Origin of the sequence: Bacillus pinisoli, assembly GCF_023036475.1 — a bacterium.
In the GTDB taxonomy this organism is placed as follows: domain Bacteria; phylum Bacillota; class Bacilli; order Bacillales; family SA4; genus Bacillus_BS; species Bacillus_BS pinisoli.
On record NZ_JAJQKI010000004.1, the window covers coordinates 173,015 to 230,685 of the forward strand.

The following is a 57,671-nucleotide window of genomic DNA, read 5'->3' on the forward strand; positions in this document are numbered from 1 at the left end:
GATACTCCTGCTCAATGGACTTAATTGACCAATAAACATTGTTTAATTCATCTTCTGGTAATTTGTCTAGAATTTGATTAATTTTATCTCTAATCATTTTGAGCTCCTTCATTGAACTTATTAAAAACATCCATTATCATTCTCTTCTTCTCAAAGAAGGTATTACTCTCTTTTACAATCGCACTCGTTACTTTAAGTATATTATTCACAAACACTTACCATTGAATTTGATTTTTTTCAGCAAAAGAGAAAAACAAGATGCATATTAACGGGTTTACTGTCGGAATGGTATCATTCCGCCCCCCCTTATCTGAGAGCTTTTACATTTTATTAATTAAGTTCATCAATCGTCTTGAATATTCTTGAATAAACTTCTTTTATGTGTTCATCTGTTTTTTTATCATTATACAAACCGTATTTCCAGCTTTTTAACGACTCATCTTCTTTTAAGTTAAGTACCCCAACAGCATAGCTTTGACCAGCAGTCCAATTCCAAGACTCATTATATGCTGTTTGTTTTACGGTAAAAGGGATATGATTATTTGCTGATATAAAAAAGAATGGAATTGATGAATTTAGGTAAACGTCTGCAAATTGGCTTTCAGCAGCCTCTAAAAGATTATTTTCCCTTATAAATACTGCGTCATAAGACTTCAGTTCTTCACTTTCTATTTCATCAAATGAGGTCTCTGTAAATATCACATGTTCCTCATTTATTTCTGGTGGTTCTCCAACCACTGCAATTTTTAGAGGGTGTCCTTCATACAACTCAAAATCAGAAATTTGAGTGCAAGCTGTTAGTGCGAATAATAGTATTATCAATATAAAAGATAAATAGATTTTTCCTTTTCTTATATACATATTCAAACCCCCATATTTCTTATTGAAGTATTCCGATAGTTTAAAAGCACTAGTGCATCTGATTATACCAATTATGTAAAATAAATTAATAAGCTATCGAAAGAATTGATCTAGGCATATGGTTTTATTTCAGTATCATTTTGGTTGTACCAAATACCCTTCATATTTGCATTTGGGCAGCCAGCAATATTTTTTTGAATGTCGTCCCCAACAAATAATACAGTTTCCGGATGGTACGTTAAGCTTAGTTATTGCCAATTCAAATATGCGTTTGTCGGGTTACTAAACCCCACTTCTTCAGAAATAAATATTAAATCAAAACAAGTATCTAAATTAGTATTAAATATTTTAGCTTTTTGTCTCTGAGTTAAGCCGTTTGTTATAATCGCAATTCTTACATCTATAAGCGGTCTAATCACTCTTCGTTAGAGAAAAAGGTGACAAAGAAAGAGAGGATTATTTTAACATTCGCTGCTATTGTTGCTCACAACACTCTCGCACCCGTTTGTGAAACTAAACATTATGGTGATAATTTAAGAAAGTAATCTCTTATTTCTTTTGGTACTCTTCAACTGCAAGAACTTTTACCTTTTGAGTGCCTTCTTTACCTGGTGAAGTCATTATCAGATAAGATTTTTCATCGTATTCAAACAAGGTAAATTGGCTTATACTGTTTGCTTGTTTATCCGTTCCATTGATAAATTCAAAATCTGTTTCCTTAAAATTAGCCTCGTATCCTTTCAACATTATACTTTGTGCCTCTTCAAAATCATCCGCATAAGAAATAGATTGATACAGGTCCAATGAATTTTTAGGTTTGATAAAATGGAAATAATAATTAACCACAATTAGAATAACAAAAACCATAATGCCAATTATTAACTCATTTTTAAATGACATTTTACTCAACCTCTCGATTGTTCCACCTCACTTTTCAAATGGATTTATCATAAATAAAAAATGAACTGCTCTTTCACTAAACTTTCCCGTTTATATAATAATAAAGATATTAATATAATCTCTTAGGAGCATGACACTTGCAGTGTTGGCAACTTATTTAAAAAGCTATTATTAATATAAGACCTGCAATACCCCCAATAATGAGTATTGCCGATACTAGGTCATTTACAGTTGGTTTATCTAATAAACCATTCCGATTTAATTTCGAAATAATAATATAAATTACAATAATACTGACAATTGGTTCAACAGTTTCTCTAAGGAAATATTCGTGACCTATAAATAAGTAGTTAATTCGTATGAAAGTCCCAAGCAAAATCATTACAAGAAAAAATTTGAGTGGGAAATTCTTTTTGTAACTACCTATTGTCACCCCTTTCTTGTTAAGAAATGATACAACTAAGATTATGATTGCTATAGCAAAGAACATTTCTAAATAATGTATTAGGTAACTCATATTAATCACCTTATTTATTAGTCGTTTTAAGGATAGTCAAGGTTTTTCCTACTTAGCTGTTGGGACCATAAAAAGGCTCGCTAATAAGCAATCCACGTTCTTTCGTTCATGCACCTCATTAGTCTACACCAATCCAAACAAAAGCAAGAATAGATCTTTATCATGATTACTGTTATTGTCAGTTGTTATTTTTTCTTAAAAAGTTGATATACAACGTATCCAATAAGTAAGATTATCAGCAAAACAACGGTAATAGGTAAGAAAGCAGTTATAAACGAAAAATATGAAGTAGACTCCTCTACGTGCATTTTTAATCTCCTTTATTAATTTAGTGGGTTAATATTATCTCTACAAAACATTCTCTAATCATTCTTGTACAATCTTACTGATCTCTTGGCACAAGGAGCGACTACTTCTCAACAGTCGCACCTCTAACTTTTTAGTCAGATCAACCTCTTTACCGTTATCCCATACATATATGAGAAGTTCTAATTCAGCACCTAACATTTTAATCATCCCTGAACGAAGGAATAATTTTGCACCGTAATACTCATAGAAGAAACGAGTATTGTTACATTCTAATACTTCAACAAAAACTTTATTGAACTCCTACTCTCGAAATTGGTGAAATAGCTGCTTCATTGGCTCTTTCCCAATCACTTTTCCTTGAAATTCTTCCAATAGATAAATAGATGGTAAGTCACCAGAGTTGTCAAAGTTGATTTCAACTCACCGTTAATGCAGTAAGAAATGTGATTTTAATAGGGGATAATTCTTAGAAAGAATCAATAAATTTTGCGGTAACATAACCCATATAGATAATTAAATAGGTTATTGAGACTATAAAAGAATATTTCAGAAAATGTTTAAGAAAACGATTCCCATTTATAAAGTCTTTTACATTACTATCAAAAAAATATGTTAATAGTAAACTAGAACAAATAATAAAATAAAAAAATACAAACAATCGTAACACCTCCAAATAAAGTTAGTACCCTGTAGTTGAAGAAGGTAAAAATACCCTAGCTGAGTTATCTTTAAATAAATCTACAAGACATATGTTGTACACCTATGCTTCTGACATTTTTATCTTCTTCCATTGTGAATTCATTTCAAAAAATGAAACCAAAAAGACTATCTATAGAAAACCATTATTAAAGGATATGCCAGAAGATGATTGCCCTCCTAGAATTGTGAATAGCCCCATTAAAAATAAAATATAGATGGTTGAGAAAACTTGCCATTTAAATATATCTTCATTGTTTCTTTCTCTGTACTTCTTGTACAACAGACTAAATAGGAATAGTCCAAATATAAATGTGATCAGTAAACCTTCTGGCAAAATGCCCGCAAGTGGAATATTAGGGAAATAGTCATAAACAAATAAAATTGTAATAGCCAAAACAATGATAAATTCAATTGGTTTTAAAAGTTTCATAGAATAACCCCTTAGGTGAGCTTATCGAATAGATTGCTTGTTCAGCTCCAAATCTCATAATGTTACTTTCAAATTGCATACCTACTCTTTCTAAGAGTCTACAAGATTTTGTATTTGCTGTTTGAGTTTCTGCTACTAATCTTGATAGATTCAAATCATACAAAGCGTGTTGTATGATCGATTTAACTACTTCTGTTGCATAACCTTTTCCCCACCATATTGGTAATAGTTGATATGATAGTTCGAGATAAGTACCATCATGATGAGGGTCAAGAGAAACCAAACCAATAAAATTATCAGTTTGTTTTTCTCGGACAACCCAATAAAAGGAAGAGTTTTCCGTCGGATCAAGCATATCGTCTAATACTTGTTGAATTGACTCTTCATCCCGTATTCCACCAAGGAATCTTCTTACTTCTTGATATGTAAATAGTTTTTTCACATCAGAATAATCTTTTTCTTCAAAAGGATTTATGAAACATCTATATGTTTCTAACAAATACATTCATCCCCTTCATACATATTTACTATTTACATCATTACTCATAATCAAAAGCTTCGTTTATTAAACGGTCATACCTCTATAACTGAAAAAGCGTTAATCAACTTTAAGATTAACGCATCACCTTACCTTGCTATTACCTATCCACACAAACTTCTCAGTGGTACCATTCCAAGAAATAGTTGTTTCTTTTTTCTCTTCTTTACTTGTTAGAGCAAATCCAGTACATGAATGACCACCAATTTCCACAGATCCATTACTGTTTAATGAAGTGTTTCCATTCATGCCTCCGACGTTAGTTTTTATTGAATACTCAATATCCTTTGGTTTGGGACCTGTACTAATATACTCTATTCTCGTACTGTTTTTTTTCATATCATCCCCCAGAATTTCTACCCTATATATCACTTTCCAGTTTTCACTTTGTCCTTTAAAATGAAATTGTTCACTGCCTGAACAAGCAGTTGAAAATAGAGCAATAAACAGGTATAGGGGGAAATACTTTAACATAAAATCACCCTTTCACCCACGGAGGAACTCTCTACACTCCTTGGATTAATCTAACTCAATAGTTAAATTTTAACATTTATTAGTTAGAAGTGATACTAGTGTCATCAATTACTTTAAAGTACACATATTCATGTTCTAAATTATACCTCCACTATTCTAAACCGCTATTAACCTCTTACTGCTAGCACCAAATGAGCTATATCCAATAACCAGCAAATACAATTAGAACGTCTCATCCAATTTCTGAATCTTTGAATGAGAGATTAAAAAAACATTGCCAATAATGTCGATTTTGTCTCCCTTTACGCGTACAGCACAATCTTTGTTCGACGCATATATATTCATTTCTTTTGATAGGAGAGAAAGTTCGTTCTGAATCCATGCAATATTATTTTCAAGATCAAAGTGAGACAGGACCGAAAAATTGTCAAGACCGATTCCATCATAAACAGAGCTCATTTCAACTTTGTACCCAAGGTTTCTCGAGCATAACCATTTAGCGGACATGTTGATTGCACCAGCGCTTGCTCCCATTACTACGGCGTTACTTTTTTTAATCAAATCCGATAATTCATAATCCTTCAAAAAACTATTTTGTTTAAGAGTATCTCCACCCAACAAGAAGATGACTGAAGCATTCCGAATTTTCGTTTGTGCATCTTCCTTCTGAACACGATCATTTATTAAATGATATTCATCAAACATAATACCAGCCTGTTCGAGCCACGAACGTTCAGAAGCACCAATTTCATCATAAATAGATGGATTCGAGCTTATCAAAACCAGCGACTTTCTATCACTTATATCCTCCTGTAACAGCCTGCCCAGATTCTCTGGAAAGAAATGATTAAACCAACCTAAATAATAGTGAGTTTTCATAAGTACCCCTTAGCCAATAAAAAAGTATTTCTTTGCGTCAATCATTCTGTTATCATGTCACTAACAAAATACTCTATATAAGTCCCGATAGTTGAACAAGAATTATAAAAATAAAACCATTAGTTCATCGTCGAAGTATGTATCTTTAATTTTTAATCCGTTTCTATTAACCCCATACGTTTTAAAACCTAAAGAATTGTATAAATTTTTTGCAGGTTCATTACCTGAGGTTACTGTTAAGTAGATTTGTTCAACGACTTTTATTTCTTTAGCTTTTAATATAGCCTCAGTCATTAACTTTCTTCCAATTCCTGATTTGCGATTCTCTGGATAAACATACATAGCAACAATGTTTGCTCTATGTTTCGTTTTGGTTTTTGTTTCTACTATTAAAGTTACAACCCCTACAAGATTGTTTTCAACAAAAGCCCCAAATGTAAAGAAATGACCAAACTTTAATCGGTTTTCAAAACTTTCAAGAGTAGATTCCTTTTCTTCTTCATAACTGGAACTAAATGCTTCAGGGTTTGCCTTTAATGCCTCTAATCTAATTTCTCTATAAATTACTGCATCTGTTGGTTCAAGTATTTTAATTTCCATCATTAACCCTCCTGCTCTAGTTAATCTAACCTAATCAATTCTCTTAAATTTACTGTCTAGTTCCACAATGTGGACAGGATATAAAAGATGTACCATTAACTACTTTATTAATTTGTGTATATGTTTTACCACAAAATTCGCATATTATTGGTCTACTATCGTATATCTGGTCCACTACCTTTCTTCCAAAATACAAGAATAGAATCATAGGTATTAAACAAATCAACAAAACTCCCCACATAGGCATATATGATAGCCCTCCCTTAATTAAAAACTAGATATCGTAATAGTATTACTTACGTTTCAACCATTTAAAAGTTACAAAAATTAGAACGCTGATTTACTAAAGGGCTTTCGTTCCCGCTGCATTTGCAATATCACTTTTGTTTGAATTATGATTTCACTTTGAAATATATAATTTCAGGATCTCCTTCATCTAAGTTTTCAACTATTCCACTTTCAATAAAACCATTAAAATCGAATATTTTCTGCATATCAAGCTCCCCTTTTCTGTCTTAATAAATCTAATTTATATTAGAGACCATTAGCTACTGGTTTTTTCCCCTAAAAAACCTAAGCTGCAATAGTTGTTCAATACTTTATGAATCCCATCTTCATTTATATTTGTCGCATAAATAGTGAATAATATATATAACAAGAATTAAAGGAGTGACGACGATTAATCTTATAAAAACATTTTTAATTACAGCTATAATTTCACTTTCATGGCCGTACGTTTCGAACGCAGACTACACTAGTGAAGAATTCCAAAGGTCTTATTTTGACATTGGCTATAAAGAGGTTAATGCTGCTTTGCAAGAAAGTAGAGACCACTTTAAAAAGGATATTGCATTGCCAGTACAAATACCTTCTATAGAATTCACACACAGTTTTGGAAGATTTAATAATCTGGATGGAGACATGAACGATGGATTTGAAATTGAATACCTACATATAAATAAACCAAGAAATCACTATATGATAAGGGTCAAGCCCGTTAAATATGGATTACCGATTATGCAGGAGCATATTGACCAAACCTTTAAACTTAAAGATGGAAGCAAAGCGTTCTATAGCACAAAGATCGCGAGAGGATTTAATTTATTAGTATTCCAAAAGAACGGATGGCAGTATGTTCTTAACATCGATAAAGGTGTTTCAGACCTTGTAACTACAGACAATTTAGTAGAGATAGCAGACTCCATCAGGTAATATTCAGTAAAAGAGGGGTAAGTAATATAACCAGCCCAGTTATTATAGTGAGATATGATTTCATCATAGGCAACACCTCATTTTAGTGTTTCTTAAAATGTACATTCCACTAAAAAGACCCAATAGTACGAAAAAGGCGAGTGCCGCTCAGCACTCGCCCGTATGTAAAAACTTTAATTACTGACTATTAACCTCAACCGGTAATTTAATAAAGAAAAGGCCACCATGCTTATTCTGAACCAAAAGAAGAAGTGACTGCAATACTCCATACAATTAGTAAAAACGATATGGTTAGCCAAAATGTATTTTTATCAGTAGGTTGTTCATTCTTTACGTTTTTTAATATTGCTACTAGATTAAGACAAAAGTTAATACTTAAAATTGGTGTTATGTAAAGACTAATAAACCAGAATACAACCATTGGTAAACTACCCCTCTATAAATATATCATTATTCCAAACATTATACGGTGGTCAATAGACACTCCCAAAAACGAATTAAATCCTACTAGTTTCAAAACGCTTCAATTTTATGAACAAATCCTTTAAACTTCAGTAATTATATAGCTACTTCCATCTAGATGTGAATGAATGGGTAATTCTTTTTCCATATACTGTATTTAAAAAGGCAGGGGTTTTCCAGTAATAGTTACTGTTTTGAGTCTTTATTACAAAATAATCTCTTAATATATTAGGATTAAAACTACCATTATTATTAAATACTGATCTAAGTCTGTAACTTTTATTGAAAGGCTACCCTCTTGGTCGCTACCGGTAGTCTCATAAGAACGCCCTTTCTGATTACATGTACTGTTTCACTATGGGGGGAGCCGACTATAATTTGAATTCCACAGAAGAAGTATTTAACTATTCATTACTCCATACGGTACTTATTGAACTAAGCGTCCTTATTCCATTTGGGATAAATCGGACCTCAATTGTATGTTCACCTATTAGATGATTTCCAGTTTCTATTTCAATCTTGTATTCCCATGTTTCATTAGGACTAAAAATATTATCGGAATGTGTTGGGAACACAGTTACGTTTTTCACAGGAACTTCACTCTCAATATTAATATCTATATGACGGTCATAATCAGTAAACCTGAGTTGTAATTCTTCTTCAATTATATTTGTTACTCGATATGTCAAGAAAAGTTTACCATTTTCATTTTTAATGTCGCTAAACTCCTGAGAAACTTCAATATGTTTAAAGTTATTCTCAATTTCCGTTTGGTAGTGAAAAAAACTATACATAGCAAAGATCATTATTATGGATACAACAATAGCCAATAAAATAATAAATATTCTTTTCAATCTGTTCACACCAACTTTTCAGTTTCATATCTAGTTAACATTCCTCTTTCAATAAAGTTTGTTAAATAAGGAGTTATAGTTATTGTGTAATCTGTTCTATTATTTTTCCGTCTGATGAAAAACCAGTAATAGTAGAGCCTAACAGGTCTGTACCATTTGCAACTAAAAACCAAAATTTTTCATCATTGTTATATTCTACTATTCTGGCTTTTAATTCGGTTCCTACTTTAGTCTTAACATTCACTTCTTCTATTCGAGAGTCAAGTATCTTCCCTCTGATTAAACCGGTATAAGCGGTAAAGTGAAATTCTAAGTTTGAAAAACCCCAATCTAGTTTATATTCATGCGCAAGCCCTCCCTGACTGCTACTAACGAGAGTCCATCCAAATAGTCTTTTCTTAAATAGAGCACTTCCAAAATACAAGTTTTCTTGATGACCCCATTCATAAAAAACGATTGCCTGATTCTTATTCAAAAATTCTATATGAGCAATGTTCCTCATCGGTTGATTTGACGAGTACATAGCATCTTTTATTCCTTGAACATCATCTTTAATTACTAAGTTGATAGAACAGATCCCTAATAAAATCAAAGTTATAGATAAGCCAAATATTAATTTCTTAGTCATAGTAACAATCCTCCACAATAACCTATTGTTCACTTGTATACTGAAACACCTACTTCAACCTTTTATTTGTGAAGGTTCCAAAGAGCTGCTAGAAATGCCTATCTATGACTACTTGTGCACAATAATTCTAGCCACCGTAAATAGCTTTCCATCTATTTCAACAACAACGGGTGCTAATCCAACCTTGAATAGCACCCGTTGAAAAAGAAGGTTCAATCTTAAATAGACCCGTTTAAAGTTGGTTATGATGGTGCGAATAGCCCAATTGTCAGAAAACTCCCTTTACCCTTAATCCTTTTCTAGTTCAGTTTGATATCTCATTGGAAACCATCGTTACCTATTAAGGAGATATCGGGTTTGAATTGCTCTCATATTTTTAAAATTTCACTTTCCAACATACCCACTATAGGCTATTTCCCAAAGTTGATCTTTACCCTTGTGTTGAGCATCTTCTTGTAAGCTTATAACCTTCCATTTTCCATCCACCTGATTAAAAGCAATGTAAACATTGTCATAAATTACTTCTTTTCCATTTTCAACAACGGTTAATTTGACGTAACCATTTTGCCAACCATCATCAGGTCGCATCACTAATTTTTCAAAGGATTTAATATAAGTTCCTTCTTCCTTTAACTGCTTTACTCGGTTCACCCAAATTTCTTTTGCAGCTTTATAAGAAATAGTAACTTCTTCATCTGAGGCATGATTGTGATAATAAAGGTAATCAAATGCCTTTTCAAAATTCTCCTTTGTAACATGAGTTAGAAAATTGTTCGTGTTACTTCTTGCACTGCCAGAATCCATATCTATAAAAAGGAAACCTAATATCGCGATAATACCTATTACTAATGCCCATTTTGAATTTTTCATAACGAATGCTCCATTCTTACAGGTCTTTTTTACTATTTTGATCTCTAGACAAGAGTAATGACAAAGTATAAAAAACCATTCATAAAATTATAAGACTATTAGTTTATTATCATCTTCTATCGGTAAACAGTAGGAGTAACCTTCTTAATGAATAATAATCCATCATACTGTTCACTCGGATTGAATTTATATTCAAAGAAACCTTCCTCATACGTGCTTAATGTCTGATTTAACCATTCAGGTCGAGTACTCTCATTACTAATATCTAGCCAGTATGCACTTGCATCACTTTGCTTCATAATCCACTCCAAATCCGTTTCTTTCTCCTTTGGTGGAATACTGTAATTTTGACCATCCGAAACAATTGAACCTGTATCCATGAATAAACCTAATACGTAACTTTGTTTTTTAATCGTTTCAGGAAGGATGGTTCCTAAATAGTCTGGCATTGGCTCGTACATTGTTTTAAGATCTGAATCTACCATCATCATCTTATTTGCATCTTTCATAATATGGTAGTTGTGATACCAAAATAATATCTTCTTATCTGGATACTTCTCTTCAATAAGTCGAATTAATTGTTCTGATGCTGCACGGTCTCGTAAAGTTATGTTTTTTTGGTAATCATTTTTGTATACCGTTAAATCTGTATATCCCTTATCGAAAACTTCTTGTAAGACCCAAATTCTATGCTCAATAGACTCTATTAATGTTGGAATCAAATTCTCACTGTTAGGGTAAGTCTCTTGTAAATTCTTTTTTTGCTCTTCAACAAATTGAAGAACCTGTTGATACCTTTTAATTAGCTCTACTCTTTCTTTCTTACTTGTAAGATGAGAAACTTGTGCATATTTTCCCTCTATATCCTTAACTAAAGCTGCCATATCCGAGTTGAGTGGGAGTAACCATCTGTTCAGGAAAGAGCCTAGCTCGTATTCTGTTAAACTTGTTCCATCATATTCTGACGTAAAACTAGTAATATCTAAGCCAGTCAATATTAATGGATCATCAGTTTTTGACTGATCACTTATGTATTTAAACAGTTGAAGTGTGTCATCGCTATGCCATGTTGCCCAGATTGAATACTTCATTAAATCATAATGAGAGAGATCTTTCGCTGCCGAATATGTGATGTTTGCTTCGGGGAACCCTGTTTCGAATACCAATACATCAAAATCAAGTTCCTCGTGCAGATATGGAATTAATCCAGATTTGACTTGATTAAATTCTGCAATACTATGACCATTTTCACCAAGGAAGAGATATTTTTTATGTTTAAGTATATCCTTTAAGAAATCAAATTTTTCTTTTTCTATTTTATCAATCTCAATTGGATGGCCATAATCGTTAAGAAATTCCTTATATTTTTTTTCCTCTCCTTCAGAATCAGAATCACCAAGAATCTCCTTATCAATAACAGTTTCATTCGAAAGTGCAGGTTCTTGGGAACAGGCAACCAATATAATTAACCCCAATATCATTAAGTACAATTTTTTGTGGTACATAACAGTACCCAACAATAATCCCCCCTCGGAATTAAGTTACTCTTTCTGGACAAAAACGTTAATCTCTATTAGAAAGCTCTAGTTTTTTACTAATTTCTTCTAATAATTGATTTTGTTTTTCTTGTTTTTCTAGGACCTTATCAGCTAGTTTTTCTAATGTCTTGGTAATTGACCAAAGTGAAATAAAAATAAATAACATTACACCTATATCCATAGTAATCGCCCCTTCCCATAACTCCAATTAGACGGTATATAGGTTCTGCTAGGTCAATATGTTATCCTATACACGTTTATGATGTTTCGAAATTTCTTCTTTAAAAAATAATATTCTCAGTTCAATCCAGGATACCTTCCTAAAAGTTAATAATGAAAGCATAGCTAAAATTAGATATTCAAAATAAGGCGGTCCTGACTTGTTGTCTACTATTCTACTCAAGGAAAAACCTCCATTTATCTTGCTAAGCTTCTATAACAAATCGAAAAGGAGTAAAAATAGAATTATCTATTTTGTTTCTCTTCATAGTGAGTAAGGTGATTTGTACCTTCTTTCTTTCCACTTACTATCTCATCATAGGGAGTATAGTTATTGGAAGGGAACCTCTTGTTCTTCATTGTTTTCATTGTTACAATAGCAATTAAAGCAAGGATGAAAATTAAGAATAGGAACGTCATTTTATTTGTTTCTCCTTTCTTTTTTAAGGATTCTATATACTTGGATTGCGATTTTAATCTTTTTCGTAATTAGATTTCTTTACAAAAAATAGATACACTATAACTAAAAACAAACTTGAAATAATGAAAACTATGTATACTAACCTCTGTTCAACATAGAAATATGTGATTACGGCCAATAAAGCTAAACATAGTGCAATCACACCCATCTTCCTCGTCTTATCTAGCAAACTTCCTAATAAACCTAAAGTTACACCACCTATTAAAAGAAAAGGAATGAAATTCGTATAAGATTCTTCTAAAGAATAAAAAGGGAATACGGCTATGGATATAACACTTAACCATTGAAGTACTCTACCTAATCTCTTCAATTTTACCCTCCTTAACATTACACACTTCTTCAACCCTAATTTTACCATAAGTTGATAAAGCTCAATCACATAATGTTTAAATTTTCCATAAAAAAAAAGAGCCTTAATCCGTATTGAATTAACACCCTTTTACTAATGACTGAACCTTTTATCAACCTGCTACAAGAGTTGACAGCAACTAACTATGGTCACAGTTCTATTACTTAGATAAAAGATCTGTGAAGGTCAATTTGACTGAGTTTTAAATAAAGGCTCTTTTCATCCTGATGCAGGTGCATACCTAGAATTATTCGTTTTTCTCAGTCAATTTATCTAATTTAGCTTCAATTCTGTCTAGTCGTGCTTTTTTCTTTCTTGAAGATGTCCAGAGGAATAAGATCACTATTATTAATACTATAGGGATTGCTAACGAAAATAATTGAAATATTATGTCACCCATATTTAGGGTAAACCCTGATTCTGCTGTTTGCATGTTTTCAACTCCATTTTTTCCCACTATACATTATAAGTTCTATAACAAGCAGAAATCTCCTTCTAAATAATACTTTACAATAAGGATTAAGAACTGTATTGATTAAGGTCTGTTGGTACTTTGAAGTAACTGCGAACATCTTCAAACACTTACACGAATATAATGTACCAACTCTAAGTGGAAGGAAGATCTCATGATACAAATAGCTGGAATACCTTTTCAACCAAACGAAACGAATGGAGAAGACTTAGAAAGAATAATCGTCAAACAACTTTCAGATAGCCCTATTTTATATACCTATCCATCTATGCATGACCTTCTGTTTGAACTCAAACTTCGTAAGAATATCATTGACAGCGCCGATGAAATGAATAGGAGTAAAGCAGTGTTTACAACTTTTCAGTATGCTACATGCAATGATACTTACTGGAAATTAACAGATGCAGGAGGATTCTTATTAAAGCGTGACGTAAATCCTTCCGAAGCCATTTTGGATATTTTTAAAAATAGTTCAAAGTATGCATTTGAATGTGCAACAGCATGTGTAATTATCTTCTACCGTGCCGTATTAAAGAGTATTGGAAAACCTTTCTTTGATTCACTTTTTCAAAACATTTATTTATATAGTTGGCACGCTGATCCTGACCTAGGAATTCGAACGTTTCATGGCAAACATTTTTTACCTGGTGATATCGTTTACTTTAATAATCCAGACTTTAATCCGGAAACACCATGGTATCGTGGAGTGAATGCTGTTGTCATGACCGAAGGCAAGTATTTTGGACATGGCTTTGGAATAAAGACTGATGAAGAAATGATTGACATGTTGAATAAAAAAAGAAATAAAGATAGTAGTCAATCCACATATTTGACTACTTTGGTTACAAACCCTGCCTTTCTATATTTATCAAAATTCTCAAACACTCTAAGGGCTCAGCCCTCAGGTAAAAGACAACCAATCGTTTACCATCACAATAAGAGTTCTATTTCCTCTCTACACTATCTATCTTATCTCCAAAAGTTATTCATCCATTAGCAAATGGGACATTCACCCATTTTCATTTTATACCGAGGCAATTTAGAACTAGGTGAGTATACTGTAGTGAATCTACATTATATAGAAAGGAAGTATGAAAATGGAGACAAATGTCAATGCAGCACCTTATATGATGGGAGCAAACGTTAATGCAGCACCTATGATGGGGGCTAATGTTCCACCTCAGCCAACTTATGTTGAACCAAGCTATGGTTATGCTTGCCCTGTACCGCGATACGATAGTTTTGTATTAATTGTTGTGCTGTTTATCTTATTAATTATTGTGGGAGCATGTTATCTATCTTAGGAATAGGCTCCTAAAACTTTGTTGCTTTTAAACCTATTTCATCTGAAGTTAATCTTACTTTTAACGATAAATGTAGTATTAATTGTTTTGAAAAGAGTAACTGTCTAGATGAAAAGCAGGTGACTCAAATTAATAAGTTTGAATTCGACTTTTGGGATTTTTACGAAGCAACAATCTATACGGAAAGAGTCTAGGAATAAAGCCAGAAAACAAACAAGAATATATATGTTTAATATATTCTTGTTTGTTTGGTTTTTATTTTTGTTAAATACGGTTCGATATAATTCCGATAACCTTGTGTTAAACCATCAGGTAATTCATGAAGGTTAAAATACTTAATATCTATAGACTCCTGAAAATCAATATTTATAGCCCCCTTTACTTCATTTGTTACATAAACAGCCGTAACAGAATAGAGTTCATCTCCATTTGCTACTTTTAAGTAATAATCTTGACCCGAGAAGATACCCAATAACTCGAGTTCTCCTATATCCAGCCCCGTTTCTTCTTTTACTTCTCTTCTAGCTGTTTCTTCAAGACTTTCTCCTAATTCCATAATTCCACCGGGTAACCCCCAACTACCATCAGTTCGATGCTGTAATAAAAGCTGATTCTCGTTATTCATAATTAGTACTACGGATCCCGGCAAAATCAAAGGTCTATGCCCCACAAGTTTTCTTAATTCTTTCACATAATTCATCGTGTGTTCCTCCTTATTACCTTCCATTTTATAGACCTATAAATAGCTTCAACATAAAGAAGCGATATTCCTGTTTTGGAATATCGCTTCTTTAGGCTCTAATAATAGCTATTTTAAGCATTGCTGTTCTGCACTGTTTTCTTAGTAGGAGCAAACCAACCAAGTAAAGCAATGGCGACTAGTACTCCGTAAAAGATCAGTGTCCATACGGTACTATGTGGAAAGTGATAATCTAATACCCCAATATCCTTATGAGCTAAGGTAATAACAGCTAGTTTGACACCCACCCAAGCAACAATGGCGTAAGCAGTTGTTTCTAATGCTGGACGCTTTTCAAGAAGTTGTACAAACCAGGTTGCTGCGTACTTAATTAGAACAAGTCCTGCAATTCCTCCGAGAACAACTACAATAAATTGGCCTCCGTCCATGCCACCAAAATCTCTTAATGGAGAATCAGGGAGTCCGAGCGCAAGAGCTACAGCTGCTAATATGGAATCAATAGCAAATGCGAGGTCTGCTAAGGCAATCTTTCCTACTGTAGGCCAGAACCCCTTACCAGCTGCTTCTTTTTCATCATCCTTATGAATGTTCTCATTCTTTTTCCCAAACCTTGCTTGTATGACATGCTTTAATCCTAGATAAAGCAGATAGGCTGCTCCTATTGCTTGAATCTGCCACACATTGGCTATAAAAGAAATAGCAAAAAGTGCAATGAATCGGAACGCAAAGGCCATAAGAATACCATAATTAATCGCTCTTTTCTTTTGTTCTTCTGGTAGATGCTTAGCAATAACTGCCAGTACAAGGGCATTGTCTGCTGATAATAATCCTTCTAGTCCGATTAAAACCAACAGTGTCCAAGCATACTCCAACCATATTGAATCCATGTATTTCTCTCCTTTTCAACTAAGGTTTTGTCACATTTCCCCCTACCATATAACTTCCCCAAAAAGCCAGTAGCTAATGAGTAAGTTATTTCTTTTCGAAATTAGTATATCTCTTTATCATTTGATGAGAGGGAGTTCTACTTGTTAATATTCAATTAAAGAGGTATGAATCCTTCTAGATCCAAGAACCTTTACTAAATAGTTGGATCCATTCATAACCATTTTGATTATGTTAAACTTTCAACTATCCCTTTATCTTCTCTTTACGATTCTCCATTTGAGGAGGTTCTTCCATCCAGTCATTCTTAATCATGATTTTTGCAGCCTTATGAGCATATTCAAAAATATCCTTCATAAAAATTGACATTTTTGCAGACAAATCATTTCGCAAAGTAAAGGCTGTTCCAAGTGAATTGCTTCCCATAGAGAAACTACAAAACAGACTTGTACAATACATCATCAACTTATCAGAAAATGGGGCAACTGTAGAACGCGTTGCATTACCACCTGGTGTCTGAGGGATTGGCAAATTCATTTCAATCATTACTTCACTAAGTTCTTTAATAATACCTTTTGCGAGTTCAGCACCCTCATTAAAAAACTTTTTCACCTCACCATCATTTGCACACTGTCCAAAGCCTAAAATCATCTGTGTGCCTGTAAGGTTAGACTCAACTGCTTTATGTAGATGTGCAATTTCTACAGTATTTAATGTTCTTTTTTCACTGAATGGATTGAGGGCCAATCCAGCTAAATAGCTTTTATTTTTTGCAAATTCGACTGATTTTGGCATAGAGACATAAGGAGATCTAACAAGCAAACCCTTTTTAAGCAAATACTGTGTACATATTCTATAGTATCTTTGAGTAAGGGCCGTTAATTCTTCAAACAATTTATTAATATCTTCTCTAAATGTCATGGTTAGATTTAATGAATGTAAACCCATACTTATTTCTTTTAATAAGCGAACAAACATAATATCAAAACCATTATCATAAAGCTTAGGCACCTCTTTATTAACATCTTGTGACGTAAAGCCGATTGGAATTACTGCACCTTCTTGTTCATAGATTTCAATGATTTTACAAACGTATCCTTCCAGTTCCTGATACAAGTTGGTCATAATTCCCTTAGCTTCTTCATCGTCTGCTTTTTCTATAAAATACTCTAACATTCGCAAGATCAAGGTTTTTTCTTGGTATGTAAGCCATAATGATCCTAATTCAGAAGATGTAATAGGCGCTCTATCTGGCATATGCAGTCCTCCCTAAAGTATTTATTTTAGGGTACCTCTAACACCTAACATTCATTCATTTTACTGGAATATTAGTGCCTTGTTCATACACTAAAACAAGTTCATGGGATTGGCACAAAATATGGCTTAATCCACTTATAAACAAGAACAAAAAGCGCAAGCACCCGGTTAGCCTAAGGCATAGCAAATGTTCCTTTGACAAAGAAAAGGCGGGTTTTCCTTTTATTTGTCAAAGGGTTATTTGACCGAGGAAAAAGTGTTGTTCTTTTTCTTTCGAGGGGCTGGGTGCTGGAGCTAGATTGAAATTCACAAGTCAAAGTTATCCACAAGTGATTCAGTTTATAATTTCCTAAACCACAAGAAAATAAAGTTCTTCATATTGGAACTTCACTTTTAAAATGAAGTCTATGTATATCCTAGCTACAAGCAGATAAATCTAACATCGATTAAGTGTCTAAACGTACTCTCCTTCAATAATGGAAGTGTAATGGTAAAAATAGTAGCTATTTAACCACTATATACGATCTTCCAATAAAGAAATAATCTTATTAACACAATCCTCTATTGGTTCAACTTCAGTATTAACTTGGAGATCATAGACTTCATTATGTTGATGGAAAAATTGCAACTGGCTCTTTGCCTGTCCGATTGGTCTGTCTCCCCTTTGTTTCTCACGCCTTTCTAGCTCTACTACTGAACAATGTACACCTATAAATAAAATAGGATAATCATGTAACTTCTTAAAAAAGTCTTCCATTGTTTCCTTGTCTATAAAAATTTGATCAACGATTAAGTTGACTCCGTAATTAGAGAAGATTCGTATGTTGTCATGAAAAAGATATTCTGTTGGCACTGGGATTAATCTCCCCTTCTCTACTCCCCGCTCTTCCATTGTTTCAACGACATAATCAAACTCATCTATACTAAAATGAAAATAATCCTTTAGCCTCTCTGCTAATGCTTTTGATAATGTCGATTTCCCAGAACTTGAGACTCCATTCAATAAGATTATCTTGCCTAGTGTCATGTATTGTAATATCTCCTTGTGTAAGAGTAACTTTTACAAACCCTTTAACAGCAACTCTTAGTTTAAATATAACTGTTATAAAATTGAGTTGTTTGGGGATTATACTTTTCTAATGTTCTTAGTTAAAAATGCTAATTCATGCTCTGTTATAAATCCTACCTTCTTATAAAGGTTGATAGCCTTTTCATTACTAGAATTCACACATAGTGAAATAGAGTGAATGGTTTGGAATGAAAAAAGCCATTTGAGTGCAGCGCTTAATAATTGAACACCTAGACCTTTACCCTGTTTGGAAGGATTTACTGCAAAGAATTCAATGCTTGCCTCTCCAAACTCCGGTTCTGCTTCAACATATATATAACCTGTTAACTCACGATTAGACGTTTGAATAAATACTTTTCTATTTCCGTTTAAACGATTTAATATTTCTCTGCCACTAAAATACGTACTTGGAAACGTTAGATCGTGCAGCTCTGTCATTTGTTCTTCAAGTTCTTTGGATAACTCTGTTATTTTTATATCCACCAATGCATGAATGGATTCTCGATTAAACACTAGAATTGTTTGTTTACTTTGTTCAGCAAACCCAATTTCATTTGCAAAATTTAATACTCTTCTATTGTGTCGATTTGGAAACATACTTACTGAATGTACTTCCGATGGAATAATGTCAAGTAGTCTATTCCACAACCGACAAATGATTTTATCATCATTATCTAAAGCAAACGGTCCCCATAATTCCGCACATTGGTCATTGAGATCCGCATCAAAACCTAGGACCCCAACTAGTTGGTTACCTTCAAACGCACAGACGAAGCTCTCCTTAAAACCTACATCTGTTAAGTCATATAAAATAGAGTTGGCAATCTCTTCACTAACTTTTCCGCAATATCCAATGTGAAATTCATCTTTATTATTTAACTCAGCCAGAAAATGTGATACGAGCTCAATTTCGTTTCCTTTTATTAATCTTACTTCCATTCACATACAATCTCCCTATGTAATTCATTTTCCACCCGTCACACCCTTATGAAAGTATTCTATTTACGTATGATTGGATAGATGTAGGTAGTAATTGATAAACTAGCCCTTCAAACGCAAGATCAAGAAGTCCCGCTATTAAAAATAATAATATGATAAGAAACATGATTGTTTTTCTATACTTGAGCGTCATAAACTTCATAATGACTCCCCCACTTCCTCTGATTTCACATGATGCTTATTTCTAAGTAGCGAGTAGAGATATACATCATGAGCTTTACCATTCTGATACATATAGTCCTTTAAGATCCCTTCTTTTTCAAATCCAACTTTTGTTAGCAACTTTGAAGATGCATCGTTTTCTAAAAAGACAACAGCTCCGATTCGAGAAAGCCCCATTTCATGGAATCCATAACTTAATATTTTTCGTACAGCCTCTAACGTATATCCTTTTCTCCAGTAGTTAGGATGAATTTCGTATCCAATTTCTGCTCTTTTATGCTTAGGTGACCATGCATTAAAACCAACCGTGCCGATTAAACCTTTCGTCCCTTTTCTTTCAATTCCCCAGCGTATACCTCTTTTTTCTTTCAGACTTTTTGAAAAGAATTCAACAAATGCTTCTGCTTGTTCTTTATGTATTAATGTTTCTTGACCGTAGTATTTTGTAACTTGCTCATTAGAGAAACAATCGAAAATAGCTTGTGCATCATCAGATCTGATCTCCCTTAACTGTAATCTTTCTGTTTCTATGTTTGGAAACATGGTATCCCCCCACTTTTATACACATTCTAGAAATGAACTATTTTATTTATTCTCTACCTTTAAGTTAAACCCTCTTTCACATAGTATTTAAACATAATAAAGACAGACCAATCTAGACAATTTGGTCTGTCCTTCTCTTTTTCGATCTATAGCTTATCTAAATAATTCCTTTTTCTTTTGCATATTGATAGGCAATTTTACGCTTACTTATGTTTTCACTCTTTAAATGTTCTAATAAAGCGACAAAGTAACTGCCGTCAAAATGTTTTTGGGCTTTTAGTGTAATCTCAATTGCAGCAATCACTTGAGCATCATTTGTCCCTGAGTATAATTGACCAAATGAAATAAACCCTAGCTCTTCCTCTCTAAAGATAAACCCTTTTCCTCTTAAAAATTGTAAGTACTCTTCTACCTTAGCCACTCGTTCCCCATCCTTACTTGTCTTGCTCAGGTAAAGCTTATTATTTTTTCTTTGTTAATAAATGTCCAATTGCACCTGTTAGGATTCCAAATAAAGCTCCACCAAGAACTTCTTCTGGTTGATGTCCTAGCATCTCTTTTAGTCTTCTCTCTTTTTTATCATGAAAGTGGTGATCTTTATCACCTCTTAATCGTTCAATTTTTTCTTCCATTTCATTCACAGCTATCGTTAATTCACCAGTTTGCCGTCTAATTCCTTGAGCATCATACATGACAATTAAACCAAACACCGAGGCAAGTGCGAAATCTATGGTTGGAACACCTCTTTTTAAAGCAATAAATGTTGCCAATGAGGTTACACCCGCAGAGTGAGAACTAGGCATACCTCCTGTTTCAACAAAGGTTCCCCAGTCCCATTTTCCTGTCTTAATTTTCTTTATAGGAATTTTAATAAACTGGGCAAGCCCAATCGTCGTAACTGCTGTAATCATACCCTTATTCATACTATCACCTCTTACTTAGTTTCTAAGGTGAAGAGGTAATCTATTCGTACCAGGTCTTGTCATGTTTATATTTATGTTTATAAAACACAAGCCTAGTTGAAAACAACCTTGTTGAGTATAATCGTGGCAAGGATTTCAAACAATAAACTTGGAGGTGAATGATTCATGTCACGTAAAAATGCTAAAAGAGGTACTGAAGCATTTTCAGGAGTAAATCCACAAGGTTTTGGATCTGATATACGTACTCCTGATCCTAAATCAGCACTTGAAGATAAAGCAAAAAAGGATAATACAAAAATTTAAGATTGGTGGGAATGGGTTACCCCATTCCTATCCTAATAAACGATCAAGACCTTTAAATTCTAATTCCCTAAAAGTTGAAAGGGCACGCTCTTTATTAACGTTAAACATAGCCTCTTCAAGACTACAGTCTACTGGCACCTCACAATGAATGCGAGCGAGTTTATGGGATAAATGAAGCATGTCCAAACTGTCCTCAATCTTTTTCTGTTGAGACTTCGTTAGCTTTGATAAGTTCTCTAATATGCCTTCAACAGATTTGAACTCCAACAATAATTTAATGGCTGTCTTTTCTCCGATCCCTTTTACACCAGGATAATTATCACTTGGATCACCCATTAATGCTTTTAAGTCAATCATTTGTTCTGGAGTAATCCCTTTTTCCTCCAATAGTCGTTCAGGGTTATACACATCATAGTTTCCAAACCCTTTTCGTAAAATGGCTACTGAAATATGATCATCAAGTAATTGGAAAATATCTTGGTCACCTGTTAAGATGATCACTTTATTCCCATCTCTACTATATTTCTTTGCAAGTGTTCCAATACAATCATCCGCTTCATAACCTACAAGCCCGATGTTAGGTACATCCAAAGATTCTACTACTTCTTTTACTAAATCGAATTGAGGGATTAACTCAACAGGTGCTTCTGCACGATTAGCTTTATAATCTTTAAACTCTTCCGTTCTAAATGTCTTACTACCCATATCCCAACAACAAACGACATGACTCGGATTAAAATGGTCAATGGAAGTAAACAAATGTTTAACAAATCCGTGAATCCCATTTGTCGGTATACCTTTACTATTTATCATAAAATAATTACTAACTGCTGTTGCGTAGAATGCCCTAAATAACAATGCCATTCCGTCTACAAGTAATATGGTTCTATTCGTTTCGTTCATATTATAGTTGTCACCTCACAAGAAATAATCATACCAAACAATTATATCATACAAGCCTCTCCATTAGTTAAAGCCGTATAAATTGGCAAAAAAACGCGTACGAAAAATCATACGCGTTTCTCTATATCTATGTCATTATTGTCCTGGTTGAATTCGTTGAACTTCTATGTTAAATTCCCTGAGTGCTGTATAAATTCTTCGTTTATTCAGCTGTACCTCTTTTGTTACAGGAAGATTAAAGCTTTCTCCGTCTTTAAATGTGAAGACCATATCCCCTTCAAACATGACTCCATCTCGAATGATTTGAAGTTGCTTTGCTTCAGTTACGTCTTCCCACTTATATGTTTTCACGCTAAAATCAGCCATACTTCTTGTATGGATGCCCTCATCATTTAAATAAAAGTAATTGTTAAGAGATAAAACTATGACAATACATCCTGGTATCGCTAATAAAAGAAACGGAAGAATTCTAAGTTTCTTGTCTGACATCATCACATGATTGCGATAAATAACGAAAAGAATGATAAGAATTGAAAACCAAGTTAGAGCACCAGCAAAAATGAAATAGTTATATTTAGGAGTTGTAAAAAACCATGCCGGTACATTATTAATAAAAATATCTTGATATGTATAGATGGCAACAAAGGGAACAATTAAACAAGAAAGAACTAAAATGATAGACGTCATGATTAAAAAACTAGAAAGATCAAATCGTTTTTTCTTTGTAATCGTATATCCAGACATAAATTAATCTCCTTCAAGTAAGCTAGTTTAATTTTAGCAGATAACTTCCAGAATTAGGAGATAATTTATTATTCTGAATTTTTTTCTTAGAAATAAAGGTCCTATCTCCTATAGATAGGACCAATCCATTTCTAATCAGTATCTCCCACCCATGCCGTAATTTCGTACACTGTAGGAGCTTCAAACATTTATTTTTTCTTGGAATTAGCTTTTGCTGCTTCTACCTCTGCATAAGAGGCAAATTCAGGACTATTACCTTTTTTCACATTATCGTTACGCTGTGCATTAGCGTTGGCATTCTTTGTTCTTCCCATAAAATCATCTCCTTGATAGATAATACTCTTCTAGTATCTCAGGTTGCTGCTTAAATTATCAGGAAGATAGGAAGTTATTTTTTTACACAAGTGGAACATAAAAGAGAGAGTAATTCCATTTAAATTGGATTTACTCTCTCTTTTTTACTTATTTTTTTCTACCGGAGAATCTTCGTACGAAATCCAGTCACTCCAGCTACCTAGGTAAAGCTTTACATCCTGAAATCCTGCCTCATGAAGAGCCAATACGTTCGGACACGCTGTTACCCCTGACCCACAATAAACAATGACAGATCTTTCTTTTGAGATATGTTGGAATCTTTCCTTATGCTCTTCAGCTTTCTTCCACGTTCCATCTGAGGCAATGTTTTCTAACCAGAAATAGTTAACCGCACCTGGAATATGGCCTGCAATCTTATCAATAGGCTCAACTTCTCCTCTAAAACGTGGAGCTTCCCTTGAATCTAAGAGGGTAATTTCTGTTGAGTCAAGACTAGCTTTAACGTCCTTAAACTCTGCTAATAAGTGTTGTTGAATAACTGGTTTAAACACTCTAGATTGAAACTGAGGTATTTCGCTTGAAACAGGGAGATCTCTCTGTTGCCAGGTTTGAAAAGAACCATCCATTACAAATACGTTTTCGTGGCCTAAATATTTTAGTAACCACCAACATCTAGAAGCCATTGCCCCATTTTGGTCATCATACGTAACAATAGTTACGTTTTGGTCAATTCCAAGAGAAGAAAGCCTCTCCGACAATTCTTGAAGGTTAGGCAAAGGATGTCGACCGCCATGTTCCTTTACTGGTCCTGACAGATCTGCTTCTAGATGTAGATAGGCGGCATTCGGAATATGCGATTCAGTATAAGCCTCTTGACCCGCATTTGGATTATTCAATAAAAACCGGCAGTCAATGACTCTAACTAAGTCATCCTGGTAATGACTTGCCACCCACTCTATTGATTTTAAGTAGGACATTAATTTGTCTCCTGTCTGGATACATATTCCTGTACCATTTCGACCGTTACAAGCTTACGTTGAGGCACTACTCCTTGCTTGGCAAGATTGTTGATATCTGTTGTTACTTTATTTATTGGGTCTGTTGAAAAGCTAACTCCTTTTTTACATAAAGATACTGCCTCTTCAATATACATTTCACGAAGCTGATCTAGCTGTAAAAACGTTCTTAATATTTCATGTTGCTTTGTTGAATGCTTTGTTATAGCATGATGAACACTCATTCTTTTTCCCCTTTCTCGGCTTTCCTTCTTTTCTCCATTAGCTTCCTTACCTGCTCTTTTGGAGACCAACAATTGAATTGATAATTCGGTTTCGTTTCAAAACCTAATCGTGAGCATTGATAGGTCATTTTACCATTTATTTTTTCAGAACGATAGTGAATACAGGTCGCACAGGCATGAAAGGATTGTTGTTTAATGATACTCTCCCCCGATCAACCTATATCATGTGTGATACTTGTGACTCAATGCTTTTAAGTTTATCTATATCCATCTTATCTGACATTACATCATACAGACCTTCAAAATAGTGATTCACTTCTTGAGCTGAGTGTTGCTCCCACTTTAATGTTTGGTTCATGAAGATTTCTAGATAATAAGTTGTTAACTCACTTTGCATAGAGTTTAGATAGTGACTAACAGGATCTTGTAGTAAAGTCTCTAGCTCATCTCTCAAATTTTTCTTCCCATTCTTTTCGAAAAAGGCTTTTGCATTTTTGAAAGAAGCAAGTGGTTTTGACAATTGACGACGATCAAAGGTTTCAACCACAGATGTTAAGACTGGAACTTCAACTTTATCAGGTGTAATAAAAGTTAGCTCTAATCCATTGTGGATGTGGCTTATCTTTTGATTAGCTTTTTGATGAATAAATTGTAATTGATTTTTCAAGAATCCTTCTACACGAACACTCGTTGCTCTAAGCTCTTGTAATAAATCAAAGCCGATGAATTCCAATAACTCATCAAGACACCCTTCTAATGCCAACTTAATGTTTTTGTGATCATCTGAAAGGACTGACGGGTGAAACGATTCATTAAAGATGTCTGTAAAACGAAGGAATACTCTTTGCTTTACATAATATAGTAATTCCTTCAACTCCATCTCAATAGCCTTCTTAGCAGAATCTACCTCAGCCTGCTTTAATTGCGTTAAAATTTGTGTTTGCTGTTCCTGGAGTCGATTCATTCTTGCTTCTTTTTCATCGTTACCAATAGAAGCCATTTCAATATATTCTTTAACAACCTGATGGACCCGCTTAAGATCTAGTTGAGCGGAAGAAATGGTTAACTCAGTTAGCTCGTGCTGAATAAAATGTGAAAACTCATTCTCAAAGTAACCAATTCCAGAATCATTCATCATCGTAAGCTCTTGTATCGACTGGCCTTCCTTTTCTTTAAGCGCTAGTAAACTTGAGACAGGAAAAAGTCTTGGATTCCTAATTCCATAAGATAATAACTGCGTTCCTACATAGTTTTTAACAACCTCAAGTTCCTCTAAAGATGATGCTAGATCTGCTGCATTAATCATGAAGAACATTTTATCAAGCTCAAATGCATCTTTTACGCGTCCCAGCTGAATAAGGAATTCCCGGTCTGCTTTAGAGAATGCGTGGTTATAATACGTAACAAACAAAATCGCATCAGCGTTCTTTATATACTCAAATGCAACTCCTGTATGTCTCGCATTGATGGAATCGGCTCCCGGAGTATCCACTAACGTAATTCCTTGATTAGTCAGTTCACAATCATAGTAGACCTCTATCCATTCTACAAAGCATGATTTTTCTTCATTTGCCACATACTCTTTAAACTCTTCTAGATCCACAAATTTTAGTTTCCCAAAGTCATCATTCATATGCTGATAGCCTTTTAATACTGCTTGTAAAAAGCTATAATGAGGTTTTTGCCTTGGGTCAATATCTTTTATCTTTAAGACTGATGGTATCTGTTCAATTGCCTCAGACAAATTAGTAAAAGAATGGTGGAAAAATTTCAGTGAAAAAGCTAAGTCTGTTTCCAATTGCTTTATACTCTTAAGTTGGACACGAACAGTACCATGTGGAAATTCTTCTGTTACAGGCTTAATCTTATTGATCGTAGCTGTAGTTGGGTTGGGTGAAACAGGTAATAGTTTCGTACCCATTAACGCGTTTGCAAATGAAGATTTCCCGGCACTAAATGCACCAAATAAGGCAACCGAAAACGATTGATTGGATAACCTGTTTGCTTTCTCCTTTAATTGCTGAACGACTGTTTGTAACCCTTTAATTTGCTGAACTGACTCTGTGACAGCATTAATTTTATCCACCATTTGAGGCGCATTTAGCTCATGTTTAACCTCATCTGTGTCTCTTGACATCATTTCATTTGACTGTCCAGCCTCTACTTTTGCCACTATCTTCTTTAATTCTTCGACCGTTCCTTTTTTATATTGTAGTGACTGTAGTAATCGCTGCTTTTCTTCAGTTATATTTGTCTCTGGACCATTTTCAAGAATAGTCATAAGCAATTGGCGAACAGTGTTTAATTCATTTGTTCTCTTCTGTAATTTGTTAATCGCTTCTTTATACTCACCGTATTTTGTTAACTCATTTTGTAGTTCATTCATTTGTTCGTTGTTTTGTAGGGATAACTCTTTCAGCCATTTCTCCAAAATTTGAGTTGCTTCTAATCGGTATTTACGCTTACACTCAGAACCTACATCATTCGTGAAGTTTAGAATTGCATCCCCCGTTACTTTTGCTCCACGTTTAACCAAGTTGCGAAGGTCTGTTGGTTGGATGGACACATTTAATTGATAAACGTCGTTTAATAGGCTCTCATGAAGCCCTCTCTTTTTGCAGAACTTAGTTAACAGATCTTTTACATGCCAGTCTATTTGTGCTGAAACCTTTTCCATTAAATCCTTGTAGAATGCCTGTAGTCGATCATCTCTTTCCTTCTCCGTTTTCTGCTTGGAGAAGATTAATCCTACCTTGAATTCGGGCTGTTCACTTTCTAGAAATTGCGTTGCCAACTCACGTGTTTGAAATGGCATAATATAAGCATTATCTAGCAATTTCGTTAAATCTTTTTGGAACTCATGCTTCGCTTCATCCACTGATGTAACAAGGCCTTGTATTTCTTGTTCAATTCCGCTCATTTTCTTGGAAAGGTCTTGTCTCTCTGCACTACTTAAACCTGAAAGCTTTTCCTCCCATTTTAACGCCTCATCGTTACCACGTTCTTCAAGCCATTCCACGTGATCCAAGATTAAATTTTTAGCTGAGTCTGCAATACCTTTCATAAAGGACTGATCCTTTGTTGCCCAAACATCTGATAGTAATTGCTTTACTTCTGATAACTGGTTGATAGGAAGCTCTTTATCTCGTAAGCTCGTATAAAAAATCCCATCCGGGTACACCCCCCAGTCATGGAACGCCTGCAAGACACCTGCCTGAAAATCATTAAAGGATAGCTCTGACTCCTGATGCTTATCGACTTGATTAATAATTAAGTAGAGTGGTTTGTTCATTTCTTGAAGCTTTTTCGTAAAATGAAAACTTACTTCTGATTGAACATGATTATAGTCCATCATGTAAAAAACAAGATCGGCTAAATGTAAGGCTGACTCTGTTGATATACGATGAGCATCATCTACAGAATCAATACCAGGTGTATCAAGAACCGTTACTTCACTAGGAATAAAGGAAGAATTAGTCCCAATCTCCACCCACTCGACAGCCTCACCATCCATACAAAATTGTTTAATTTCGTCTATATCATAAGGTGCAGGAAATTCTACGACCTCACCAGTAAACAGATACACTCTTGCCACTTCTTCACCAGAACGAATTTTCACCAGATTCGCACTTGTTGGAATAGGACTTGCAGGTACCACTTCATGTCCAACTATTTCATTAATCATACTCGATTTCCCTGCAGAAAAATGTCCACAGAAACCAATACTATACTCATTTTCTGATGCTTTTTTTACTAACTGTTTCATTTTTTTTGAGAGCTCTGTATTCCCTGATTTTTCCATCTCTAAAAAAAGCCCAGTTAGGTTCGTAAGTAAATCTTCTTCTGTTAATATTGGAGCTGATTCTAGCTTTTGACTCATGGTTTTCAATCCCCTTTTTGTGTACCGAAAAACATATATGATTATTCATTTTACTGCAAGTAAACATATTTTCCTATAATAAAACACATGAAAAGGCTAGAAACATCTCTAGCCTTTAAATTTTTCTACTATTATTTTAAGCGGATTGGTGAAAACCGTGATATTTTTTGAAATTTTTCTTCATAATCTGTTTGAGAAAGTAATGCTTTCTCTTCTAATGGGATACGCACCGATAACATCCATAGGTTAAGTAAAGAAAAGATAACAGCTGTCCAATATGCCTGAAATAAGATCGGAATGAGTAGGATTTCAACTACGACAATGACATAATTTGGGTGTCTTAGAAATTTATAAGGTCCATTTTTCACGATCTTCGCGTTAGGCATCACGATAATCTTAGTATTCCAATAACGACCAAGGGTCGCAAGTGACCATATTCTCAAGAGCTGCGTCAAGGCAAATACGGTAACGAGTGCTGGCCATATGGGAGACAATTCCGTTTGTAGGAATACTACTTCAAGTAGTACGGCAATAAAGAAAGAGCTGTGTAAAAGAACCATTAGGGGGTAGTGGTCCTGACCTACTTCAATGGCGCCATTTGACTTCATCCATTTTTCATTTCTTTTCGCAATGGTTAGCTCGGACAGTCTTTGTAACACGATGAAAGCAAAAAAGGTAAAGAAAAAAATCAACTTATATCCCCCACTTTACGAGTAATAACTCGGAACTAAAGCCTGGTCCAAGTGCAGCTATTATTCCATATTCACCATCCGGAATATCTTCTTTCATGAATTCATTTAATACATAATAAACAGTTGCTGATGACATATTTCCGTACTCCTGAAGGATTGTTTGTGAATGTTTCGTATGATGCTGAGTAAACCCAAGCGAATCTTCATAAGCTTGTATGACTTTCTTACCTCCAGGATGAGCAATGAAATGTTTAATATCAGAGAGTTCCAATCCATTTTCATGAAGGAATTTTTCAACATTTGGTTTCAGCCATTCCGTTATGATGTTTGGAATATCCTTTGAGAAGATAACGTATAGTCCCTCATTTTTTATATCCCATCCCATTACATCTTCTGAGTCTGGCATTAACGTGGATTGCGTCGCTTGGATGAATGGAATTGAAGTGTTGTTTAAGCCTTTTACCTCGTTTCCTGCAACCAGTACAGCTGCTACCCCATCTGCAAACAGGGAAGTACCAATCAAGTTACTCTTCGATCGGTCATTTTTTTGAAAGGTTAGACCACATAATTCTACTGATACGACTAACACTTTTGCGTTGGGATAAGCAAGGCAATAGTCATAGGCCCTAGATAGTCCTGCTGCTCCACCTGCACACCCTAATCCCCAGATTGGTATACGTTTTGTATGAGGTGAAAAAGGTAAATGATTCATAATTTTTGCATCAATACTCGGTGTGGATATTCCTGTGGTAGAAATAAAAAATATAGCCTCAATTTCTTCATATGGAACAGACTCGCTTAAGTATTCATCATTAGATAGGCAATTTTTGATTGCTTCCAGACTATACTCCACTGCATGCTCGATATAGGCATTATTTCGATCTTCAAATGTGTGATCTTCTTTAAACCACTCTAGATTCTTGGCAAAGTTTCTCTTCTTTATTTGACCATTTTCAAACACCGTTAATAGTCTCGAGATGTCCTTAAATGAATCTTCAAACATCTCGCGGGCAAACTCCACAGTTGTTGTTTGTGTTAAGGCGTGTGGTGGCACACAAACACCAACGGAGGTGATTTTCGGCATAAAATACCTCCCTCTATTTCTAATTTTTATTAGTTTTATCAGAAATTGCTAAACTATTCGTGAAGTGTATGTATTCGTAAGCCCTTTTTAGCATCTGTAAAGAAGCAGTCAAGACCGGGTGATTTTTTTGAGAAAAAAAAAGCTTCCCGGAACAGGGAAGCTAACGTTTTGGAGAAATTTTATTACTTGTTGTTGTGCATGTTTATTATAACGTATTCCTCGCTTCGTTACACTCGAAAAATTTGGAAAGAATAAAACTATTTTACAAGGAAGTCTCCATAACCGCTTGTAGATACAGAATTTCTTCTAATATTTCTTCTCTTTTCTTATTTACTTTTTCAAAATCCATTGATTGCTTATAATACTCTTCTAGTCGATCGTGTAAACGCTTAGCTTCACTTAAAAAATTAGTAGCTAGCGTCATTTTATTCTGATAGGCCATGTTCAATTCGCCAATCTCTTTTTTATGCGTTTCTTCTACACTCGTATCCATACAAAGGCGGAACATATCCACCACAATATCATCTAAGCGGAATGGATCTACTACGTGGGGAGCAGTACCATCTACTACGGCAACACTTAATGTAGGAATAATGACCATATCAATACTGTTTGGATCAAACGCACAAGGGTAATATTCTACAGACAGCCCTTCTGCTTCTGCCCGCTTACCTATTTTTTTCATTAATGTGGACTTTCCGCTACCTGGGCGGCCTTTAATAATATAGCGTTTAGACAGATCTTCCGTGATATTATCAATAAAATTCACCGCTCCATTTGGTGTTGCAGCACCAAAGAATCTTTTTATGACTTTTGGATTTTTATCCTTTTCAAACGGCGTTGAAAAGATAGACCTTAATAAATCGTCTGTAATTGCATTCGCCTTTTCAAAATCCATAGAAGCCACGTAAATTTCTTCTTTTTTCAAATGAATTTCTTTGGCTTCTTTCATTGTTTGATAGGCTGCCATAAAGTTTGTACTAATATCATTCGTTAGCGAAATAATTATGCTTTTATACTTAGATAAATAAGCATCATTTCTAAACGTACCTAAGTCTACCATTTTTTCAACAACCCCCGGATACTTTGGTTCAATGATATGAGGAGCTGTTCCGTCTACAATTCCTACCTTTAATGATGGGATAATAATGCCGTCAATTGATTTATTATCACTTGAACAGTGCAGATACTCTAAATCTAGTCCTTTATCCATTAGAACTAAACCTATTTTTCTCATAAAGGTAGACTTTCCGGTACCAGGTCCCCCTTTAAGTATATACAGTCGATCTAAGTCATTTGTAACCTGGTCGTATAATGAATAAAATCCTTGGCTTGAATTAGAGCCTGCATAAAAATTCTTAATTGCCATTCACACCATCTCCTTCAAGATACTAGAAGAACGCCTAATGTTAGAGTATGGGAGGGTGGCGAGAAGTGTGACAGTGAGGATTAACTGAATTTATGGATAGTAATGAATAGGTTTTTTGAAATAAGATAGTCGCGCAAATAAAAGGACGTGTTGCAAGAAAACAGGTCCATGCGGCAAGTTAAATTAGATAGTTGCAAGAAAAAGTGTTGAAGTTGCAAATAAAAGAGAAAGTCGCAAGTAAAAGTGTTGATGTCGCAAATTAAAAAGCAAGTCGCAAGAAAACAGGTCATATTGGCAAGTAAAGTTAGATAGTTGCAAGAAATAGTATTGAAGTCGCAAATAAAAGAGAAAGTCGCAAGAATACAAGTCCATGTCGCAAGTAAATTTAGATAGTCGCAAGTAAAAGTGTTGATGTCGCAAATTAAAAAGCAAGTCGCAAGAAAACAGATCATATTGGCAAGTAAAATTAGATAGTTGCAAGAAATAGTATTGAAATGGCAAATAAAAGAGAAAGTCGCAAGAATACAGGTCCATGCTGCAAGTAAAATTACATAGTCGCAAGAATAAGTGTTGAAGTTGCAAATAAGTGGACGTGTTACAAGAAAACGGATCAAAGCGGCAAGAAAAATTACATAGTCGCAAGTAAAAGTGTTGAAGTCGCAAATAAAAGGACCCAGGCGCAAGAAAACAGGTAAATGCGTCAAGTTAAATAATTAACCAGCAAAAAAAGAACCTGTTCACGAATGAACAGGTTGAGAAAACACTATCTAATTAGAATCCTTGAATGGTCATTCCACCATCAACATATAAAGTCTGTCCCGTTATATAGGAAGCGGCCTCTGAACAAAGAAATACAGCCGGTCCAACAAGCTCAGGAAGCTCTCCCACACGCTTTAAAGGAGTAACGGAAAGGATTTCGTTTACATAACTTTCATCCTGTAGAAGTTTTTCCGTTAGAGTTGTCCTGAAATACCACGGACCGATTGAATTTACGTTTATTCCATATTGTCCCCATTCTAACGACAATACTTTTGTCATTTGAATGATCGCAGCCTTAGATGCAGCATATACAACACCTGTACGTAATGCAACATGCCCAGCAACAGAGGCAATATTGACTATTCTTCCTCTTGTTGCAGTTTCTTTCATCACTTTACCTACTTCTTGTGAGAACATGAAGGCTGACTTCAGATTCGTGTCCATGATGGTTTGCCATTCTTCATCGGTTACTTCCAGTGCTTTTGATCGGATATTCATTCCCGCATTGTTAATTAAGATATCGATTTGAGAAAATTCTTCATATACTTTTTCTACAGCCTGTTGAACATCTGATCGGTTAGCTACGTCTGTTTTGACAATTAGAGCACGTCTACCTAATGTACGAATTTGTCCAGCAACTTCCTGTAGATCCTCTTCTGTTCTAGACAGGATGGCAACATCTGCACCTGCTTGGGCGAGTCCAATTGCAATTGCCCGACCAATTCCTCTTCCTGCTCCTGTTACAATAGCTACTTTTCCTTCAAGCTGAAATGATGGTAAGTACATACGGCTTCCCCCCGCTTATTGATTGCCGTTCACAATCAGTTCTAATTCCCCTGTATGTGGATCAATGACTAAACCATGAACTGTTACATATTCTGGTAATAAAGGATGATGTTTAATCGTGTTTACAGATTCTTTTACACTTTCTTCTACACTCTCGAAGCCCTGTAAGAAATGATCAATATCAATTCCTGAATGTCTAAGTGTATCAATTTTCTCTTGAGATACCCCCGCCTCAAGTGCTTTTTCAATAATTGGCTCTGCATGCATTCCAGTCATTCCACAGTCACGGTGTCCAATGACAAACACCTCTTCCGCCTGTAAGCCATACACTGCCACCAATATACTTCTCATGATACTTCCAAACGGATGAGACACGAGAGCCCCCGCATTCTTTACAATCTTAGCGTCGCCATTTCCGATATTCATAGATTTTGGAAGTAACTCTGTTAATCTCGTGTCCATACAAGTTAAAATAACCATCTTCTTGTTTGGAATCTTTGTCGTCACAAACGGTTCATATTCTTTGTTGATTACAAACTTCTTATTATAATCCAGGATTTCTTCAAGTCTCTTTGACATAGAACTTCCTCCTAACATATGTATATATATTATCTTAAACCAATCCAAGTAACCTGACAAACAATCACTACATAATCTTTAACACAGTAAAGGAGTGGGGGCCAGGCCCCCACTCCTTTACTGTGTTAAAGCTTTTGGTTAATAAGCTAGCATTCTATGTTTATTCTTTTATGATGAGCTTTTGACCAATATAGATGGTGTTTGTTTTAAGGTTATTGAGTTCTTTGAGGGTAGCGACTGTGGTTTTATGCTTCTTGGCTAAGCTATACAGGGTATCGCCTTTTTTGATTTCAATGACTAGTTCTGGCTTTACTTTGAGGATTCGCCCTACATAAATGGTAGATGTGGTTAGTTTATTTAGTTCTTGTAGCTTGGCGACTGTGGTTTTATGCTTTTTTGCTAGTGAGTAGAGTGTATCTCCTTTCTTGATTACTACTTCATGTTCACCCTTTATTTTTAGTGATTTACCTGTATTGATTGTATTTGACTTGAGATGGTTCGCGAGTTTTAGTTCTTCAACTGTCATATGGTGTTTCTTTGCGATGGAGTAGAGTGTGTCCCCTTTTTTTATGACTACATTAGAAGCAGCATCTGCGAGTTGCATGCCAGAAAAGCCTAGAGCAATTAATAACCCAAGCGATATTGCAGCAATCAATCTTTTCATCTGTTATTTCCCCCTGTTGTATGATTGGTTTCACAGAGTATGACGGGAGGACGCCAATCAAAGTTACAGTAGGAAGAGCCTGTTTTAGGGGATGATTTCTACTTATGATCAAAATCCCCAAAATAAGTACATATAAAAAAAGCCTATCCAAAAAAATGAATAGGCCTCGCTTATAATCCTGATCTATAATTTATAGATAGCACTATATTTTTTCTGAAGATATTGAATTAAGTATTCAGCATTTAAGCCTTCTCCTGTAACATCTTCTAAGATTTCCAATGGTTTTTTCATACGTCCATGACGATGTACTTTTTCAGTTAACCATTCTCTTACTGCCATTAGATCGCCTTCTTCAACGAGTTGGTCAAAGTTTGGTAGATCCTTCAGCATCGCTTCTTTGATTTGTGCTGCATACATATAACCTAATGCATAAGAAGGGAAATAACCAAAAGCCCCACCGGACCAATGCACGTCTTGTAAGACACCTTCTGCATCATTTTCAGGTCTTACCCCTAGGTATTCTTCCATTTTAGTGTTCCAAATCTCTGGAAGGTCTTTTACTTCTATTTCATCATTGAATAATCCTTTTTCGATTTCATAACGAACCATTACATGTAATGGATACGTTAATTCATCAGCCTCAATACGGATTAATGAAGGCTTTGATTCATTGATTGCCAGATAGAACTCTTCTAATGACACATCATTAAATTGTCCTTCTGCATATTGCTTGAATAAATCATAATTTCTTTTCCAGAAAGGAAAACTTCTACCTACAAAATTTTCGTAGAATAAAGATTGTGATTCATGAATTCCCATAGAAGTTCCGCTACACAATGGGGTACCAATTAGTTCTTTAGAGATATTTTGTTCATAAAGAGCATGACCACATTCATGGATGGTGCCGAACACAGCAGATCTAAAGTCATCCTCATCATACTTCGTTGTCACACGAACGTCACCAGGATTTAACCCTGTAGCAAAAGGATGAACCGTTTCATCTAATCGACCTGAATTAAAGTCGTAGCCCAATTCTTTAAGAACCGCTAAGCTGAAGTCACGCTGCTTATCTTTTGGAAAAGGTTGATATAAGAAATCAGTTACTGGCTTGTTTGTAGATTCCGATATAGCCTGAACTAATGGGACAATGCTGTTTCTTAATTGTCCAAAAACTTTGTCCAACACTTCAACCGTTACACCCGGCTCATAATCATTAAGTAGTGTATTATATTTGTTTCCTTCATATCCCCAGTATCCAATGAATTTCTTATTAAAATCAACCAGTTTCTCTAAGTATGGTTGGAACAATGAGAAATCAGAATTATGCTTCGCCGTTTCCCATGCAGACTCCGCTTTAGAACTTAAAATGACATATTCTTTATATTCTGCAGCAGGGATTTTCTTGTTTTTCTCAAAATTCTTTTTACATTCAGCAACTGATTTCTTTGTCACTTCTGAAATAACAGCTTCTGCTTCAGAAGTTGATAGTACCTCTATGTACTCTTCCATTTTTTCAGATGTTGATAATGCAAACACTTCGGAAGAAAGCATTCCTAGCACTTCTGAACGCTGCTCAACACCATTTTTCGGTGCGCCTGTTCTTAAGTCCCAATGGATTAAACCAATAGCTTCGGAATAAGCACTCATTTTTTTAACGTGCTCTAGAAATTCTTGTTCAATTTGTTGTATGTTACTCATGTTCATTTCCTCCTTTTTGTACTATTTCTCCATCTTTACTAAAAATCCTCTTACATGATGACAGGTTTTGTCGGACAAACATGAAGAACCTCACTAACGATTTCTGAATCAGTCTTGTCTGACATCAAAATCGTAATCATACCTTCATCCTCTTGTGTCCGAATTAATCTTCCTATACCTTGTCTCAAACGTAACAGCATATATGGAATTTCGATTTCCTTTTGATAGTCCTTAGCTGTCTTCTTCTTTGACTGAAACACCGGATCTTGTGGAGGAAACGGTAATGACCATATGATCACATTCGATAGAGATGGCCCAGGGATATCCAACCCTTCCCATAGGTGAACCGCACAAAGAATAGATTCTTCTTCATTTTGGAAAGTAGAAACCAACTCACTTATTTCTCGGTCACCTTCAAAGAGATAAGTATACTCTTCCTCATTTTTGACAGCTCGTTTAAATTGCTCTAACTCTTCTTTTGAATTAAATAGAAGAAGTGCTCTACCTTTTGTCACATCGATTTGTTTTTTCGCGACATCAAGCTTTTGATTAAATAAATTCTCTTCTTCTAACTTTTTAATGTATATTTTCATTTTCTCATCATAATCAAATGGTGATTCCACTTCAAAAGAAGCATATTTCTTTATTCCTAAGCTCGTGGCAATATAATCAAACTCTCCATTTTGTGAAAGTGTAGCAGATGAGAAGATAAACGGAATTTTTTGTGAGAATACTTGTTCACTTAGTACCTCTTGAACCGTTCTTGGCATAATGACTAAATGAAAACTTTCATGGTCTGGCTCTACCCAGGATATTACCTCATCTGTCTTTTGAAACAATTGAAGCGAGTGTTCTAGTTGATCTAGATGCTCTTCTACAATGTTCAAATCATAATGGTTAATTGTATGAAGCTCTCCTTCAAACACGAGTGCTTCCCCAATATCTACTATCCTTTTATACAACGTTTCAGCAGCTTTTAATAGAGATTTTGGAAAAGTAATCTCTAATCGATTAGAACCTTTAACAGGTGTACTATGTACCTTTAATTCTTGGAAAAATTCTTCGTTATCTACAAGAGCTTGTTCAACTAGATAAGCAAATTCCTCACGCAAATCATTTCCTAGTAGACGTGTTAGTAATTCCTCTAACGTACGCTCCTTGACTCGGAATGTTAACGCTTTTTGGGCTGCAAATTCTACTAAATGACCTTCATCGAATACGACACAGCTTGCTTCAGGCAGTAATGGAAGCTGCCCTTCTCTTCTTCTCGATTCTGCTGTCCAAATATGCTCCATATAAAAGTCATGTGAGCAAATAATAATATCTGTCGCTTTTCGGTAGTGATCTCTTGATAGAGTTTGTCCACAACGATGCCTCTTTGAGCAAGCAAAACAATCCTGGAAAGGATCCCAGGCTATGTTTGTCCATTCTTCGTCAGAAAAATGACCATAATCTTTACGATCGCCGTAATGGTGAAACTTCTGTAGCCCACTATGATCATGTACAAAACCTGGAAGTTCATCAAATAGGTCTTCTTCCTTTTCAGAAGCACCTGTTGACATCCTTTCATCTAGTTTGTTTAAGCAGAGATATTGATCCTGTGATTTAGCAAGTCTAGCATCGATCTGAATATTTAAATGTTGAGCAATCTTTGCAATATCTCCTTCTTTTTTGACAAGCTGCTCTATTAATGTTTCATCCGCACAAGCGATAATAGCAGGCTTACCCGTAAATCTTGCATAGCAAACAGCATAAAGCAAATAAACTATCGTCTTCCCTGTCCCTACTCCTGCCTCAGCAAAAATCACGTTTTTGTCTCGGAACGATTTTTCCAACTGAAATGCCATAAAAATTTGTTCGTCTCTTAGCTCAAATCCTGCATCAGGTAAGATGTCGTAAAAAACATCCCCAATCCATTCGTTTAGCTTTGTGTAAAAGTTATCTTGTTTCCCTACCTCAAAAGGGAGTTTTTGTCCCATCATCAATCTATAAACCTCCAGCCGTCGCACCTATAAACTCAACATACTACTATTCTATGTTTGCTTTATAAATCCTCTTTTACTTCCATTCATATAAATAATAAAAGTTTTCCCTAGGGAAAACCATCTAGCTGTTTGTATATTTTAAATACTTTTTATCTACAGCAGTTGCATACGATAAAGCGTCCAATACATTGTTTTGCGCTTCTGATAAGGCATGATTAATTGTTGATATAGAATCTAGATTCTCCTCTACCAACTGATATGAATCCTCAATTGCCTTAGTAATCTTTCTGAAATCTAATTGTTCATATAACATAATTTTCACTCCTGTTAAAATCACAATATTTAACAGTATATGCGCTCGAAAAAAATGCTATACATGAGGCATTATTACATCTAACAATATAGGATAGAACCACGAGAATGGTCAAGTAATAACCACCCTCGTCCTTGGAACAGTTCTAACTATTTCTTGGTGGTCTTGGTCCCCAAAATTGATAGTAGTCTGTTCTTATAAAACCATTAAACAGCTTTCTTTTTTTGGTTGCTTGTTTCCCATATAACTTTTCAAACTCAGGATGTGAAGTAAGCATATACACAGACCAGGTAGGAAGCTTTTCAAATGCCTTTCCCATGTCCTTGTACATCTCTTCAACTGCCTTCTTTTCGCCTAGACGCTCGCCGTATGGTGGGTTTCCTACAATGACACCATACTCATCTCTTGAGGTAATATCCTTTACTTGCATTTGTTTAAAGGAAATTAAATCCCCTAATCCTGCCTCGATAGCATTTTCCTTTGCCATATTCACCATGCGATGATCTACATCAGAGCCCATTATGTTTAGAGGCTGATCATATTTAGCAAGGTCTTCTGCCTCTTCTCTAGCTTCATCCCATAGAGATTGACCTATCCAGTGCCAATTCTCTGAAGCGAAGTCACGATTAAAGCCTGGTGCAATGTTTTGTCCAATTAAGGCCGCTTCAATTGGTATCGTACCCGAACCACAGAAAGGGTCGATAAAAGGCTTGTCAGGTGTCCAATTTGTTAATTTCACTAGTGTAGCAGCTAACGTTTCCTTTAATGGCGCTTCTCCCTGATCAACACGATAGCCTCTTTTATGTAAGCCGACACCGCTTGTATCTATAGTTAATGTCACAATATCCTTTAATAGAGCTACTTCTATCCGGTACAGAGGGCCTTTTTCTTCAAACCAAGTCGTTTGCTTGTATGTGTGTTTTAAGCTTTCTACCACAGCTCGTTTCACAATACTTTGACAGTCCGACACACTAAAAAGCTTTGATTTAACCGATTTTCCTATAACAGGAAATTCAGCATCCACTGGGATATACTGCGCCCAATTTAGTTTTTTTGTCTTCTCAAATAACTCATCAAAGGTCGTTGCCTTAAACTCCCCTACCTTAAGCTTCACTCGATCAGCTGTTCGTAACCATAAATTGGCTCGGCAGATTGCTTTTTCATCTGCTTCAAAAATAACTTTTCCGTTTTCAACAATACAGTTCTCATACCCTAGGCTTCTTACTTCATCTGCCACTATTGCTTCAATCCCCATTGCAGCGGTGGCAATTAAGGTCACTTTTCCCATAAACGCTCCTTCTTTCATTCAATACGATTTTCTTCTATGTAATGGTCTATTTAATTACTTATGTTACATACAGCTTGATGCATATTAACAGTTTATATACATACTTCTATACATGTTTATATGTATAGAGTGGTATTCAAAAGAGGCCTTCATAAATGGAAAAAGCTCTCCTCGAGTGGAGAGCTATCATTTAAAAGGGTTGAAGTCCATCAATAGCGTTTTGTAAGCCATGTTTTGTACCATCGTACTCCAAGCGACTGACTCAAGCGTCTCGTACTCAGGTGGTAATCATCTATCTACAGATGAATCATCATCTGTCGTTCTCATCGTTCAAGTTCCTTAGAGAACGCGCCCCTACCATAATTTGGGTTTCTCGCTCGTGGGGTTTACCTCGTTCCACTCCAACCATTTCTAGTTGGACTTCGTCACTGTGGCACTTTCAAGGTAGTCAGACCATATCCAGAGGACTTAGGTCTTTTCCCTGCCGTCAGCCAATTCCTTGACTGCCCTAGCTTATGAATTAACTAGGCACGAACACTACAGGCATCGCAGCCTGTGCGAGCATGGACTTTCCTCTACATGACATGCATGCAGCGATTACCCAAACGCTATTGATCAAGCAAGATTTAGTATATTACATCCTTCTTCTTTTCGCAATGATAATTCATGGAAGTTCTTCCAGGAACACTCCATATTTTAATTGTTATTCAAACAACTTACTTCCAAATACATGTTTCTCTAGGTTAGATAAACGCTTTAAAATATCAAAATTTGTATTCCCTGCTGGTTGTGAAGGTCTCTTTGACACTTCATCTGCTTGGCGCTTTAAGCGTAAATTTTCTTGTTGAAGCTCTTCAATTTCCTGATGAAATGCTTCATAGTCTTTAATCACATAGTCTAAAAACTTATCTACTTCTTCTTGACTGTACCCTCTAAAAGAAGTTTTAAATTCTTTTTCTAAAATATCCTTTGCGGTTAGCTTTACTTTATCTGATAGCATATTATTCACCTCAATACCCTTTACCATTCATCTTTATTATTTTTCCAAAAAAACAGGTAATTGTCAATTTTATCTTTTCACATCAAGTTGCTATATTCCACTTTTCTAATTTCCTACCCCTTGTACCTCTTACCAGTTAGAAGGATCATTAAACTGCTCTTCATTCACAATCTCCTCAATATCATATGGTGTAATGAAAAAGATATGGTAGTCCTGAAGATTCATTTTTTTCTGTGCCTCTTGTACCATAAAAAAAGGGCTCCCCTTTTTTTCATCATCATAGAAGGCTAATAACCCATCTGTTTTTTGAACAATATATTGGTTTTTCACTTTTAATTGGCCAGGATTTTCGTAAGGTCTTTTCGTAATACTGTCTATAAAATCAGCTCGTGAAAGGATCCATTCGTACTGTTCTTTATTACCTTCATTCCATTTCTCTTCTTGTTGTAAATGTGGAGTTAGGATTCCCAACTGAACAGGATATTCTTTTTTTAGTTCTATAACTACTTCTGCTGCCCATAACTCTGTTCCTAATTGACCACTAATTATAACCCATTCCAATCCTTCTTCAATTAAAGGAATTAAACGCTTGCGTATCGCTTTTTTTATGTAATGAATACCTTTATGTTCTTTTTGAAAAATACCTAACTCAAAAGACTTATACCCTGTAACTGCTAACACTTTTAGCATCTATATCACCTTTCAATAAATGAAACAAGAACCGACCTTAGGTCGGTCCTTGTTTAGTATCATACGTTAATTATCCTAATAACATGTTGTTGTTACCTTGAAAACCTGGTGTTGGAGCTACTCCTGGAGTTGGTGCTGTAGGAGCCATTCCTGGTGCCATCATTCCTGGACCTGGAACGGGACCTGGATAATCACCTGGGCATACAAAGTGTTGATTTGCCACTTCATTTACGACAGATTCAGTGTGTGGGAAATAGTGATTGTGTTGATATAAGTGGTGATTAACATTCGTTGTATGACTTGGGTGAATATGTGGAACGATTGTTGTATCGTGAAAATTTTGAACACAGCACTTCGTAGGATAAACGATTGGCGCTAAAACTTTTGGATGACAATGATGATGCATGCTAATTTCTCCCTTCAATTTCTCTTTTGTGTTATTACACTAACAGCCTATGAGAAAGAGAGGGTACATGTACTGATGAAAACACCTAATTTTAGTTTGTTTACCTAAAGTCCACGTTTGCCTATACTAATTTTTCTATCCAAAAAGCAAGTAAAAACTGCTTTTAAATTCAGTGAATAAGAAAATGGTTAAGCAGATCATAAAGAAAAAGAGAATTAATAAAGTTATTGGCACAACTGAACTCTCCCTAAACTAATTTTACAAGTGTTCATTTTAAAATTTGTTTTCGGAAAATTCAACTTGTAAATTATAGAAGACTCTTTTTCTTTTTCTCAGCACAATGACATTATAATTGAATCCACCAGTCTATTTCGACATCACATTTTGACGAATTATCAGGAAACATGCGCTTGCCTAGGAAATATCTGTATACTTTATATTTTTTATTTCTAATCGATTCAGTCTCTTGCGAATTAGATCTTCTTTATAGTAAGCAAGTTGATTAGCCCAAGATAATGCTTGCTTTGTGAATGTAAGTGCCTTCCCAATCACTTTCTCTTTATGCTCATAATACTTCGCCAGTTCAATTGCTGCATGGATTCTCTCATCTAATGGAAGTTGTTCATCATCTTGCAATTCCAGCCAGAGTTTTATGGCTTCCTTTAGTTTTTTTTCTTTCTTATAAAACTCGGCAAGTGCTTTCTTCGCAGCCCAGCTATAGGTTCCTTTTTTATGAAGTATTTGCTCGTATTGCTTGGTTGCAGCATCTTTTTCACCAACAGAAGCATACCATCTAGCTACTTCGAATTGTTCTGTCTGACTTCCTTGTTCCGCTTTAAGGAGCTTGTTTGAAATGTGAGTAAACAATGTAATAAGTGTTAAAATGTCAGTCTCATTATGCTTCATAATTCCAAACACACCTTCTGGATTTTGGTCCTCTAAGTAATGAAAATAAATCATAGGGGCCATATATCCAGGAATATCTCCATCCCTTGTTATGTTTAAGATTTGCTTCTCTACTAGGCTCAGCTTTAGTGAATCGTACTCCTTCTTCCACAATCTTCGACTTGCATGCAGTAAGTCGAAATGTCCGAATTTAGGAAGCTTTGGTACCTCATCTCGAATCATGGTATGTCTTGTTTTGACTTGTGGCCAGTCAAATGCCTTGCCATTATAAGTGACGAGCGTCGTGTAATCTACTTCTTGTAAGAAATAATGATATAAAGCTACTTCAGAAGCAGGACTAGGTAAGAATAATTGTCTCAGAATGACCTTATCGTTAAATACTCTCGCGTACCCAAGAAGAAAAATAGTATTTCCTGTTCCCCCGCCAAGCCCTGTTGTTTCTGTGTCAAAGAAGAATAAATCCTTACTTTCAAAGCCTGCGACTGAAAGTGGGTGTTCAAAGGATGATTGATTCCAACCCATTACAACCTTTTGTAAATCACCAAGTGGATATAAGCCATGATTAGTAGATAAAGAAAAAATCTTCTCACGAATAAAGATATACTCACCGTCAAAGAAATAAGGTTTTGCATCAAATGCAGTCCATTCTTCCAAAAAAGGTATATCTACCTTATCCGATGAGCGCTCTGATTGGAGTTTTACGCCTTCTGGTTTTTCTGTCACATTTTCGTTACTCTCTGATCCTAAGTGTTTTTTCATCCGGTTAAGTTTCTGTTTTAATGACATTTTTTCACCTCATTTCCTAAGAAGAACATTTGTTTAGATAAACTGATTGAGTAATTGTAAGGAGGCTTTTTTCGTATTTGTATCATAGGCATCTAGCCCTACACAAGATGGACAGCCACTTTCGCATAGACAGTCCTGAATGGATTTTGCTGCTTCAACTAAAATATGTTCCATTTTATCAAAGAGTTTTTCACTCAAACCAATACCTCCTGGGTATCGGTCATAAAGATAAATGGTTGGTTCCCCCGAATGAGTAGATTTCACCTGAGGAACGATATGAACATCGCCAGGGTCACACATTACGATGAGTGGTACAATATGCTTTATAGCATGAGCTACACCTAGTAGGCCTTGCTCTAATTTTTTTTCGCTCATTTCGTCTTCTTTATTAAACGTAAACCAAGCAGCATTTGTATGGAGCTCTTCCTCTGGAAGATGGATAGGTCCTGAGCCAATGTTATCATGCGTTTCAAATTTTATTTTTTTAAAGATTGTTGCCATGGCCGTTACCATTACATCTCCGTACCCAAGATTTACTTTGTCATTTGCTCTTTCTTTATCTACTTCTAACACTTTTAGCTGAACTGCCAAATTAGCATCTGTAAAATAATCGACCTCTACTTCTCGTACAAACGCCTTTTTCTCCTCCCAATCTAGCTTCTCAACTTGATACTGAGTTCCTTGGTGTAAGTAGATGGCTTCGTCATGTAATAGGGTCATCGCACTAAATCGATCCATCTCTCCAATGACTTTTACATTACCTGTCATAGTCTGATCAATAATAACGATATTCTCTTGTGAAGCTGAACGTAGACTTATGTTGTGAGCAGGAAACGAATCATTCATCCAAAACCATTTATTTCCACGGTGGTGAAGGACTTTTTCATCCGCTAAAAATTCTAATATATCCTCAATTTCAACTCCACCAAATGTATCATCTTCTTTAAAAGGGAGTTCATAGGCCGCACACTTAATATGGTCTAATAGGATAACTAGATTATCAGGATTTATTCTTGCGGTTTCAGGGTTTTGTTCAAAGAAGTATTCTGGATGCTGAATGATATACTGATCCAAAGGATTTGAACTACCTACCATGATAATTAGTGCTTCCCCTTGCCTTCTTCCTGCTCGTCCAGCCTGTTGCCAAGCACTCGCAATCGTTCCAGGATAACCTGTCATTATGCACACTTGAAGTTGGCCAATATCTACGCCTAATTCTAGAGCATTTGTACTAACAACCCCGTAAATCTCGCCCTTCCTAAGTCCACGCTCAATTTCTCGTCTTTGTACCGGAAGATACCCACCTCGATATCCTCGTATTGACTTAGGCCCTAGCTCATTTTTAACAAGCTCTTGAAGGTACGTTAAGATGATCTCTACTCGAACACGGCTCCTTGCAAAAACAATGGTTTGGATTTTATTCTTTAAGAATTCTCCAGCTAAATCTCTTACTTCTAATGTTGCACTTTTTCTTATATTAAGCGGTTTATTCACGACGGGAGGATTGTAAAAAGCAAAATGCTTCCTTCCAGAAGGTGCACCGTTGTTAGAGATAAGCTCCATTTGTCTGCCTGTCAGCTGCTCTGCTAATTCTTTCGGGTTAGAAATTGTAGCTGATGTACAAATAAATTGTGGATTGCTCCCATAAAATTGACAGATTCTAAGTAAACGGCGAATTACATTTGAAACATGACTCCCGAATACCCCACGATAGATGTGGAGTTCATCAATTACGATATATTTCAGATTTTCAAATAAAGATACCCATTTTGTATGATGAGGTAGAATCGCAGAGTGGAGCATATCTGGGTTGGTTATGACAATATGACCTGCTTTTCTAACTTTTTGTCTAATAGATGCCGCCGTGTCTCCATCATACGTATAACTATTAATGGAAGCCCCTATTTCTTCTATTAATTCATTTAGTTCACTTTTTTGGTCTTGGGCTAGTGCTTTTGTAGGAAATAAGTATAGTGCTCGTGCATCTTTATTTTTTAGAACAGTTTGCAAAACTGGAAGATTATAACAAAGTGTTTTCCCAGAGGCAGTCGGAGTAACGGCAACAAAGTTTTTTCCATTTTGAATGGTTTCATAGGCTTCAACTTGATGGGTATATAACTCTTGAATCCCTCTGTTTTTTAAAGCCTGTACTAATTTTAAGTCTACACTAGAAGGAATTGGAGCCGTTTTAGCCTGTTTTGCCTCAATTGTATGCCAGTGTACAATTTGTTTATTTTTCTTCAGTTCTATTATTAAATCTTGCATATTTTGTTTAGCAAATCGTTTCATGTATTTCACCTCAGTTAGCTTTATTTTAACGAATAAACGTTCGATTCGTAAACTAAAAAACAATGATTTGTATTAAGTCATTGTTTTAACTGGTTTTATTTTGTATATATGTGTCATGATAAGCAAAAAAATAAAGACCCGAACAATTAGGTGAAAGGCACCTGATTGTTCGGGTTTTATAATTCTTATTTTTCACTTTACTAAACGTTAACTGAATTCAACTTCAGAAACATGCGTCCAAAAAGTTAACAGAAGTAAATTACTCTCCTGTCTTTGCAAAATGTTGAATTCGCTCACCAATTTCATCACGAACTCGTTGGAAGAAAGCCCATTTCTCTTCTTCTGTTCCTTCTGCTTTAGCAGGGTCATCAAACCCCCAGTGAACACGTGTCACATGAGGTGGTGTTACTGGGCAGTGATCTGCAGCATGTCCACATAAAGTAACGACTAAATCTGCACGATCTAATATTTCAGGGGCAATTGTGTCTGAGGTTTGGTTTGATATATCAATACCTACTTCATTCATTGATTTAACAGCATTTGGGTTTAATCCATGAGCCTCAAGTCCTGCACTTTTTACGTCCCACTGATCACCAAGATGTTTTTTTGCCCATCCTTCTGCCATTTGACTGCGGCATGAGTTTCCAGTACATAAAAAGTAAATTGTTTTCTTTGACATCTTGCATTTCTCCTTTTAAGTTGAGTTGTTATAATAGGTTCTCCCAATTTTGTTTTTAAGAAGTAAGAACCATTTTAATAGATGATAATTAACCAAATATAAAGACCTACCAGTGTAATTAACAAGGTTGGAATTGTTAAGATTAAGCCAACCTTAAAATAACTACCCCATGTAATTTTTACACCCTTTAAGGATAAAACATGAAGCCATAATAATGTCGCAAGTGAACCAATAGGAGTAATTTTAGGACCTAGATCAGATCCTATGACGTTCGCATAAATAAGTGCCTCACGAACCACCCCACTTGTATTTGTGTCCGCAATTGCTAAGGCATCAATCATGACAGTAGGCATGTTGTTCATCACCGAAGATAAAATGGCTGCAATAAAGCCCATACCAATAGTAGCAACAAATAACCCCTGATCAGCCGTTGCTTGAATTAGCTCGGCTAATACATCGGTTAATCCTACATTTCTAAGACCATACACGACTACATACATACCGATAGAAAAAAACACTATAGCCCAAGGAGCCCCTTTTACAACGGTTTTTGTATCAACAGCTTGGCTCTTTCTTGCCATTAGTAGAAAGAAAATAGTCACTAAACCAGCAATAATTGACACAGGTACACGGATGAACTCACTAATAAAGTATCCGATTAATAAGATTCCTAGCACAAACCAAGATAATCGAAACATTTTGGCATCTCTAATCGCATCAACTGGTTTTTTTAAGTGTACCAAATCATACTGCTTTGGAAGATCCTTTCTAAAATATAAGTATAGGACCAATAAGCTAGCAACTAGTGAGAAGAAGTTTGGAATGATCATACGGGAAGCATATTCAATAAAACCGATCTCAAAAAAGTCTGCTGAGACAATATTTACTAAGTTACTGACAACTAAAGGCAGTGACGTAGTGTCTGCAATGAACCCGCTTGCCATAATAAATGGAAAGACCATTTTTTCTTCAAATTTTAGGTTTCGTACCATCGCCAACACAATTGGAGTTAAAATGAGAGCTGCGCCATCATTGGCGAATAAAGCTGCTACAAGTGCACCTAATATGACTACATACGCAAACATTCGAACACCGTTTCCATTAGCAGCTCTTGCCATATGTAGAGCCGACCACTCAAAAAAACCAATTTCATCGAGTATTAAAGAAATAATAATAATCGCTATAAAAGTTAAAGTTGCATTCCAGACAATTGAAGTTACACTTATAACATCCTGGAAATCGACAACACCTGTTAATAAGGCTAAAATGGCCCCTCCACAAGCTGACCATCCTATGGACAACCCTTTAGGCTGCCAAATCACAAATATTAACGTTAGTAAAAAAATAAATGAAGCTACTATTACTGATATCAACAGTTGACCCTCCCAGTTACTCACACGTAATACGTAATCCCTGCTTCTCTAATTCTTGCAATTTCTCATTTTGACTAGGAAGAAAATGAAGGAGACTTTGAACAAGAGGATAATAGGCGCTTTCTTTATTTAATGAATAGATAATCCACTGTCCTCTTCTTGTTTCACGCACAATCCCCGCATCTTTTAGTTTCCGAATATGTTGACTAATGGCTGGTTGGCTAGCCTTAAAAATCTCTACGAACTCGCATACACAGCAGTCGTTTGATTCTAATAGTTTTACCATCGTTAGACGCGTCTTATCACCAAGTAGTTTTAAAATAACCGCAGCTTGTTCTAGATCAAGAGAAAAATCTTTCATCATGTACCTCCTAACCATAAATGTATAAACATATAATAATTTACTTATATATACTTTTCAACAATTTCTTTTCTCAAACGAGAGGAATAATATCTAATTTCAACAAAATTTTTTAAAAATAATAGCCACGTCTTTATCTAAAGACATGGCTATATTCATGATGTATGATTCTTGAGGGATTTTTAGTATTTCCTACTTGATTAGTTCCAATCCCTAAAACCTAAAAAATATATTCACTCGATGTACATTATTTATAAACTCTTACATACAAATTAGTAAATATTATCTTGGAGGAACGTAATGACCATACTGCCTATTCTCATTTCTTCGTTTTGTACAAGCCTTGGTGCGCTCCCTATATTATTTATTAAAAAGGTGACTCATAAAGGAAAAGATGTCATGCTCGCTTATACTGCAGGCATTATGGTAGCTGCGTCAGCATATGGTTTGATTCCTTCTGCTCTGAAGCTATCAAATATAACGAGTCTTATTATTGGGATATTAATTGGGACTTTTGTGTTAACAATTTTAGAAAGTATTATCCCACACCATGATTTAGACCACTCTTCTGGACATTCAACTAATCGTTCAAATGTTTTCTTGTTTTTAATCGCTATGTCTATTCATAACTTACCTGAAGGTCTTTCAGTAGGCATAAGTCACGTAAGTAGTGAAAATGAAGTTGGGCCGTTGGTGGCTTTTGCCATAGGACTGCAAAATATTCCTGAAGGATTCTTAGTCGGGCTATTTCTCATTACGCAAGGTATTAATCGTTTTAAAGCTATTTTATTTTCAAGTATTACGGGCTTATTTGAGTTTTTTGCAGGTGTATTTGGAATGCTTTTTGGAGATGTGTTTGAACAAATTGTGCCCTACGGCCTTGCATTTGCAGCAGGATCCATGCTTTTTGTTGTTTATAAGGAACTCATTCCAGAGAGTCATGGTGATGGAAACGAAAGAGCTGCTACCATTACTTTCATCTTAGGCTTTATCACCATGATCTGGTTAACTGATATTTTTCGTTAATCTTTAGTTTGGGTTCTTTTCTAAAACTTTATTGCTTTTCAATCTTACGACAACAGCCTTAGTTTATTGAACCCATTTTGCCAACTCATAATAGACCGGAATCCCCACAATTAGGTTAAACGGAAACGTAACTCCTAATGATAAACCAAGATATAACGAAGGATTCGCTTCAGGTACGGATGTCTTTAAGGCAGCTGGTGCAGCAATATAGGAAGCACTGCCTGCCAACACACCAAGGAGCATAGTGCCTCCTATTGATAGCCCGATTAATCCACCTGTCAAAATACCTATGGTACCGTATAATAATGGAGCAAACAATCCAAATAGCAATAATCCTATTCCATGTTTTTTTACTTCTGGCAGTCTTGCCCCTGCTATTAATCCCATATTTAGTAGGAATAAGATTAAGATACTACTGTATAAATCAAAGAATAGTGGCTTTACTTTTGGAACAGCTTCTTCTCCTAAAAAGAAACCGATTAATAGACTCCCTGTTAAAAGTAAAATACTTTTCCCGAAGATACTTTCTCTCAACACCTCTTTATCTACAAATTGAAAAAGTGAAGGTTGTATACCTAACTGATGTGCTTGTACTGCAGGCACCTGCTTGCTCTTTTCAGCAGCTTTTAATAAAAATAACGATAATAAAATTGCAGGACTTTCCATTAAAACGACTAAAGCATTCATAAACCCTTCATAGCTTGTTCCGACTTGATCAAGAAAACTAATGCCCGCCCCATACGTTACAATACTTATTGAACCATATGTTGCAGCTATCGCAATCGCATTAGGGAAATCTACTTTCAACCTTTTTAAAATGACTAATGTGATACAGGGTATAGTAATACCAAGAAAAATTGCACCCAAAATCGGAACGAACACGGAATGTAGAGAGTAATGTGAAAGTTCAATTCCTCCCTTTAAACCTATAGCTATTAAAAGATAAATGCTTAAGCCATCACTTAAAGCCTGCGGAAATTTCAAATCAGATTTAAAGAGAGCCGCTATCACTCCTAATACAAAAAATAAGACAACTGGTGAAAATAAATTATTTGTCAATATTTCTAGCATAATTACATTCTCCTTTGATACCTATAATTAGAAATCGGAAATAATCGAATAAAAAAAGACAGCTAAACAACTTTAACATCATGCTAAAGTGTTAACTGTCGGTTTAACTTCAACTAACTTTTCTTGTTTTTTGAAGTTCTCCCTGTATAATTTTGAAAAAGACTAATGAAAAGTCCTTTCATAATCGTTATCTAATCGAAACACCATAATACGCTCACCCGATTGTGTGCTTATATCTGTAAAAAAACTTCTCACTTTTTCATTTGTTATACTTTGTATCATTTCCTTTAGGTCATCTACTCCCGATTCAACTAGATCAGATCGTATTCTTTTAATAGATAAGATTCCTTCCTTCGTTTCACACACCGCGTATTCAGCTGGTGTTAAAATACCTTTCAACGTAACGACAATCATATCTCTTAAAATATCAGCTTTAACGGATACAGAACCTCGACCTAAGTATTCCTTTTCCCACAATGTAATGGCTTTACTAATTTCACTTTCCATATATCCCTTTGTTTTATTCATTTAAGTACCAACCTCCATGTACAAAAAAACGGCATATTCCCCAATGGCAAATAAAGTGAGGAATATACCGATTTATCTTTAAACATTCTTCATATTGGGCTGAAGCTTTTTCATGCTGTCAAGTTCATTAACAGTCTGCTAAAGCGAAGCGAGATATGAAGATTTTGAAAAATCTCTCAGTAAATTTATTTAAATTTACCTTTTTCTTAAATTGTTGTCAAGAGTAATATATATTGCTCTATCAAAGTTATTTTAAAAGTCCGGTTCCTTTAACGACTACCTCAACATCTACCACATACTCTACACTCGGATAGATTTCTTGCCACCTTTCCCATTCATCGTCAGAAGCATGGTTTGCTCGGTACAATAAACCTAATCCAAGTGGATCTAGTTGTTCCTTCTGCATCTTTTTTAAAAGATTGAGTACATCTTCTTTAAACTTCTCTTCAGCAAGGTCCTTACTCTTTTCTAAGTGAGCTTTGTTTCCGTCAAAAAGAACTTCTTCGATTAATCCTTCCATTCTCACATTAACCCTTACTATATCTTGGTTAGTAATATCAAAATCTGTTTTTGCCTCATCAATAGCAATATGAAATTGTTCTTCATCTTCTCTCTTGGCACTTAGTTCCACTTTATTAGTATGGTTTAAGAGAATATTGAGTATTTTTGTTTCTTCTGGAGAAAGCGTTAGCACCATTTTTTCTTTATTAAAAAGCGCGGCTTTATTAATTGTGAATACATCATCATCCTTTTTATTGACCTCAATAATCGGAAGTAACGGATCTAATCCTCTTTCCCTTAATCGCTTCCAAAAGTCAAATAAATACTCGCTTATGATATATGCTGATTCCGTTCCTGAATTCCCGAAAGATAAAAACAAAGCATTAGAAGGCAATCGTTCAGACTTCGGCTTCAACTGTAACACTTCCTTAACGGATGGCTTACCGATTCCAACCCAAGATATCTTTTGAATATCTCGCCTTCTTAAGAACCAATCCATTACATCCTTAACATTTTCTTTGGCCACTGATTCACCTAATAAAATAACCTTTGCGTGACTAAAATCTAGCTCTTTGTCAACTTGTGACTTTGCCATCCGAACAGCTCCACTAATGGAGTCGCTTTCTTGGTCAATAATGATAAAAGCTTGGTCACCTGCTTTAATATCTGCACTAGGAATAGCAATCTTGAGCAATACCCTATATTTATTTTCCTCACTCTTTGGTTCATCCACACCTATTGATACAACAAAGAAGCGCTTATCTATATCCTTATAACCACAAGCAGACAATGTAAGAGTTAAGCTTATTACAAAGATTACTAGATAATGTTTACCCATTTGCCTTTTTCCTCCTTGCAAGGAATAGCAACAGCAAAACTAATAGAGCTTCACTTGGTAATCGGACATTTAACCAGTACTCTCCAAATTCTAAAATGGACTGTTCTCTTAGTTGATACTCTAAAAAAATGACAATGCCTCCAAAGACTGCAAGGATCATGAAATGTATTATTGACCGATTCTTTACTTTTTTGTTATCCGTTCCAATCATGCTTTTTATCACCTCGAAAGCTACATGCCAGTGAACAACCACACTAATGATAGAAACACTTACATATAACAAAATAAAGAGTGTAATGAGCCTTTCAATTGGACCAAATTCGATAAATAAAGTGTCGGCGGTAGTAACCCATGGAAAGGTAAGATCCCCTGCCCCATCTGCCCCCCAAAATCCAATAGGTATAAAAAAAGTTGTGCACAAATTAATAAAACCAATAATAGGTATGACCCATAACCATTTTAATCTTACTTTCTCTTTAAATACTCTGTTAAAGATCACCATGTTAGCATATCCTGAAAACGTAAAGGATGCTGCTGCAAGTACACTTAATGAAGGCATCGCCTTAAAATGAGTACCAACCTCAACAATTGAATTCCAATTTATATACTCATGAAAATAGGCTTGTAAAATAATAATCAATATGAGTGGACTATTAACTACAAATAAGATCTCAATTGTGTATAAGACTTTGTCAGATTTTAATCTTGCTATCATCAATATCACGGCAATTGTAAAGACAGAAATCATATTAATACCCGATATATCTGGATTTACAAATCTAATCGTTACATTATTAAAAGCTAATAACGTAACACAGCCTGCTAGAAACCATATAATGCTAAAAAAGCAAAGAAAGAAAAGTCGAAACCACTTCGGAATGTTATTCAGTATCTCTGGCAAGCCTAAACGAGGAAATTTATTCATAGATAGTGTAAAAACATATAAAAATAGTGTACCTATTATACAGCCTAGTACGATTCCTAGAACAGAACCGTTAAAGCGCTCCTCTAATAAGATATTGGGAACATATAAAAAAATATTAATGAGCATATTGATAATCACAAGATAGAAGAAGTACCTATTCACTAGGCCCAACCTCTTTTCCGCCCTTTTTATTAGCATTGAATTCTTCGTCATTTGATTCGAAGAATAACTTTAAATAAGGCTTACCGTAGCTTTCTAAGTTGGCTAAATAGGCAATCACCAAAATAATACTAAATACTAACCCTACCATTCCAAAAAAAGTTGTACTTGCAAGTAAGAGATACTTCACGACTCGCATCGCAAAACTCATAGAGTTAATAGGGATGACAAAGTTAGAAATAGCAACAGCTGCTACTATGATGATCATTACATTAGAAACGAGACCGGCTTCTACAGCAGCTTGACCAAGGATTAGTCCACCAACAGTCGTCGCTGTAGACCCTATTGACTTAGGAAGCCGAACACTAGCCTCAGTTAGCAACTCCATCATGACTAGCATTAAAAATACCTCGAGGAAGGCAGGATACGGGACTCCTACCCGACTTCCCGCAATACTCAATGCAAGTTGCACGCGAAATAATTCTGGATTAAATGCCGTAATACCTACATAAAAAGCAGGTAATGTCACACTAATGATCAAACCTATATAGCGTAAGGAAATAATAAAACGACTGATCCAGAAGGATTGATAGAGATCTTCCATTGATGACATAAAATCATAGAAAACAGCAGGAACAATTAATGAAAACGGTGTCCCATCGACAAGTATCGCCACCTTGCCTTGAGATAGGTTGAGAGCAATTCGATCCGGCCTTTCAGTAATCATCATGGTTGGGAATAGTGATCGTTTCTCTTTTGTTAAAAATCGTTGTAGCTCGCCAGCAGCTTGAATAAAAGGAACGTCTAGCTTTTCAATAGATAGCTTCACTTCATTGAGGATATTCACATCTACAAATTTTTGATCATACATAATTGTAATCCTCGTTTGAGACACAGATCCGGCTGTCATTTCTTCTATTCTTAAGGAAGACTGAGGATAACGTCTTCTTACTAAATTGACATTAGACGATATATCTTCAGTTAAAGCATTTTGCGGACCTTGAATAACTGTTTCAACGGTGGCTTCGCCAATTGTATTATTTATTACTTTCGGAATCTCTACTAGAAAGCATGTTTTTTTTATGAACAAGCTAACTGAACCTTGCATGATCTTCTTTATGGCATCCTCTTTGCTAGGGTTAATTTTTACATTTGAAAGAGAATAAAGATAATCTATAAAATCATTTTCTGACAACTCAAAAAAAGGAATTATGATTAGGTTTTGTAGCGTTTTATCATCGCAGATGCTCTTTATATAAATTAATCGCGCTTTGTGACGATTGGCAAGCAAGTCTTGATCAACAACGTCTTGTGAAGATCCCAACTGCTCTTTCAGCCAATCTCTCAAAGATGACTTTTTTTGTAGAAACATTTTGAATAGCAGCTCCTTTATTCGACAAGGCGTTATTCTTATCTTGTTCGATTTTGAAAGGAATATACTGCTTTTATTGGATAAAAACACCAAAAAGACTTTATCTAAGATAAAGCCTACTAAATTAAACTAAGTTGTTTTTGCTGTATGTAATTTCATTTTTATCAATTTTGTATTAACCTATTATCACCACAGGAACTATAAGTTATTTGACAGTAAAGGTTTAATAATTCATCAAGTTCCTGACTACATCTGATTGTCTCCTCATTACGTAGTCCTTTGGTAATACCTATATGAATCATCTCGTCTCTTTTCACTTGAATCGCCTCAGCTAAAAACTCTTTCCTCATTTCAATGACTCCTCAAAACTTATATATAGGGAATTTCTACTAGATCTTGGAAAGGTTATTATAGCATTATTTTACTTTAATAGAATGTTTTCGCTAAAAGTAGCCAAAATAAGACAAGAATAGACTCTAGTGAGAAGGTTGGTTGTATGCATATTGCAATTGCTTTTTTTATTATTTTTGCAGTGTGGAAATGGGGTGACTGGCGTAATTGGCAAAAGTATCATACCGTTATGCTTTACTTTGCTGTGGGCAATTTAACCTATAACTTCTTAACAGCAAGCTATTTTCTCTGGAGATTAGATTCTGATCTTATTACTAATCATACTTTAACAGAAATGCTTTATACTTTTATCACTTTCCCTGGGTCTGCATTATTGTTCATTTGTAATTATCCAGAGAATAAAGGACGAGGTAAGGTCCTACTACATTACGTCTATTGGATTTTGATCTATGGCGTTATTGAATGGATAATGACAAAAACGGGTTATATAAAATACCAGTATGGATGGAGCTTAGCGTGGTCCATTGGATTTGATACGTTTATGTTTCCAATGCTAAGACTGTTTTATAAAAGGCCATTGATTGCTTATTTGTTATCCGTGCCTATTGGTATTTTCTTCATCTGGTACTTTAAAGTTCCAGTTCATATACCCGTTGAAAAAAGATAATAATTTTAGGAGTGAAAAATATGTCTAGTTTTGAAGAAGCGTTAGACGCAGTCCATCAAGCAGAAGAAGCCGTTTATCAAGCACAAGCAAGTAAGGGAGTGGAAGATCGTCAAAAATCAGTAGTCTCCATTCAAGTTGCAAAGGAAAAAGTACATATTGCTAAGATTGATGAAAGAGATCATGCAGAATCACAGCATAGACTTCATTTAGCAGAAGAACAACTCAAGCACTTGCATGAAGCACAGCAAGCGCTTGAAGATTGAATTTTTTTGGCGGTAACAGTAATTCTTAACTTACCAAATTATCATATCTGTTTTTTATCTTTTTCTTCCACGCAGCTGCTAACTCCTCAATGTCGAGGAGTTTTTTCATACCCTCAATATTATGTTTATCATGAAAGTAGATTTCGTTTGAGTAAAGGACGGAGACGGAATTAGGATTTCTACTTATCCTAATCAAGGTTGAATCTTGTTCAACCCACCCCTCTTTTCTCACTCTAGCCAAATAACCAGTAAAACCTGTCTGTACTAATCTACTTAATAAAGTCTGCTCTTTATTATATTTAGATAAGGTATCACACGGTATCCTTGATTGTGTGATTTCAATGACAGCATCACCTAATTGATATACATCCCCGATGTGAACGAGATCCTCTGATAACCCAGCAACCGTGATATTCTCTCCAAATCCTGGTAGTACTAGATCTTTACCAAATTCATTCCTCCACTTCTCATAATGATCAAAACAATATACTAGTACAGCTCGATCTGGTCCTCCATGATACTTAGTTTGTTGAACCCCATCATCTAGAAATCCATCTTTTGTAAGAAACGCTCGATCTACACTTGTTTTCCCTACGCCAGACACGATTTCCTTTTCTCCTGCTATGAGCGTTTTTGGCTTGCCAATGTTTAGTGATATGATTCTATACTCTGTCATCTTTAGCCTCCTTATAAAAAGTCTAATAAATATGTAGTACAACCTATATGTTTTGAATAGAAATGGTACAAGGTTATCTAAATTATACAACATCAGTAGGAGTGGTTGAGACGTGAGCGTATTTATTAGTTATATTTTTTTAGGGTTATCATTAGCAGCACCCATAGGACCAATCAATGCTGCTCAACTCGACAGAGGAATAAAAAGTGGTTTTTTTTATGCTTGGATTATCGGATTAGGCTCTGTGGCAGCCGATATTGTGTATATGTGTGCAGTCTATTTAGGCATGGTTCATTTTATAGAAATCCCATTTGTTAAGGCCTTCCTATGGTTATTTGGTTTCTTTGTGTTAGTTTATACGGGAATTGAAAGTGTGTTAAGTGCAGTCAACTTACAGGCAGATGATCGAGGAAATGCAAACTCGTATATAAAGACATTTTTCACCGGGTTCTTCATGGCCATTTCTAATCCATTAACGATCCTTTTCTGGCTTGGTATTTACGGCTCGATTCTGGCTAAAACTTCTGCCACACTCGCTACAGATCAATTAATGCTATATAGCTTTGCCATCATTCTCGGATTGCTTATATGGGATTTCGCTATGGCAGCGGTTGCTAGTAGTTTCAGAAGACTTTTAACTCCACAGCTACTTCGAACCATATCAGTCATATCAGGATTATCACTCATTGGATTTGGAGCTTATTTTGGATTACAAGCCTTCCATTTATTATTTTAGTCACGCAACGTAGCTGTTTACTTCATAATAAAAAGGAAGATTTCATTAAGAAATCTTCCCTTTTATTATGCACCCGTTTTTCTACGCTGATTGTTAGGCTTCTTCGTATGTTGGCTCTTCATTTTTGGAGACGATGTACCGCCACCATTATTGTTGCCCTTTGAGTTATCATTGTTTTGCTTCTTGTTAGCTAGTTGCTGTTTGATTGCATCTTGAAGGCTAATTTTCTTTTTATCCGTCATATTGATCCTACTCCTTTTAAGGCGTAAAAGTTATTGATTTTCTATCATTCCTTCAGTGTATAATAATATAGAAACTATAAACTGTAAAGG

67 protein-coding genes, 1 other RNA gene and 3 pseudogenes (1 of these 71 cut by a window edge) are annotated in these 57,671 nt (G+C 35.3%); 8 read left to right on the plus strand and 63 right to left on the minus strand.

The window, feature by feature from the left end:
* From LT143_RS07670 to LT143_RS07720, 11 genes and pseudogenes are all read right to left on the minus strand, one after another.
* Positions 1-112 carry the start of a DUF4275 family protein gene (locus LT143_RS07670; protein ID WP_246941943.1) on the minus strand. The gene continues 410 nt to the left of window position 1, outside the view, so 112 of the gene's 522 nt are visible here — the first part of the coding sequence; its start codon is at positions 110-112; its stop codon lies off the left edge, out of view.
* Between the two features lie 218 nt (positions 113-330).
* Entirely contained in the window at positions 331-861 is a 531-nt protein-coding gene (locus tag LT143_RS07675) for a hypothetical protein (protein ID WP_246941945.1), read from the minus strand.
* Positions 862-971: 110 nt separating this feature from the next.
* Positions 972-1,259: pseudogene (locus tag LT143_RS07680) on the minus strand (HAD-IA family hydrolase); the annotation flags it as partial.
* Between the two features lie 151 nt (positions 1,260-1,410).
* Positions 1,411-1,761: a hypothetical protein gene (locus LT143_RS07685; RefSeq protein WP_246941947.1), complete on the minus strand. Its 351-nt coding sequence runs from the start codon at positions 1,759-1,761 to the stop codon at positions 1,411-1,413.
* Positions 1,762-1,918: 157 nt separating this feature from the next.
* Positions 1,919-2,278 (minus strand): hypothetical protein, encoded by a 360-nt coding sequence (locus LT143_RS07690; RefSeq protein WP_246941949.1) that lies wholly within the window; start codon positions 2,276-2,278, stop codon positions 1,919-1,921.
* Positions 2,279-3,416: 1,138 nt separating this feature from the next.
* Positions 3,417-3,716 carry a V-type ATPase subunit a family protein gene (locus LT143_RS07695; RefSeq protein WP_246941951.1) on the minus strand — a complete coding sequence of 100 codons (300 nt, stop codon included), beginning with the start codon at positions 3,714-3,716 and terminating at the stop codon, positions 3,417-3,419.
* Positions 3,694-4,221 carry a GNAT family N-acetyltransferase gene (locus LT143_RS07700; RefSeq protein WP_272495725.1) on the minus strand — a complete coding sequence of 176 codons (528 nt, stop codon included), beginning with the start codon at positions 4,219-4,221 and terminating at the stop codon, positions 3,694-3,696. The genes LT143_RS07695 and LT143_RS07700 overlap by 23 nt, the downstream gene beginning before the upstream one ends.
* A gap of 117 nt (positions 4,222-4,338) precedes the next feature.
* Positions 4,339-4,593: a hypothetical protein gene (locus LT143_RS07705; protein WP_246941955.1), complete on the minus strand. Its 255-nt coding sequence runs from the start codon at positions 4,591-4,593 to the stop codon at positions 4,339-4,341.
* 357 nt (positions 4,594-4,950) lie between these two features.
* Entirely contained in the window at positions 4,951-5,607 is a 657-nt protein-coding gene (locus LT143_RS07710; RefSeq protein ID WP_246941957.1) for a Type 1 glutamine amidotransferase-like domain-containing protein, read from the minus strand.
* A gap of 102 nt (positions 5,608-5,709) precedes the next feature.
* Positions 5,710-6,207 carry a GNAT family N-acetyltransferase gene (locus LT143_RS07715; protein WP_246941959.1) on the minus strand — a complete coding sequence of 166 codons (498 nt, stop codon included), beginning with the start codon at positions 6,205-6,207 and terminating at the stop codon, positions 5,710-5,712.
* Between the two features lie 392 nt (positions 6,208-6,599).
* Positions 6,600-6,701: pseudogene (locus tag LT143_RS07720) on the minus strand (GNAT family N-acetyltransferase); the annotation flags it as partial.
* Positions 6,702-6,876: 175 nt separating this feature from the next.
* On the opposite strand from LT143_RS07720, the gene LT143_RS07725 reads away from it, so the two are divergent.
* The gene (locus LT143_RS07725) at positions 6,877-7,419 is read left to right on the plus strand and encodes a hypothetical protein (protein WP_246941961.1); all 543 of its coding nucleotides are present in this window, start codon (positions 6,877-6,879) and stop codon (positions 7,417-7,419) included.
* A 229-nt stretch (positions 7,420-7,648) separates the two neighbouring features.
* On the opposite strand, the gene LT143_RS07730 is transcribed toward LT143_RS07725, so the two are convergent.
* From LT143_RS07730 to LT143_RS07775, 10 genes are all read right to left on the minus strand, one after another.
* Positions 7,649-7,840 (minus strand): hypothetical protein, encoded by a 192-nt coding sequence (locus LT143_RS07730; protein WP_246941963.1) that lies wholly within the window; start codon positions 7,838-7,840, stop codon positions 7,649-7,651.
* Between the two features lie 445 nt (positions 7,841-8,285).
* Complete coding sequence (locus LT143_RS07735) at positions 8,286-8,735, minus strand: hypothetical protein (RefSeq protein ID WP_246941965.1); 450 nt, start codon at positions 8,733-8,735, stop codon at positions 8,286-8,288.
* A 79-nt stretch (positions 8,736-8,814) separates the two neighbouring features.
* On the minus strand, positions 8,815-9,363 hold the full coding sequence (locus tag LT143_RS07740) for a hypothetical protein (RefSeq protein ID WP_246941967.1): 549 nt from the start codon (positions 9,361-9,363) through the stop codon (positions 8,815-8,817).
* Between the two features lie 384 nt (positions 9,364-9,747).
* Positions 9,748-10,233, minus strand: a complete 486-nt coding sequence (locus LT143_RS07745) for a hypothetical protein (RefSeq protein WP_246941969.1) — start codon at positions 10,231-10,233, stop codon at positions 9,748-9,750.
* 116 nt (positions 10,234-10,349) lie between these two features.
* Positions 10,350-11,750: an erythromycin esterase family protein gene (locus LT143_RS07750; RefSeq protein ID WP_246941971.1), complete on the minus strand. Its 1,401-nt coding sequence runs from the start codon at positions 11,748-11,750 to the stop codon at positions 10,350-10,352.
* A 46-nt stretch (positions 11,751-11,796) separates the two neighbouring features.
* Positions 11,797-11,952: a hypothetical protein gene (locus LT143_RS07755; RefSeq protein WP_246941973.1), complete on the minus strand. Its 156-nt coding sequence runs from the start codon at positions 11,950-11,952 to the stop codon at positions 11,797-11,799.
* A gap of 66 nt (positions 11,953-12,018) precedes the next feature.
* Entirely contained in the window at positions 12,019-12,174 is a 156-nt protein-coding gene (locus LT143_RS07760; RefSeq protein WP_246941975.1) for a hypothetical protein, read from the minus strand.
* A 62-nt stretch (positions 12,175-12,236) separates the two neighbouring features.
* Complete coding sequence (locus LT143_RS07765) at positions 12,237-12,410, minus strand: hypothetical protein (RefSeq protein WP_246941977.1); 174 nt, start codon at positions 12,408-12,410, stop codon at positions 12,237-12,239.
* 53 nt (positions 12,411-12,463) lie between these two features.
* Positions 12,464-12,781, minus strand: coding sequence for a hypothetical protein (locus LT143_RS07770; RefSeq protein ID WP_246941980.1), 318 nt, complete (start codon positions 12,779-12,781; stop codon positions 12,464-12,466).
* 286 nt (positions 12,782-13,067) lie between these two features.
* Positions 13,068-13,253: a DUF4083 domain-containing protein gene (locus tag LT143_RS07775; protein WP_246941982.1), complete on the minus strand. Its 186-nt coding sequence runs from the start codon at positions 13,251-13,253 to the stop codon at positions 13,068-13,070.
* Positions 13,254-13,446: 193 nt separating this feature from the next.
* Between LT143_RS07775 and LT143_RS07780 the strand changes: the two genes are divergently transcribed.
* Both LT143_RS07780 and LT143_RS07785 read left to right on the plus strand, forming a co-directional pair.
* The gene (locus tag LT143_RS07780; RefSeq protein ID WP_246941984.1) at positions 13,447-14,289 is read left to right on the plus strand and encodes a protein-glutamine gamma-glutamyltransferase; all 843 of its coding nucleotides are present in this window, start codon (positions 13,447-13,449) and stop codon (positions 14,287-14,289) included.
* A 241-nt stretch (positions 14,290-14,530) separates the two neighbouring features.
* Positions 14,531-14,596 (plus strand): annotated as a pseudogene (locus LT143_RS07785) (YjcZ family sporulation protein); the annotation flags it as partial.
* Between the two features lie 229 nt (positions 14,597-14,825).
* On the opposite strand, the gene LT143_RS07790 reads toward LT143_RS07785, so the two are convergent.
* The 9 genes from LT143_RS07790 to LT143_RS07830 all read right to left on the minus strand — a co-directional run bounded on the left by LT143_RS07790 (position 14,826) and on the right by LT143_RS07830 (position 21,134).
* Positions 14,826-15,296: an NUDIX hydrolase gene (locus tag LT143_RS07790; RefSeq protein ID WP_246941986.1), complete on the minus strand. Its 471-nt coding sequence runs from the start codon at positions 15,294-15,296 to the stop codon at positions 14,826-14,828.
* A 113-nt stretch (positions 15,297-15,409) separates the two neighbouring features.
* The gene (locus LT143_RS07795; RefSeq protein WP_246941988.1) at positions 15,410-16,183 is read right to left on the minus strand and encodes a TerC family protein; all 774 of its coding nucleotides are present in this window, start codon (positions 16,181-16,183) and stop codon (positions 15,410-15,412) included.
* A gap of 244 nt (positions 16,184-16,427) precedes the next feature.
* Positions 16,428-17,438, minus strand: coding sequence for a DUF3231 family protein (locus LT143_RS07800; protein ID WP_246941990.1), 1,011 nt, complete (start codon positions 17,436-17,438; stop codon positions 16,428-16,430).
* A gap of 514 nt (positions 17,439-17,952) precedes the next feature.
* Positions 17,953-18,465 carry a chloramphenicol phosphotransferase CPT family protein gene (locus LT143_RS07805; RefSeq protein ID WP_246941993.1) on the minus strand — a complete coding sequence of 171 codons (513 nt, stop codon included), beginning with the start codon at positions 18,463-18,465 and terminating at the stop codon, positions 17,953-17,955.
* Positions 18,466-18,564: 99 nt separating this feature from the next.
* On the minus strand, positions 18,565-19,446 hold the full coding sequence (locus tag LT143_RS07810) for a GNAT family N-acetyltransferase (protein ID WP_246941995.1): 882 nt from the start codon (positions 19,444-19,446) through the stop codon (positions 18,565-18,567).
* Positions 19,447-19,492: 46 nt separating this feature from the next.
* On the minus strand, positions 19,493-19,648 hold the full coding sequence (locus tag LT143_RS07815; RefSeq protein ID WP_246941997.1) for a hypothetical protein: 156 nt from the start codon (positions 19,646-19,648) through the stop codon (positions 19,493-19,495).
* Positions 19,645-20,211: a GNAT family N-acetyltransferase gene (locus tag LT143_RS07820; RefSeq protein ID WP_246941999.1), complete on the minus strand. Its 567-nt coding sequence runs from the start codon at positions 20,209-20,211 to the stop codon at positions 19,645-19,647. The genes LT143_RS07815 and LT143_RS07820 overlap by 4 nt, the downstream gene beginning before the upstream one ends.
* 157 nt (positions 20,212-20,368) lie before the next feature.
* Complete coding sequence (locus LT143_RS07825; RefSeq protein WP_246942001.1) at positions 20,369-20,632, minus strand: DUF6123 family protein; 264 nt, start codon at positions 20,630-20,632, stop codon at positions 20,369-20,371.
* 40 nt (positions 20,633-20,672) lie between these two features.
* Positions 20,673-21,134: a divergent PAP2 family protein gene (locus LT143_RS07830; RefSeq protein ID WP_246942003.1), complete on the minus strand. Its 462-nt coding sequence runs from the start codon at positions 21,132-21,134 to the stop codon at positions 20,673-20,675.
* Between the two features lie 165 nt (positions 21,135-21,299).
* Here LT143_RS07830 and sspL point away from each other — a divergent pair, with 165 nt between their 5' ends.
* Positions 21,300-21,437, plus strand: a complete 138-nt coding sequence (gene sspL / locus LT143_RS07835; RefSeq protein ID WP_246942006.1) for a small, acid-soluble spore protein L — start codon at positions 21,300-21,302, stop codon at positions 21,435-21,437.
* A gap of 27 nt (positions 21,438-21,464) precedes the next feature.
* Here the strand turns inward: sspL and LT143_RS07840 are convergent, their stop codons facing one another.
* From LT143_RS07840 to LT143_RS07960, 25 genes are all read right to left on the minus strand, one after another.
* Entirely contained in the window at positions 21,465-22,340 is an 876-nt protein-coding gene (locus LT143_RS07840) for a 5'-3' exonuclease (protein WP_246942009.1), read from the minus strand.
* A 135-nt stretch (positions 22,341-22,475) separates the two neighbouring features.
* Positions 22,476-23,084, minus strand: coding sequence for a hypothetical protein (locus LT143_RS07845; protein ID WP_246942011.1), 609 nt, complete (start codon positions 23,082-23,084; stop codon positions 22,476-22,478).
* Positions 23,085-23,272: 188 nt separating this feature from the next.
* Positions 23,273-23,398: a hypothetical protein gene (locus tag LT143_RS20395; protein WP_272495727.1), complete on the minus strand. Its 126-nt coding sequence runs from the start codon at positions 23,396-23,398 to the stop codon at positions 23,273-23,275.
* A 144-nt stretch (positions 23,399-23,542) separates the two neighbouring features.
* The gene (locus LT143_RS07850) at positions 23,543-24,376 is read right to left on the minus strand and encodes a sulfurtransferase (RefSeq protein WP_246942013.1); all 834 of its coding nucleotides are present in this window, start codon (positions 24,374-24,376) and stop codon (positions 23,543-23,545) included.
* Positions 24,376-24,639: a YpbS family protein gene (locus LT143_RS07855; protein WP_246942015.1), complete on the minus strand. Its 264-nt coding sequence runs from the start codon at positions 24,637-24,639 to the stop codon at positions 24,376-24,378. The genes LT143_RS07850 and LT143_RS07855 overlap by 1 nt, the downstream gene beginning before the upstream one ends.
* A 217-nt stretch (positions 24,640-24,856) precedes the next feature.
* Complete coding sequence (locus tag LT143_RS07865; protein ID WP_246942017.1) at positions 24,857-28,519, minus strand: dynamin family protein; 3,663 nt, start codon at positions 28,517-28,519, stop codon at positions 24,857-24,859.
* 131 nt (positions 28,520-28,650) lie between these two features.
* Positions 28,651-29,208 carry an isoprenylcysteine carboxyl methyltransferase family protein gene (locus tag LT143_RS07870; RefSeq protein ID WP_246942481.1) on the minus strand — a complete coding sequence of 186 codons (558 nt, stop codon included), beginning with the start codon at positions 29,206-29,208 and terminating at the stop codon, positions 28,651-28,653.
* Between the two features lie 4 nt (positions 29,209-29,212).
* Complete coding sequence (locus LT143_RS07875) at positions 29,213-30,295, minus strand: type III polyketide synthase (RefSeq protein ID WP_246942019.1); 1,083 nt, start codon at positions 30,293-30,295, stop codon at positions 29,213-29,215.
* Positions 30,296-30,557: 262 nt separating this feature from the next.
* Positions 30,558-31,664 (minus strand): PRK06851 family protein, encoded by a 1,107-nt coding sequence (locus LT143_RS07880; protein ID WP_246942021.1) that lies wholly within the window; start codon positions 31,662-31,664, stop codon positions 30,558-30,560.
* Positions 31,665-32,435: 771 nt separating this feature from the next.
* Complete coding sequence (locus tag LT143_RS07885) at positions 32,436-33,209, minus strand: SDR family NAD(P)-dependent oxidoreductase (protein ID WP_246942023.1); 774 nt, start codon at positions 33,207-33,209, stop codon at positions 32,436-32,438.
* Between the two features lie 15 nt (positions 33,210-33,224).
* Positions 33,225-33,788 (minus strand): beta-class carbonic anhydrase, encoded by a 564-nt coding sequence (locus LT143_RS07890; protein ID WP_246942025.1) that lies wholly within the window; start codon positions 33,786-33,788, stop codon positions 33,225-33,227.
* 160 nt (positions 33,789-33,948) lie between these two features.
* Complete coding sequence (locus LT143_RS07895) at positions 33,949-34,452, minus strand: LysM peptidoglycan-binding domain-containing protein (RefSeq protein WP_246942027.1); 504 nt, start codon at positions 34,450-34,452, stop codon at positions 33,949-33,951.
* Positions 34,453-34,635: 183 nt separating this feature from the next.
* Positions 34,636-36,150, minus strand: coding sequence for a carboxypeptidase M32 (locus LT143_RS07900; RefSeq protein ID WP_246942029.1), 1,515 nt, complete (start codon positions 36,148-36,150; stop codon positions 34,636-34,638).
* Positions 36,151-36,200: 50 nt separating this feature from the next.
* Positions 36,201-38,135, minus strand: coding sequence for an ATP-dependent DNA helicase (locus tag LT143_RS07905; protein ID WP_246942031.1), 1,935 nt, complete (start codon positions 38,133-38,135; stop codon positions 36,201-36,203).
* 121 nt (positions 38,136-38,256) lie between these two features.
* Positions 38,257-38,448, minus strand: a complete 192-nt coding sequence (locus LT143_RS07910) for a DUF3921 family protein (protein ID WP_246942483.1) — start codon at positions 38,446-38,448, stop codon at positions 38,257-38,259.
* Between the two features lie 145 nt (positions 38,449-38,593).
* Positions 38,594-39,736, minus strand: a complete 1,143-nt coding sequence (locus LT143_RS07915) for a THUMP domain-containing class I SAM-dependent RNA methyltransferase (RefSeq protein ID WP_246942033.1) — start codon at positions 39,734-39,736, stop codon at positions 38,594-38,596.
* Positions 39,737-39,954: 218 nt separating this feature from the next.
* Positions 39,955-40,345: RNase P RNA component class B (gene rnpB / locus LT143_RS07920), an RNA gene on the minus strand.
* Positions 40,346-40,439: 94 nt separating this feature from the next.
* A complete protein-coding gene (gene gpsB, locus LT143_RS07925; RefSeq protein ID WP_246942035.1) occupies positions 40,440-40,736 on the minus strand; it encodes a cell division regulator GpsB in 297 nt (98 codons plus the stop codon).
* Positions 40,737-40,865: 129 nt separating this feature from the next.
* Positions 40,866-41,426 carry an SLOG family protein gene (locus LT143_RS07930; RefSeq protein ID WP_246942037.1) on the minus strand — a complete coding sequence of 187 codons (561 nt, stop codon included), beginning with the start codon at positions 41,424-41,426 and terminating at the stop codon, positions 40,866-40,868.
* 70 nt (positions 41,427-41,496) lie between these two features.
* Positions 41,497-41,832, minus strand: coding sequence for a spore coat protein (locus tag LT143_RS07935; RefSeq protein ID WP_272495729.1), 336 nt, complete (start codon positions 41,830-41,832; stop codon positions 41,497-41,499).
* Positions 41,833-42,246: 414 nt separating this feature from the next.
* Positions 42,247-43,524, minus strand: a complete 1,278-nt coding sequence (locus LT143_RS07940; protein ID WP_246942039.1) for a ribonuclease H-like domain-containing protein — start codon at positions 43,522-43,524, stop codon at positions 42,247-42,249.
* A gap of 33 nt (positions 43,525-43,557) precedes the next feature.
* A complete protein-coding gene (locus tag LT143_RS07945; protein ID WP_246942040.1) occupies positions 43,558-45,813 on the minus strand; it encodes a DEAD/DEAH box helicase in 2,256 nt (751 codons plus the stop codon).
* Positions 45,814-46,072: 259 nt separating this feature from the next.
* Positions 46,073-46,492 (minus strand): arsenate reductase (thioredoxin), encoded by a 420-nt coding sequence (gene arsC / locus LT143_RS07950; RefSeq protein ID WP_246942042.1) that lies wholly within the window; start codon positions 46,490-46,492, stop codon positions 46,073-46,075.
* Positions 46,493-46,566: 74 nt separating this feature from the next.
* Positions 46,567-47,865: an arsenic transporter gene (locus LT143_RS07955; RefSeq protein WP_246942044.1), complete on the minus strand. Its 1,299-nt coding sequence runs from the start codon at positions 47,863-47,865 to the stop codon at positions 46,567-46,569.
* Positions 47,866-47,881: 16 nt separating this feature from the next.
* Entirely contained in the window at positions 47,882-48,226 is a 345-nt protein-coding gene (locus LT143_RS07960; RefSeq protein ID WP_246942046.1) for an ArsR/SmtB family transcription factor, read from the minus strand.
* Between the two features lie 300 nt (positions 48,227-48,526).
* Here LT143_RS07960 and LT143_RS07965 point away from each other — a divergent pair, with 300 nt between their 5' ends.
* Positions 48,527-49,252 (plus strand): ZIP family metal transporter, encoded by a 726-nt coding sequence (locus LT143_RS07965; protein ID WP_246942048.1) that lies wholly within the window; start codon positions 48,527-48,529, stop codon positions 49,250-49,252.
* Positions 49,253-49,315: 63 nt separating this feature from the next.
* On the opposite strand, the gene LT143_RS07970 is transcribed toward LT143_RS07965, so the two are convergent.
* From LT143_RS07970 to LT143_RS07995, 6 genes are all read right to left on the minus strand, one after another.
* Positions 49,316-50,323, minus strand: coding sequence for a sodium-dependent bicarbonate transport family permease (locus LT143_RS07970; RefSeq protein ID WP_246942051.1), 1,008 nt, complete (start codon positions 50,321-50,323; stop codon positions 49,316-49,318).
* Between the two features lie 162 nt (positions 50,324-50,485).
* Positions 50,486-50,851, minus strand: a complete 366-nt coding sequence (locus LT143_RS07975) for a Na-translocating system protein MpsC family protein (RefSeq protein WP_246942052.1) — start codon at positions 50,849-50,851, stop codon at positions 50,486-50,488.
* A 247-nt stretch (positions 50,852-51,098) separates the two neighbouring features.
* A complete protein-coding gene (locus LT143_RS07980; protein WP_246942054.1) occupies positions 51,099-52,190 on the minus strand; it encodes a Ger(x)C family spore germination protein in 1,092 nt (363 codons plus the stop codon).
* Positions 52,183-53,253: a GerAB/ArcD/ProY family transporter gene (locus LT143_RS07985; protein ID WP_246942056.1), complete on the minus strand. Its 1,071-nt coding sequence runs from the start codon at positions 53,251-53,253 to the stop codon at positions 52,183-52,185. The genes LT143_RS07980 and LT143_RS07985 overlap by 8 nt, the downstream gene beginning before the upstream one ends.
* Positions 53,254-53,269: 16 nt before the next feature.
* Complete coding sequence (locus LT143_RS07990; protein ID WP_246942058.1) at positions 53,270-54,646, minus strand: spore germination protein; 1,377 nt, start codon at positions 54,644-54,646, stop codon at positions 53,270-53,272.
* A gap of 164 nt (positions 54,647-54,810) precedes the next feature.
* The gene (locus LT143_RS07995) at positions 54,811-54,996 is read right to left on the minus strand and encodes a Spo0E family sporulation regulatory protein-aspartic acid phosphatase (protein WP_246942061.1); all 186 of its coding nucleotides are present in this window, start codon (positions 54,994-54,996) and stop codon (positions 54,811-54,813) included.
* Between the two features lie 146 nt (positions 54,997-55,142).
* Between LT143_RS07995 and LT143_RS08000 the strand changes: the two genes are divergently transcribed.
* Positions 55,143-55,664, plus strand: a complete 522-nt coding sequence (locus tag LT143_RS08000; RefSeq protein WP_246942063.1) for a CBO0543 family protein — start codon at positions 55,143-55,145, stop codon at positions 55,662-55,664.
* Positions 55,665-55,684: 20 nt separating this feature from the next.
* Positions 55,685-55,927 (plus strand): hypothetical protein, encoded by a 243-nt coding sequence (locus LT143_RS08005; RefSeq protein ID WP_246942065.1) that lies wholly within the window; start codon positions 55,685-55,687, stop codon positions 55,925-55,927.
* Positions 55,928-55,952: 25 nt separating this feature from the next.
* Here LT143_RS08005 and LT143_RS08010 read toward each other — a convergent pair whose 3' ends face one another.
* Entirely contained in the window at positions 55,953-56,603 is a 651-nt protein-coding gene (locus tag LT143_RS08010) for an MOSC domain-containing protein (RefSeq protein WP_246942068.1), read from the minus strand.
* Between the two features lie 112 nt (positions 56,604-56,715).
* On the opposite strand from LT143_RS08010, the gene LT143_RS08015 reads away from it, so the two are divergent.
* Positions 56,716-57,339 carry a LysE family transporter gene (locus LT143_RS08015; protein WP_246942070.1) on the plus strand — a complete coding sequence of 208 codons (624 nt, stop codon included), beginning with the start codon at positions 56,716-56,718 and terminating at the stop codon, positions 57,337-57,339.
* A 65-nt stretch (positions 57,340-57,404) separates the two neighbouring features.
* On the opposite strand, the gene LT143_RS08020 is transcribed toward LT143_RS08015, so the two are convergent.
* Positions 57,405-57,581 (minus strand): hypothetical protein, encoded by a 177-nt coding sequence (locus LT143_RS08020; RefSeq protein WP_246942072.1) that lies wholly within the window; start codon positions 57,579-57,581, stop codon positions 57,405-57,407.
* Positions 57,582-57,671: the final 90 nt, after the last annotated feature.

Coding starts and splice junctions, on each gene's coding strand:
- LT143_RS07675 (WP_246941945.1), bottom strand. CDS start 861: ATGTATATAAGAAAAGGAAAAATCTATTTATCTTTTATATTGATAATA.
- LT143_RS07685 (WP_246941947.1), bottom strand. CDS start 1,761: ATGTCATTTAAAAATGAGTTAATAATTGGCATTATGGTTTTTGTTATT.
- LT143_RS07690 (WP_246941949.1), bottom strand. CDS start 2,278: ATGAGTTACCTAATACATTATTTAGAAATGTTCTTTGCTATAGCAATC.
- LT143_RS07695 (WP_246941951.1), bottom strand. CDS start 3,716: ATGAAACTTTTAAAACCAATTGAATTTATCATTGTTTTGGCTATTACA.
- LT143_RS07700 (WP_272495725.1), bottom strand. CDS start 4,221: ATGTATTTGTTAGAAACATATAGATGTTTCATAAATCCTTTTGAAGAA.
- LT143_RS07705 (WP_246941955.1), bottom strand. CDS start 4,593: ATGAAAAAAAACAGTACGAGAATAGAGTATATTAGTACAGGTCCCAAA.
- LT143_RS07710 (WP_246941957.1), bottom strand. CDS start 5,607: ATGAAAACTCACTATTATTTAGGTTGGTTTAATCATTTCTTTCCAGAG.
- LT143_RS07715 (WP_246941959.1), bottom strand. CDS start 6,207: ATGGAAATTAAAATACTTGAACCAACAGATGCAGTAATTTATAGAGAA.
- LT143_RS07730 (WP_246941963.1), bottom strand. CDS start 7,840: ATGGTTGTATTCTGGTTTATTAGTCTTTACATAACACCAATTTTAAGT.
- LT143_RS07740 (WP_246941967.1), bottom strand. CDS start 9,363: ATGACTAAGAAATTAATATTTGGCTTATCTATAACTTTGATTTTATTA.
- LT143_RS07745 (WP_246941969.1), bottom strand. CDS start 10,233: ATGAAAAATTCAAAATGGGCATTAGTAATAGGTATTATCGCGATATTA.
- LT143_RS07755 (WP_246941973.1), bottom strand. CDS start 11,952: ATGGATATAGGTGTAATGTTATTTATTTTTATTTCACTTTGGTCAATT.
- LT143_RS07765 (WP_246941977.1), bottom strand. CDS start 12,410: ATGACGTTCCTATTCTTAATTTTCATCCTTGCTTTAATTGCTATTGTA.
- LT143_RS07775 (WP_246941982.1), bottom strand. CDS start 13,253: ATGCAAACAGCAGAATCAGGGTTTACCCTAAATATGGGTGACATAATA.
- LT143_RS07780 (WP_246941984.1), top strand. CDS start 13,447: ATGATACAAATAGCTGGAATACCTTTTCAACCAAACGAAACGAATGGA.
- LT143_RS07790 (WP_246941986.1), bottom strand. CDS start 15,296: ATGAATTATGTGAAAGAATTAAGAAAACTTGTGGGGCATAGACCTTTG.
- LT143_RS07795 (WP_246941988.1), bottom strand. CDS start 16,183: ATGGATTCAATATGGTTGGAGTATGCTTGGACACTGTTGGTTTTAATC.
- LT143_RS07800 (WP_246941990.1), bottom strand. CDS start 17,438: ATGCCAGATAGAGCGCCTATTACATCTTCTGAATTAGGATCATTATGG.
- LT143_RS07805 (WP_246941993.1), bottom strand. CDS start 18,465: ATGACACTAGGCAAGATAATCTTATTGAATGGAGTCTCAAGTTCTGGG.
- LT143_RS07810 (WP_246941995.1), bottom strand. CDS start 19,446: ATGGAAGTAAGATTAATAAAAGGAAACGAAATTGAGCTCGTATCACAT.
- LT143_RS07815 (WP_246941997.1), bottom strand. CDS start 19,648: ATGAAGTTTATGACGCTCAAGTATAGAAAAACAATCATGTTTCTTATC.
- LT143_RS07820 (WP_246941999.1), bottom strand. CDS start 20,211: ATGTTTCCAAACATAGAAACAGAAAGATTACAGTTAAGGGAGATCAGA.
- LT143_RS07830 (WP_246942003.1), bottom strand. CDS start 21,134: ATGAATAAGGGTATGATTACAGCAGTTACGACGATTGGGCTTGCCCAG.
- sspL (WP_246942006.1), top strand. CDS start 21,300: ATGTCACGTAAAAATGCTAAAAGAGGTACTGAAGCATTTTCAGGAGTA.
- LT143_RS07840 (WP_246942009.1), bottom strand. CDS start 22,340: ATGAACGAAACGAATAGAACCATATTACTTGTAGACGGAATGGCATTG.
- LT143_RS07845 (WP_246942011.1), bottom strand. CDS start 23,084: ATGTCTGGATATACGATTACAAAGAAAAAACGATTTGATCTTTCTAGT.
- LT143_RS20395 (WP_272495727.1), bottom strand. CDS start 23,398: ATGGGAAGAACAAAGAATGCCAACGCTAATGCACAGCGTAACGATAAT.
- LT143_RS07850 (WP_246942013.1), bottom strand. CDS start 24,376: ATGTCCTACTTAAAATCAATAGAGTGGGTGGCAAGTCATTACCAGGAT.
- LT143_RS07855 (WP_246942015.1), bottom strand. CDS start 24,639: ATGAGTGTTCATCATGCTATAACAAAGCATTCAACAAAGCAACATGAA.
- LT143_RS07865 (WP_246942017.1), bottom strand. CDS start 28,519: ATGAGTCAAAAGCTAGAATCAGCTCCAATATTAACAGAAGAAGATTTA.
- LT143_RS07875 (WP_246942019.1), bottom strand. CDS start 30,295: ATGCCGAAAATCACCTCCGTTGGTGTTTGTGTGCCACCACACGCCTTA.
- LT143_RS07880 (WP_246942021.1), bottom strand. CDS start 31,664: ATGGCAATTAAGAATTTTTATGCAGGCTCTAATTCAAGCCAAGGATTT.
- LT143_RS07885 (WP_246942023.1), bottom strand. CDS start 33,209: ATGTACTTACCATCATTTCAGCTTGAAGGAAAAGTAGCTATTGTAACA.
- LT143_RS07890 (WP_246942025.1), bottom strand. CDS start 33,788: ATGTCAAAGAGACTTGAAGAAATCCTGGATTATAATAAGAAGTTTGTA.
- LT143_RS07895 (WP_246942027.1), bottom strand. CDS start 34,452: ATGAAAAGATTGATTGCTGCAATATCGCTTGGGTTATTAATTGCTCTA.
- LT143_RS07900 (WP_246942029.1), bottom strand. CDS start 36,150: ATGAGTAACATACAACAAATTGAACAAGAATTTCTAGAGCACGTTAAA.
- LT143_RS07910 (WP_246942483.1), bottom strand. CDS start 38,448: ATGTTATATGAACAATTAGATTTCAGAAAGATTACTAAGGCAATTGAG.
- LT143_RS07915 (WP_246942033.1), bottom strand. CDS start 39,736: ATGGGAAAAGTGACCTTAATTGCCACCGCTGCAATGGGGATTGAAGCA.
- gpsB (WP_246942035.1), bottom strand. CDS start 40,736: ATGCTATCAGATAAAGTAAAGCTAACCGCAAAGGATATTTTAGAAAAA.
- LT143_RS07930 (WP_246942037.1), bottom strand. CDS start 41,426: ATGCTAAAAGTGTTAGCAGTTACAGGGTATAAGTCTTTTGAGTTAGGT.
- LT143_RS07935 (WP_272495729.1), bottom strand. CDS start 41,832: ATGCATCATCATTGTCATCCAAAAGTTTTAGCGCCAATCGTTTATCCT.
- LT143_RS07940 (WP_246942039.1), bottom strand. CDS start 43,524: ATGTCATTAAAACAGAAACTTAACCGGATGAAAAAACACTTAGGATCA.
- LT143_RS07945 (WP_246942040.1), bottom strand. CDS start 45,813: ATGAAACGATTTGCTAAACAAAATATGCAAGATTTAATAATAGAACTG.
- arsC (WP_246942042.1), bottom strand. CDS start 46,492: ATGTCAAAGAAAACAATTTACTTTTTATGTACTGGAAACTCATGCCGC.
- LT143_RS07960 (WP_246942046.1), bottom strand. CDS start 48,226: ATGAAAGATTTTTCTCTTGATCTAGAACAAGCTGCGGTTATTTTAAAA.
- LT143_RS07965 (WP_246942048.1), top strand. CDS start 48,527: ATGACCATACTGCCTATTCTCATTTCTTCGTTTTGTACAAGCCTTGGT.
- LT143_RS07970 (WP_246942051.1), bottom strand. CDS start 50,323: ATGCTAGAAATATTGACAAATAATTTATTTTCACCAGTTGTCTTATTT.
- LT143_RS07975 (WP_246942052.1), bottom strand. CDS start 50,851: ATGAATAAAACAAAGGGATATATGGAAAGTGAAATTAGTAAAGCCATT.
- LT143_RS07980 (WP_246942054.1), bottom strand. CDS start 52,190: ATGGGTAAACATTATCTAGTAATCTTTGTAATAAGCTTAACTCTTACA.
- LT143_RS07990 (WP_246942058.1), bottom strand. CDS start 54,646: ATGTTTCTACAAAAAAAGTCATCTTTGAGAGATTGGCTGAAAGAGCAG.
- LT143_RS07995 (WP_246942061.1), bottom strand. CDS start 54,996: ATGAGGAAAGAGTTTTTAGCTGAGGCGATTCAAGTGAAAAGAGACGAG.
- LT143_RS08000 (WP_246942063.1), top strand. CDS start 55,143: ATGCATATTGCAATTGCTTTTTTTATTATTTTTGCAGTGTGGAAATGG.
- LT143_RS08005 (WP_246942065.1), top strand. CDS start 55,685: ATGTCTAGTTTTGAAGAAGCGTTAGACGCAGTCCATCAAGCAGAAGAA.
- LT143_RS08010 (WP_246942068.1), bottom strand. CDS start 56,603: ATGACAGAGTATAGAATCATATCACTAAACATTGGCAAGCCAAAAACG.
- LT143_RS08020 (WP_246942072.1), bottom strand. CDS start 57,581: ATGACGGATAAAAAGAAAATTAGCCTTCAAGATGCAATCAAACAGCAA.